The sequence below is a fragment of the Streptomyces sp. NPDC002838 genome (genome assembly GCF_040295365.1).
In the GTDB taxonomy this organism is placed as follows: domain Bacteria; phylum Actinomycetota; class Actinomycetes; order Streptomycetales; family Streptomycetaceae; genus Streptomyces.
The window spans coordinates 1-45,403 of record NZ_JBEOVF010000066.1 but is presented as its reverse complement, the minus strand read 5'-3'; the positions used below and the strand labels follow the sequence as shown (position 1 = coordinate 45,403).

Below are 45,403 nucleotides of genomic sequence, written 5' to 3'. Positions count from 1 at the left end.
CAGACGATCTTGGGAACAGGCAACCGCCCACGACCAGTACGAGGGCAAGAACGCCGACTCACACCAGCCCCGGTGACCTGCAGATTCGAAGTTGGCCGATCTTCATTGGTGTTCCGTCTTGTCGACAAGACACGCCGGGAAAGCGTTTTCGATCTGCTATTGACTGGCTGAACAGCCTACGAGAGCGTGAAGTCGCTTGGGTTACGGGAGTGGGCGCCGGGTCACCTGGGGACAACGGTGTCAGACCGTGGATCGCAACCCGGGTGCGGCCGGACGAGGTCAGTCGTCGACATTGAGGGGAAGGAGGCCGAACTGTGGGTTTATCCCGATCTGGGAGGAAGATGGCAAGTCTGTCCGGACTGCGGCTCATCATGGAAGACATCGCCACCACCGTCGGATCGGCGACGGGGAAGAAGTGGACCAATCTCGGCATAGGAAATCCCGCGGCCATACCAGAAGTCCAGGACACCTGGCGGCGCATGGCCACCCGAGCCATCAACTCCTCCTTCAGCGAAGTCAGTTGCGGATACGGATCGTCGCGGGGACTGCCGGATCTCATCGACGCGATCGCCGAGTACTTCAACGGACGCTACGGCTGGGACGTGACCCCGCGCAACATTGTGGTGGGCCCCGGCAGCCAGATGCTGTGCTTCGCCGCGGCGGCACTGTTCACCGGGCTGGGAGCGGACCGGGACACCCGACTCGTCCTGCCGATGACCCCGGACTACACGGGTTATCAAGGCCTTTCCCTGGTGCCGGACGGAGTCGGCGGAATCGCCCCCGTCGTGCAGTCGGTGGGCGAGCGGTCCTTCCGCTACCTGTTCGACGAGCCAGCGCTCGATGAGCTGACGGACGTGGGGCTCCTGCTCCTGTCCAGCCCGAGCAACCCCGCCGGCCGCAGCGTCTCGCCCGACGAGACCGAGCTCCTCCTCGCTGCCGCCGTACGGCACGACGTACCGCTCGTGATCGACAATGCCTACGGTGCCCCGTTCCCGGCCATCGGTGGGCTGGCCGCGGCTCCCGTGTGGGACGAGCGCGTCGTCAACGTCTTCTCCGTCTCGAAGGCCGGACTTCCGGGCGAGCGCCTGGGCTTCGCCGTCGCCGATGAGCGGCTGATCGAGCCGATGGTCTCCTTCATGGCCAACTCGACGCTCCATGCTCCCCAGTTGGTTCAGTCCACACTGGCTCACGCTTTACGCACCGACGCCCTCGACACGCTGGTCGCATCGGTCATCAGCCCCTTCTACGCCGAGCGCAGGAAGTACGCCGAGACCCTCCTGGCGGAGACCCTGCCTGAGGACATCGCCTGGCGTCTGTATGCCTCGGACGGAGGCATGTTCTGCTGGGTGTGGGTGGACGAGGAGTGGTTCGACGACCTGTGTCTGTACGAGACCCTCAAGGGCAGGGGCGTCTTCGTCGTACCGGGGCGGTACTTCTTCGTCGATGCCCCGGACGGCGAGGGCCGGGAACGTCACTCCCGGCAGTGCTTCCGCGTCAGCATCACCGCCGAGCGGGACGCGATCGCCGTCGGCGTCGAGGTGATTTCCGCCGTGCTGCGGGACATGCGAGCCGAGAGCGTCCAGTCGACACGGTAGCCGGTCACCTCCCGTCGGGCGCAGCCCGTGCTGGCCGCTGACATTGTCCTGGCTGGAATGTGCACATGGTTTTCCCTTTGTTTTTGCTCGACTTGTTGTGCTTAGTGGCGGTCCTGTTAGGTTTTAACCAGTTTTCTCTGCAGGTGCCCCCACGTAACGCTCACTGCCTAAGGAGACTGCATGCTTGGGGACGCGTTACCCCGTGCCAAACCGGTCTTGGCGAAAGGAGAAACTCATCCGCGAGCGCAATCCGACACCTCGGCCCTGGTCACCAGGCGGGGATTGCTTCTCCCTAAGCGGATGGCGTTCGAAAAGTGGGTCGGAGTCGGCAGCTACCTGTCCAACATAATGTCGGCCTCGTCCTGGTGCCTGGGAGACTGGCTGGTGTATGGCGAGGCCTCGTTCAATGGCAGGTACCGCGATGCGATCGAGCTGACGTCATTAGATTATCAAACGCTGAGGAATCATGCGTGGGTAGCGCGATGCTATCCAATGTCTCGGCGAAGAGAAAAGCTGAGCTTCACCCATCACGCGGAGGTGGCGTCTCTTTCGGACCCCGAGCAGGACTTCTGGTTGGGCAAGGCGGAAGAGCACGGGTGGTCTGCGAAGAGGCTCCGTCGCGAGGTCAAGGACAGTCTTGCGGAGCGCGGGGGCCGTAAGAACGAGAAGCACCAGAGCGGCCGAGAGCTGAACGATGGGCAGAAATCCGGAGAAGAGACAGCAGCCTCGACCGACGGGGCCGTGTCGCTCAAGATATCGGTTCCGGCTGACCGTCTTGAATTCTGCCGGGCGACAGCAAAAAAACTTGGACTCGATCTGGAGGCGTGGGCCGCGCAAACTCTTATGGCAGCCGCAGAGGCATCGGTCGGGCGCGAGGTTCCGCAGCAGCGCCAACCGGAGCTGGTGCCCAGTCACAATCGGGTCGACGGCAGCCTCGCTCGCCGGGGAATTTCCTGCGAAGCGCCGGACGGTGCCGCTTCTCGAACAGAAATTTCGGGAAACTATTCCTTTGCGTCGGGTCAGAGCGTTGGCACGGGGTGAATTGTGCAATCAAGAATGCGGCATGACTTCGGGGCGCGCAGACCTTCAATCATGAGGTGAGAAACTGATGGCCGAACCTATGCACACCGTGACGGAAATGCCGATGGCGCGACGGCCCGGGTGCCCCTTCGATCCACCGGAGGAAATGCTCGAGGCCCGTCGGCACGGGCCGATGAGCCGCTACACCTTCCCCGGGGGGCAACCCGGCTGGCTCATCACCGGGTACGACCTGATCAGGACCGTCCTGGAGGACTCGAGGTTCAGCGCACGCAAGGAGCTCCTGCTCCATCCGACCATCGACATCACTGGTATGGAGATACCGCCGGCGGCGCCCGGCGAGTTCCTGCTCACGGACGACCCGCAGCACAGCCGCTACCGGAAACTGCTGGCGGGGAAGTTCACCGTGCGGCGGATGCGCATGATCACCGAGCGGATCGAGCGGATCACCGCCGAGCAGTTGGACTTCATGGAGAAGGTCGGGCCTCCGGTGGATCTGGTGAGCGTCTTCGCCAAGCCCATCCCCGCCATCGTGATCTGTGAGCTGTTGGGGGTCCCCTACGAGGATCGGGCCCGTTTCCAGGAGCAGATCGGTCTGTTCCTCAGCGGTGAGACCAGCGACGAAGACATGATCGCGGCGGTGACGGCGGTCCATGAGTTCGTCGCGGAGGTGGTGGCCGCCAAGCGCGCGAATCCCGGCAACGACGTGCTCAGCGATCTCCTCGACACAGACCTGACCGACGAGGAGTTGCGGGGGATCGGCCTGGTCCTGCTCTCGGCCGGACTCGACAGCGCGACGAACGTGCTGGGTCTCGGCACATGGGCGCTGCTGGAAAATCCCGAGCAGGCCGCGGCCCTGCGCGCCGATCCCGGGATCGCCGATTCGGCGGTGGAGGAGCTGCTGCGTTACGTGAGTGTCGGCAAGACCTTCATGCGGACGGCGCTGGAGGACGTGGAGCTCGGCGGTCAGACGGTCAAGGCCGGTACCACGGTGGTCCTGTCGTACAACACCGCGAACCGTGACCCCGAGCGCTTCGCCGACCCGCATGCGCTCGACCTGCGCAGGAACGACGGCAGCAGCCTGGCCTTCGGACATGGCGTCCACATGTGCTTGGGAAGCCAACTCGCCCGCATCGAACTGCGCGTCGCCTTCACCGCGCTCTTCGAACGCTTCCCCACCCTGCGCCTGGCCGTCCCGGCCGACGAGGTCCCCCTGCGCCCGGAGACCGCCGACGTGCACGGGGTCAAGACCCTCATGGCCACCTGGGACGTGTGACCGGCCCGGGGCCCTGTGACGGAACAAGTCCGCGTCCTGCCCCCACGGATGACTGATCCGTGGGGACACGACGTTTGACGTGCCCGACGTCATCGGGCCGGTGCGGACATCCTCATCGGAGTTCCAGGGTGCAGCACTTGACGCTGCCGCCGGCCTTAAGCAGTTCGGACAGCTCAAGCCCAGTTGATCAGCCACGCCAATGGGGGCAGTCTGACCTCCGACTGATGTTCCCCGGGTCTGCCCGGCGTGCTTGGCGTGGGACAAGCCCGTAACCTCACTGCTGTCCCACCTACTCACTTCTCGGCTCTCGCTCTGATCCGATCTCATCCGGACGTGATCAGTCGATGTCCGGATCATCGGCCTCTTCGAGGAGACGGGCCCCGAGGGCGTCGGCCCACTCCACGGCCCAGGAGCGGAGTGCGGTGATGGTGGCGTCATCGAGCCCGTAGGCGGCGAAGGCTTCGTCGTCGGTCCACTCGGCGCCCGTGAGGTTCGACTGCAGATCCTCGCGCTCGAAGCGGCCGCGGGCGTGTCGGCGGCCGAACTCCTCGAGCTCCGCGTTCGTCCAGCGGCGGGAGGCCGCGAACACGTCGATCAGGTCGCGGGGCGCTCCGCGGTCGGCGAGGGCGCGGACCTTGGTCCCGATCACGTCCTCCTCCGCGAGGACGGGGCCGTACGGACTCTGGGCGACCGGCCGCTAGAAGATTTCCTTGAGGATGTCGACTTCGCATTCCTGCTCGGTGGCCGGGTCGGCCACGGTGAAGCGGGCGGACAGCGGGGCGGTCTCCAGCGCGTGCACCTTCCAGCCGCGGGCTCCCAGGCCGGCGCCGAGCGTGGCGGCGATGTCGGCCATGGGGGTCGGGTTCTCGGTGGCGACGTCGAGGTCCTGGCTGGGGCGGTTCACGAGGCGGTGGGCCCGCACGGCGTATCCACCGGTGAGAACCAGTGGATACGGGGAACCGAGTGCTATTACATCCGCCAGGAACCGCGTGTGCAGCTCCGGCATGTCCGTCACGCAGCTGCCCGGGTGCGGGAGGCGAGCTGGGGGAAGGCGTCCTCCCATACGGTGCGCACGGTGCGACCGACGAGGGTGCGCAGCACTGGCCACAGCTGGAAGAGCAGGTCCCGGTCGAGGTAGCGGGGCAGATCGTCGTGCAGGCCCTCGTGCAGGACGGTGCGGTACAGGCCCATGCGCTGGCGAGGCTTGCCTAGGTCGTACGAGGTCATCCCGGACCAGGCCATGTGCAGCGGCAGCTCCACGACCCCCTGGGTCGGGCCGTGCAACTCGTCCAGCGACTTCGGCAGGCGCCGCCAGAACTTCTCCCGGTGCAACGCGAGGTCCTCGGCCTCGGCCCCCGAGAGGTTCTTCGGCATGGGTGCGCGGTGTTGTGGGCTGGAGGGCATGCCTCCATTCTGGCGCCGGAGTAGTGGCGCGGGTCGTGCTGAGCCGGCTGGCCTCTGGAGTGAGCGGGACGGAGCCTGCCGGGGCAGCTGGTCGTGGCAGCTCGGGCTGGCCCGAGTGGGCGGGACGGGTTATCGACCGTGACGCTCGTTTGACGCTCTGGGCGCACTCACGCTGCGCGGCGAGCCGACAAAGCTGCTCTGACCTGGCCTTTTCCGTGACTCGCTCAGGCCGACACCTTTCCGATGACTCATCATGTGGAGTGCGTGGCCATTCTGGAGCCTGCCGAGAAGGGCGTCTGACCTTGTCTTCGCTCGCGGAATGCGTCGGCTGAGGTTCGTTTGCGCAGAGCGGTCTGAGCTGCAGCTTCTTTCAAAAGGACTCCGGTTCGGGCGTCTTACTGCGCCTCCCCAGCGGCGGCGGGAGCTGCTACTCGGTCGCACGCACCTTGGAGCCGAGAGCGGCGGCCCGACCGGGCCACAAAGGACGGCGCCGTGGTCCGAGGTCTCGAGTGGCTGGTATCACCTCGCCACCTAGATACCAGTCCGGTATCATCGCTGTATGGCAATGACACTCCGACTCCCCGACGACCTTGACGCGAAGCTCACCGAGCGTGCTCGTCGGGAGCGCCGCAGCAAGCAGGAACTTGCCATTGAGGCCATCCGTGACGCCCAGAATCGGGCCGAGCTGAAGGTCGATGACGTCCTGGCCGAGCTCATGGACAGCGATGCGGAGATCCTGGACTACCTGAAGTGACCGAAGTGCGCCACATCCAGATCGACGAGATCCTGGCCATCGCTCGCACGGTCAACGGTACCGAGCACAGCGTGCGTGACATGGGACTCTTGGTGTCAGCGATCGAACGGCCCCGGACCAACGTGTTCGGAGCCGATCTCTATCCCACGCTGCACGAGAAGGCGGCGGCACTGCTGCACTCCGTTGCCCGCAATCACGCGCTGATCGACGGCAACAAGCGCACCGCCTGGCTCGCCATGCGCGTCTTCCTGCGGTTCAACGGCGTCAGCGCCAGTACCGTCCCGCCGCCCGTCTCCATTGCCGGCCCGTTCGTCGAGGAAGTCGCGCAGGACAACATCGATGTACCGGTCATTGCCAAGCGCCTGTCGGTCTGGTTCCCCGTTTCCTGACGTTCGACGTCGTGAGGTCCGGGGCGGAACGAGGTTCCATGAGCGGTGCTGACTCCTGGCAGTCCGCCGGGCGTGCTGGTCCCGTCTTGTGGGACCTGTCCGTTCAGCGGGTTGATTCGTATGGCGGCAGGCATCTGTACGGACTAGGGAGTCCAGCACGTCGGTAGTACATCGGAAATGGCGTCCCGAGAGCCCCTTCCCGCCTGAGGCGGCGGGCAAGGTCCACGTCGGCTGTGGCGTTCACTTCCCGACCAACACCCGCCCCTGATTTCCCACCGGCCACGGAACGCGCCGTCCGTGCCCCTCGCGCGCCCCCCGTGCGCACTGAGCCGGTCCTTTCGCCTCCAACAAGCTGTGTCTGCGGTGATCCACCGTCCGTCCACAGCTTGCAGGGAGCGTCTGCGGGGCAGCGACACGGAGGCGTCCATCAGCCTGCCGGTGGCGAAGCTGGTGGAGACTTTCGGGCGCGCTGAGTCCTCGCCTTCATCCTGAGCATCCCCTGCCCGAGGCCCTGGTGCGTCCGGACTAGGCGGTGGAGACATCGTCAACCGATGGACAAGACCCCGATCACCTCTTCGCCGACCGCTGCACCCAGACGATCGCCTTCGCCCTGCCGCTGCCGTATCGAGAACGTACCGCTCGCCGGCCGTGACTTCGTCGACGTTGCACGAGAGTTGAAGGCCGAGAACACGGTCATGGGTCGAGCCCCGCGGTTGCTGACGGAGATGGTGGACGCTGAGTTCGCCCACCGAATCGACACGCTCGTGCAGGTCATCGACGCTGTCGACTGGGAGGCGATCCGAGCCCGGACGCCCGACGCCCACGTTCATCTCTACGAGGATTTCCTCCAGGAATACGAGGCGAGCTGCGTAAACGTTCCGGCACGTACTACACCCCGCCCCATCTGGTGAAGGAGATGGTCCGCTTCACCGACGCCGTCCTGCGCACCCGCCTGGGCTGGAGGGCTTCGCGGACGAGCAGGTGACGATCGTCGACCCCGCCATGGGCACCGGCCCATTCCTCAGCGAGATCATCGACAGGGTCGCCGAAGAACGCTCCCGCCGCGGGGAAGGCTTCCGCGGCGAAGCGGTGGAACAGCTGGCGGGCCGGCTGATCGGCTGCACGAGAACAAGCTCAAGAGGTCTTCGTCGGCGTGGACGCGGTCAACCGCGGACACTGTCACCAGCGCCCGTTTCGTCTGGAACGGCACCGACCTGGAGGCGGGATGACCCACACGGAACAGGCCCCGGGTGAACGCACCCTGGGCCGTCCCGAACTCCGCCCGCTCTGGCACACGGGTGCGCCTCGGCCCGCTCGACGAAGCCCAGCGCGAGGCTCTTGCCGACCTTCTCGGCCTGGACCGCCTGCCGGACCCTCGCCCCTCCGTCACTCTCGCGCTTGGCCTCCCCATGCGACTGCGTGATCCGACAAGATGTGTTCATGCCTGAGTTTCTTGAAGTCGAGCTCGCCGGAGCGGTGTTGCGGTTGGAGCTGTCGGACGCCGGGGAGTCGGAGCCTGCTGGAAGCGTGGCGGGAGAGGACGGTGATTTCCGGGATCTTCCCGAGGGTTTCGGCACGGTGACGAAGGTGGGCGCCAGGCGCGATCGCGCCGTCGTGGTCGCCACTGAGGGGTTGCGGACCATGCTGAGTCCGCTGGGGCCGCTGCTCCAGGAGGTACACCGTTCGGTCACCAGCGTTCCGGAGCCGCCTCAGGAAATCTCGGTCACGTTTGGGGTACAGGTGGGCCAGGACCTCAAGTTGGGGATTATGGGAGTGAACGGCCAGGCGACGATGACGGTTTCCGCCACCTGGCATGCCGGCGATGCCCGAAGGGACTGACGGTGGGGTGGTTCCGCCCGTCCGACGACACGGCGCCGACCTTGGTGTCGGTGCTGCACAAGGGCTCCTCTTCAGCCGCAGGCGCCGGGGCGCTGCTGTCCTCGCGCTACGTTCTCACCTGCGCGCATGTGGTCAGCCTGGCTCTCGGCAAGGACAGGGAGAACACGGAGCAGCCGAGGTCTTCCGACCGCCTTTCCCTTGAGCTGCACGACGAGGCGGTGACACACCGGCGCATGGCACGGCTGGCGGTGTGGGTGCCTCCTCGCCCGAGTCCCAGGGGTGCCTTGGGGGAGGGGGATCTGGCGGTGCTGGAACTCGACGAGCCGGCCGGAGCCTCGACTCGCCCCGTGGCATGGCAGCCCATGACAGAGAGGGCAAAGGTACGGGCGTGGCACGCCAGTGGTGCACGCATCACCGGTGCCGACACCACCATCGAGATCTCCGACACCTGGTACTACTACGCCGATGCCGATCTCTCCGGCGCCTCCATCCAGGAGGGTTACAGCGGCAGTCCGCTGTTCAAGAAGGACACCCCCGCGGTTGCCGTCGGTCTTGTGATCGAGCACGTCGTCAACCATGGGCCGTTATCGGACAGACACACCTCGCGGCGCACCCTGGCGCTGCCATGGCAGCGAATTCGCGAGGAGTTGGCCCGGAAGGAAGCGCGCCGTGTGCTCGACGCGTGTCTGCCCCCGGCCTCCCCCGACCTGGGGGCCGTGCCGGACAACGCCGTCGACCTTCTGCTGGAGCTGTTCGAGGGCGCGGAACTGAAGCGCCACGCACGCCTGCTGGCGCCGAAACTGGGCTATCGGATGCTCTCCGAGGAGCCGGATCCGGCCGCTCTCTCGTTGGAAGAGGAGCTGGCCGTCCTTCTGTTCACCGAAAAACGCGCGCTCGCCACGCTCGTCGCGTCGCTGACGAAAGCGGTGCGTGAGGACCGGCGGAAGACGCTCAACAAACTGCTGGCGCTCGGGTGTCTGGTGGAGGGCGTCCGGCTCCTGTCGGTCGGGGAGCACGAGGAGCTTCGAAAGATACTGCGGCGCGTGAACTCCGCTCACCCCGGGCTCTTTTGCCGGGCGGCCCGTCGCGTGCTGGAGTTCGACAGCCGGACGCCCGATTGGCTGGACAGCACCGACATGACGGAGTCGGAACTGGCGGCTGCCGCCGAAGACCTTGATGGGTACTACGACTATTCGCTGGAAGACGGTGACGTTCCGCGGATGCCGCGGTTGCTGCGGCTGGCCGTCTTCCTCTCCGCCGCCGTCGCCGACAAGGGAACCAGGGACGAGCTCAATACCTGGTGTGAGAACGTCCACAAGCGTCTGGGCGTCGATCGGTCCCTCCTGATCGATTGCCGTGTGCTTGCCTCCTCATGGGCGACGTTCCGGCGGCGGCCGGCGGCGCGGATCTCCGTCGCGCTGTCCCGGAGCGACTCGGACCGGGAGCGCTATGACTGCCGGATCTGGCTGGTACGCAAGGGTCGCGTACCGCACCGGGTGGCGGTGGGCGACGGGCCCTTCACCGCGGAGGAGATCGGCCGGAAAATCGACGGGGCGGCCAGGGAGCATCGCAACGGCGGCGACGAGCCCGCTCCCTGGATCGAGGTAGTGGTCGGGCGAGAGGATCTCCACGTGCCCGTCGATGCCTGGACGGCCTGCAGTGTGCTGGACCGACTCGCCCACCTCGGTGTTCCCCCTCCTCCAGGGCAGCACGAGAAGAGCCGGGTGCTGGGGGCGGAGTACCGAGTGGCCTTGCGGTTGCGCGAATACGCGGACAGGGCGGACAGGGAGGACGAGCGGTGCCGCAGCCTCCGGCGGCGCTGGGAGGCCGGGCGCGCGGCCCCCATCGTCATCAGGGACAAGGCCACCGACGTGGACGCCGTGGACAAGGCGGTGTCCGCACTGGAAGGCGTACACCGGGACACGGCGTGGGCCGTCCTGCACGGTGATCCGAAGGACCGCCATTACTTCCTGGAGGTCTGCCTGGCCCTGGGGGTCCCGGTGGTGCTCTGGGACCGCGAGGCCACAGGCCTTGAACACGCGCAGCGGCTCGAGGACATCGTCGGCGGCGTGTCGTTGTCCGACGTGCCGGACGTGGTCCAAGGCTTCCGGAAAGCCGTGCACCACGACGGGGAGCCGTTCGCGGCACGCCCGGCCATGGTTTGGGACGACCCCGACATGCCGCTCCCACCGTTGCCCGACTACTGCGATCCTCCTGACGCCCCGAGGAACTTGGAAAGGCTGGCTGCCAGGTGACAGCGGAGAACTCCGGGAACGGCTGGCGCCTGTTCCAGGGCGACGGCCTGGTACGCGAGGTCGACTTCCCCGAAGCACCGCCATGGCGCCGGTTCGGCGGCACCCCGGGAGGGGCCGGCCGACGGCGCGATCGTCCGTATCTCATCGGATCCGAAGAGGCGGACGTGGTCAGTGCGGCGCTGTTGCTGCGGCGGCCCCTGCTGGTCACCGGGCAGCCCGGGACCGGAAAGTCGTCGCTCGCGCACGCCATAGCCCATGAGCTGTCCCTGGGCCGGGTGCTGAACTGGCCGGTCAACAGCCGGACCACGCTGCAGGACGGCCTGTACCACTACGACGCGATCGGCCGGCTGCGCGATGCGGGCCTGCGACGTGACCGGGACGGGGAACAGGACCTGGCGCCGCAGGAACCGGACATCGGCTCCTACGTGCGCCTCGGGCCGCTGGGGACGGCGCTTCTCCCGGTGACGAGGCCGCGGGTCCTGCTGATCGACGAACTGGACAAGGGAGACATCGACCTGCCCAACGACTTGCTGACCATCTTCGAGGACGGCGAGTTCGAGATCCCCGAGCTGGCCCGCCTGACCGGGGAGCAGGACCGGGCGCGGGTGGTGACCGCGGATCCAGGAGGCCGGGCGGACGTCGACCGTGGCTGGGTGCGCTGCTCGGAGTTTCCGGTCGTCGTCATCACCAGCAACGGCGAACGCGACTTCCCCCCGGCGTTCCTGCGCCGCTGCGTCCGGCTCGACCTGCCCGAACCCGACGAGGAGCGCCTGCGGGCGATCGTACGTGCCCACCTGGGCGACAGCGACGGATCCGGCGTCGACGGAATCGAGGGGATCGAGGAACTCGTGCGCTCGTTCCTCTCCCGGCGCGCGAGCGGCGAGCTGGCCACCGACCAGCTCCTCAACGCCGTCTTCCTGCGCCGTGGCGGGGTCGGCCTCGATGCCGACGGTCTGTTGGACGCCGTACTGCATCGCCTCGGTGGGACGGTGTAGCCGCGGATGTTCGAGCGGGTGCTGGACGTCTTCGCGGACTGCGGGGTCGGCCTGTCGAGCGAGGAGTTCCTCGACGCCCTCTGGCTCGCCGGCCGGCTGCCGTCGGCCGCCACCGGTGCCGTGGCGAGGGCGGGGGCCGCGAATCCGCCGGACGACGGCGTCTCCGCGGACGACCAGGTCCACGCCGAGCCCGCGGACGCCGGTGGCACGGACCAGCCCGCATGGCCGCCGGGCGCCCTCCGGCGCCCGCGGCGCGGCCGAGGCGCCCTGCACGGCGGCGCGGCCTCCGCCTCGGTGAGGGACCGAGGGTTCGCCGTCCCCCCGCCGGCCCCGGCCGTATCCGTCCGGCCCCCCGGTGAGAAGGCCCTCGGCACGGCGGAACTGGCCCTCGGCCGCGCACTGCGACAACTCCGTCTGCACCGGCCGGATCCGCGCCGGACCGAGCTGGACGTTCCCAGGACCGTCACGGCCATGGCCGAGACCGGGCTGCCCGACGCCGTGCTGCGCCCGGCCAAGGCGCACTGGCTGGACCTGGCCATCCTGGTCGACGACGGGGTGTCCATGCTCCCCTGGCAGCGCCTGGCCACCGAAGTACGACTCCTCATGGAACGCGGCGGCGCTTTCCGGTTCGTCCACGCGTTCAGCCTGGACACCCGTGCCCCGGACGGACCACTGCTGGGCTACCGCCCGTTCGGCACCACCCCCGCGACGCTCCCGCCCTCCACCGTCGTCGACCCTTCAGGTCACACGCTGGTGCTGGTGGTCAGCGACGGCGTGGGCCAGGCATGGCGGGACGGACGGATGCACGACCTGCTCGACCGGCTGGCCCAGGCGGGCCCGGTCGCCGTGCTGCAGACGCTCCCGCCACGCATGTGGCCCGGCACCGGTATCCGGGCGGAGCGCTGGCGGGTCACCACACGGCGCCCGGCGGCGGCCAACGGGACCTGGCGCGTCACGGACCCGGTGCTGCCGCCCGGGCTACGGCCGTTCGACGGTCTGCCCGTCCCCGTCCTCGCGCCCACCCCCGGCGTGGTGGCCACTTGGGCCCGGCTGGTCGGCTCGGCGGGGACCAGCGCGCTGCTGCCGCTGCTGGCGCCCGCGCCGTCGCGCGCCCGGCCCGACGCGCCGGGCGCCGCGCGGCCCGGCCTCGACAGGGAACCGTCCGCCGAGGTGTCGAGGTTCCGTTCCGTCGCCTCGGCGGAGGCCTACCGGCTCGCGGCGCACCTGGCCGCGGTCGCGCCGCTGCCCGTGCCCGCGATGCAACTCGTACGGCAGGCCCTCGGCGGGCCGGTGGACGCGGGCCACGTGGCGGAGGTCTTCCTCAGCGGGCTGCTGCGCCGCGTCGGTGACACCGAGCGGCCGCCACAGCAGTGGCAGTTCGACTTCGCCGAGGGAACGCGCCGGATTCTCCTCGGCGCGGTGCCCCCGCCCGCACTGCTGCGCACCACCCGCGCGATCACCGGCCGCCTGGCCGAACTCAGCGGTACCTCGCCCACGTTCCTCGCCTGGCTGCCCCACCCGGACGGCCAGGATCAGGTGTCGAGTGGCCGACGGGCGTTCAGCTGGGTGGACGAGCGAGTCATGCGCCGACTGGGCGTGCCGCTGCCCGCCACCTCGGCGCGGACCGTCGCGCGGCCGCGCTACGACCTCGCGATCAGGACGACGCACGCGCCACCGGCACCGGGCGACATGGCGGCGCAGGAATTGGTCATCCCATGGGCGTTCGGGAAGGACGCCGACCCGAAGTCCGCGACGGTCGAAGCGTTGCGGGCCAGCAGCCTGAACCTGGGCCACGCGGCCGCGAAGGTCGTCTTCGTCGCCCCACCCGGGGCCACAGGGCTGCCGGCGTACGCCGCGGTGATCGGATTCGCCCACCGGTGGGTGGACGTCTACGCGGACGGCGGCGTGCTCGAACTGGCCGACTCCGAGCCGGACATCGCGAGCATGGACGACGTGCCGAAACCTGACGGGTTCCTGCGCTGGGCACAGGTGGGTGGCCCGCAGGCGGACGGCATGCCGACCGTGGCTTTCCCGTCCGACCCAGACGGGCCACTCGACGAGCGCACGGTGCAGGCGGTGCATCACGCGGCACGGCTGCGCATGGTTCCACCGGACTCCGCGTCGGCGGCCCTGCGCATGCTGGCCAGGGTCGCGGCTCTGCGAGCCAAGGGGAGCGCCAGGTGGCGCCTGCCGGTGCTGTCCACCGGCACCGAGCCGCTTCCGGTGGACAAGTCGACCCAAGGGCAGGGCATCGACCTGGAGCTGATCAGGCAGACGGCGGACCGGTACCGCAAGGAGATGGTGAAGGGAAGCGAGATGACCGAGGCTGTCCCCGCGCCCTCGGTGTCGCCGCTCAACCAGCGCATCGCACAGGCCGACACGACGGATCCCGCCACCCTGCTGCGCCGCCTCGGCGCCGCTTCGTCGGACGGGCTGCGCTGGACCTGCCCCCGGGACCGGGGCGACCACGCGGACATCGTCCTGAAGGTCGGCTCCGGTGGCCGCGTCTCCTGCAGACGCTGCTTTCCGCGCGAGGTCGGGCTGGTCCGGCTCACCGAGGAAACGCTGCTCCTGACGCCCGACGAGGCCGCCGCATTCGTCCTGAACGACCACAGCGCCGGCTTTCCAGCACCCGGTACGGCGGTCACCGCGCGCGTCACCGGCTCCGTGCCGGAGGGGTACCGATGCGCTGTCCGCGACCCCGTCACCGGCCGGACACGCGAGGCGGTTCTGCCGGCACGAGAGCTCCGGGAACTCCAAAAAGCCCGCACCGGCCTCCGCCTGGCGCAAGGGGACACCGTCGTCGCGCTGGTCCTCGGGGCAGGGGCCGGCGGGCAGCCGGACGGTCCACAGACCGGCGAGGACGGTGCCCTCGTCCTGTCCCTCACCGCCGCGGCCCTGGTCGAGCGCATCCTGGCCGGATTCGTGCCCGAGTTGACGACCGGCGAGGTGGCGATCACGGGCATCGCCCGGGTCGCCGGAGCCCGGACAAAAGTCGTCGCGGCACGCACCAGGTCGGCGAACAGCGTCAGAGGAGCCTTCATAGGAAAGGGCGCCGAGCGGATACAGGGCGCCCAACGCATGCTCTCCGGATGGCTGACCAACGAAAAGATCGAAATCATCGCCTATTCCAGCGATCAGCGGAACCTGCTGGTCAACGCCCTGGTCTACGCGCAGCCGACGGGCATTCTCATCGACGGACAGCGAGCAGTCGTCGCCGTCCCCGACCACCAGGTCGGCGGCGTCACGGGAGAAGGCGGCCTGAACGCCCAGCTCGCCGGACAGCTCACAGGTCTGTACGTCAAGATCGTTCCTTCGGGAACCAACCTCAGGTCAGAGATGGACTCGGCATTCGACGGCGAATAGGCACGGCGCGACGGGTCACCGCCGGACGACTGTCCCCGGGGGAGCGTCTCCCCAGCCCCGAGGCCTATGACCTGGCGTTTCCGGGCGACTCTCGCCGCGACACCTTCCCGATGACCTCGCACGTGGAGTGTGGGGCGATTCTTGAGCCGGGCAAGAAGGGCCCCCGACCTGCTTTGACCCCCTGAGCGTCACGAGGGGACGGGTTCCGGCTTGCAGCGGAAATGGCGCGGGAGCGAAGGCTGCTCGACCAGGCGGTAGCCAGGGATCCGTTCGGTCCTGCGGGGAAGCGCGAGCCGGACCAGTTCGTAGGGTGCCGTGGTGACCGGGGCGCCGTTCTCGTCCTCCTGGCCGAGGTAGAGCGAACCCAGTTCCACGGAGCGGATGCCGCCTTCGAGGTAGAGCTGGCAGGCGAGCGCATGGCCGGGGAAGCGATGCGCGGCGATGTGCGAAAGCAGACGGCCGGCGTTGAGGTAGAGGGCGTGCAGCCCCGGCGGCTCGATGATGCTGATGCCGGCGTCCCGGGTCAGACGGGCTAGGTGCTGGGCGGCCTCGGCGCGGGATCGGAGGTACCGCGGGTCGGTGACCTCGGTCAGCCCCTGGGCGATCATGTCCAGGTCCCGGCCGGCCAGGCCGCCGGTAGGTGGGGAAGCCTTCCGTGGCGATGAGCAGCAGCTCGCACCGCTCAGCGAGGGCGCGGTCGCGCAGGCCGAGGTAGCCACCGATGTGGGCGATGCCGTCCTTCTTCGCGCTCATCAGGCAACCGTCGGCCAGCCCAAATGCCTGCTCGGCGACCTGTGCGGGGACCGCGCCCGCGGCTCGTGGGCGACGCCCACGAGGAACAGCACCAGACCGGCGTGCCCGAGGTCGCGCAGCGGCCCCGGCACGCCGTCCGGTAAACAGGACGGACTGCGCCTTCGGCCAGGCCAGGCGGAGCACCGCCGGCCCGAGCAGCACGCCGAACGCGATCTCGCCGACGACGCCGGGCTGCCCGATCCGGTGAGCGAGCCGGCGTCCCAAGGAATCCGACGACCAGGAAGGCACCGAGTGCGGCGGTCGCGTGCGCGGCCTCGGGGAGCGTCACCGGCCGGCCGCTCCATCGACCGCCGCGCCGTCCGCCGCCAGGAAGCCGACGACACGGCGGACCACGGCGTCGTCGCGCAGCACCTTGGTGTGGCCCAGGTCCCGCACCCGCATCAGCTCGGCCTGCCCCCAGGCCGTCACCAGCGCCTCGCTGTCGGCGATGGGCGACTCCGGATCGTTCTCGTCGTGGACGACGAGCAACCGGCTGGTGAAGTCCCGTGCCGCGAGAGCCGGTTCGATGGCGTCGAAGGAGATGCCGAGCCACTCCTCCGCACGCGAGCGGACCAGCCCGATGGCCTCCGGCGATACCTGCATCACCTCGCCGGAACGGCGCCAAAGGCTGGTGTAGCTGCTGATGGGGTTGACGAACACGGCCCGCTCCAGCGTGACCCCGCGCGACATGGCGTAGGTCGTGGCCGCGGCGCCCAGCGAGTGGGCGACGACGGCGTGGAAGGGGCCGAACCGCTCGTCGGCCGCCTCGACCGCCTTGGCGAAGTGGATGACGGAGGACTCAGCGCCCTCCGACTCGCCGTGGCCGGGGAGATCCGCGACGACCACCGCGCAGCCCGCCCGGGCGAGCGCGTCCGCCAGGACGGTCAGGTGCCCGGCGTTGCCGGCCCAGCCGTGGACCAGCAGGATCCGCCGCTCGCCCTCGCCCCAGAGGTAGTGGACCACCTTGCCGCCGTCGACGACCTCGACCTCCTTGGCAGCCAGTTCCAGGACCGGCCGGGTGGCGTTCGGGGGCTGCGTCCGCATCGGCGTGAAGGCCAGCCGGCGCAGCTTTTCGGTGATGTCGGTGCCCAATTGGTCGCCCCTTATCTTGTTTCTTCCACGCTCCGCAGGTGCGCGGAGATGATCTTTCGGACCTCGGGTGATTCCACGATGTCGAAGTGGCCGGCGCCCTCGACGAGTTCCACGGTGGAGTTCCGCCAGCTCGCGTGCAGTTCCCCGGCGTGCACCGGCGGCACGTAGTCGTCGGCCGTGCCGTGGACGACCAGCCCGGGAACGTCGATCGCCCGGGCGGCCTCAAGCGCCGAGAACTCGTCCCACACCGCCTTGCCGAACCTTCTCTCGATCTCCCCGACCACCCCCCGGACCCGGTCGTCGTCGAGAGCGTTCATCTCGGCGAACCTCTCGACCAGAAACATCTTGGCGGGCGGGGAGGAGATCGAGACCACGGTCCGGGCGGCCACCCCGGCGTGCCACGCGGTGAGGGCCCACAGGCCGCCCATGGAGTGGCAGATCACCGCGTGCAGGCCGGTGAGCCTGTCGTACAGTGCGCGCAGCAGGGCGCGGATCTCGGTGGGATCGCCCCTGGTGCCCAGTGCCTCCCCGTGCGGCGGCACGTCGAACAGCACCACCCGGTAGCCCTGCGCGAGGAGTTCCTCGGCGATGGACACCATGCTGCCCAGATTGGTGTTCAGGCCGTGGACGAGGAGGACGGTCGGGCCGCTGCCGCTCTGGAAGTACTTGTAGAAGCGGCCGTTCACCTTGACGGTGTGCGAACGGCACCGATTGAGGAACGCCTTCGCGAACGGATCGTGCGGCAGCTTCACGACCGTGTAGAAGCGCTCCACGAGGTCGTCCACGGATTCGGTTCGGCTCACAGCGCATTCCTCGATCGGTGTCGGTGGTTCAGTTCGACCGCGTCCTTTCCGGACCTCAGTTGCCGGGCTGCTCGCTCAGCGCCGCGAGGCACTGCCTGGCTCGCTCTGGCAGGACGTACTCCCCCTCCTTCGCGATGCGGTCGTACAGGGCCTCGACCCGCTCGTAGTGGTCGTCGAGGTTCTGGTCGAGCAGGTGGTATTCGGACTTGTTGTAGATGCCGAACTGGAGGTCGGTCATCAGGCCGAACGGATCGATGTCCGTCGCGCGCCGGGTCCCGCCGAACACCAGGCGCAGGAACTCGTCGACGCTCTCGTAGCCGAGCGTGGCGAGGAGGAACTCGATCGACGCCCACTTGCGCCTGACCTGGTAGGCGCGCTCGTCCGGATCGACGATGAAGTCCAGGCCGCTGGTCATGCCCTTCGGGTAGTGCACCTTGTTGAAGCAGCGCAGGTCGATGGTGAGGCGGTCCTTGGTGGTCCGGGGCAGGGTGCTGTCGGCGTGTGCCCGGTAGTTGTCGAAGACCAGCGCGTCGCCCACCCGGCTGTCGCAGTAGTAGCCGGGAGACGGCTTGTCGGCGTAGGTCTTCGCCCAGTACATCGCCATGAGGTAGTCCCGCACCGAGGGCAGGTCGATCTCGGACAGCTTCCCTTCCAGGAAGAGGTACAGCGCCTTGTCGACGGAGTCCTTCTCCTCGCCCTCCAGGCCGCACTCGAGCATCTTCTCGTAGACGTACGGGAGGTTCGGGGCCTCCACCTCGGCCTCCTCGAAAATCACGAAGGGCTGCCGGCTCAACGGCGTCGGGGTCAGCGCGGTGTGGAAGCTGCGGTACTCGGTGGGGAAACCGAGCTGCTTCTTCACCAGCGACGGGATCTGAAGGGCGATCGAGCTGGCCGCGTGGGTGCCGTACGGCCGCTTCTCGGCCGGCACGATGAAGGCGTTCACCACCGCGGTCTCGACCTCGGGGAAGTGCTCCTGGACGATGTCCTGGTTCAGGTCGTAGAAGCGCTTCGCCGAGGGCACGAACAGCACGCAGTTCTCGAACATGGTGGAGACCGGGAAGTAGCTGCCGATCGAGGCGGCGGCGAAGCTCTCCTGGATCACCGCCTGGCAGCGCAGCTGGCGTGCCAGGTTGTCCGCCAGGTCGTCGTCCAGGTTCATCCGGACGACCTGGGTGGGGTGCACCTCGGGGTGGAAGCAGCTCGGGTTCAGCGTCCGGTGCGGAGGCAGCCGGGACTCCATCTCCTCCTTGTCCACCTGGTACTTGTCCAGCACCGGGGACAGCTGCTCGGCGTGCGCCGCCGCCGAGGAGTGCAGGAAGGTGCCGGTTTTCCGGTAGGTGCCCGTGACCGTGGCGTCGTCGTCCACCGTCGCGTCTGCCGCCTGGGTCGCGTCGCTCATGACGTCGTGTTCTCCGCTCGGTCCGAAGTGTTGATGCGGTCCACATAGGTGCGGACGAAGTCCTCGTCGATGGGCGGGGACGGGTAGTCCTCCGCGCCGAAGACGGCGCCTCCCACGGGGAGCGCGGCGAACATGTCCGCCAGGCCCTGTGCCGTCAGGCCGTCCACCAGGGCGGCGATCCGGGCCAGGGGGCTTGCCGGATGCCCGGCGGCGAACGCCAGCGCCCGCTGCCGCCATTCGTCGAAGGGCACGATCTGCGCCCCGCCGCCGGCGGCGGCACCGACCATCTCGAAGAAGCGGTCGAAGGACGGGGCCGCGGAGTTGACGAAGTCGTAGTCCCTGCCGATGCGCGCCAGGTCGCTGGTCATCGCCTCGGCGATCGTCCGGCACAGGTGGTCGACCGGCAGCACCGCCGTGAGATCAGCGGCCAGCGACGGGAAGCTCCCCATCTCGAGGCCGCCGGTGATCAGGTTGTGCAGGAAGTCGCCGCGGTCGAGCCGGAAGTGCCCGGTGCGCATCGAGGCGCCCACGAACGGCAGCCGGTACGTCGACGCCTTCGCGCCGCGCCAGCGGGCGGCGGCCACCATCTGTTCCGCCTGCCACTTGGAAGTCAGGTAGCCGTACTCGCGGTCGTCCTCGGTGACCTCGTACCCCAGGTACTTGGGCAGCGTGGCGAAGGTGGAGACGAAGTGGAACGCCTTGCCGCGACCGCGCGAGGCCAGGCGCAGCGCCTCGTGCGTACCGACCACGTTGGGGCCGATGTAGTCCTCCAGCGGCCGCATCCAGTCCACCAGGGCACCGGAGTGGCAGATGGCGTCCACCTGGTCGGCCAGTTCGTCGAAGCCCTCCTCATCCAGGCCGAACAGCGGTTGAGTGAGGTCGCCCACCACCGGGTTCAGCAGCGGCGCGAACTCCTCCTTCCACAGGCCGTAGCCGTCGAGGGTGCCGACCAGGCGCTCCATGGCCCGGCCGACGCCGTCCGCCCGCACCAGGCAGTAGGCGACCACTTCGGAGGCGAGCAGCTCGTGCAGCAGGTAGGCGCCGACGAATCCGGTGGCGCCGGTGACGAAGACGGCCTCCGGGCGTACCGGCGCCGCGGTGGCGTTGCCGAAGCGGAGGTCGGGGTGCAGGCAGCCCTTCCGGGCCGTGGACAGGTCCGCGCCCGCGGCATCGGCCACCTCGGCCACCTCGGTGGCCGCCGTGCCCGTGGCGGCCTGGGGCGCCGCGTCCAGCCCTGTCTCCAGCAGCTTCGCCAGCAGGAAGTCGCCCAGCGAAGTGAGGTTGGGATGATCGAAGGCGATCTTCGCGGGCAGGGCGAGTCCGGTCAGGTCCGCGAGCTGGTTGCGCATCAGCACCGCGGTCAGCGAGTCGATGCCGATGTCCTGGAGCGGCACGTCGACGTCCACGGCATCCGGCGAGGCGAAGCCCAGGGTCTTTGCCATCTCCTCGCGGACCACGCCCAGCACCACGGCCGGGTACTCCTCCGGCGCGGCCTCGCCCAGCAGCTTGCGCAGGTCCGTTCCGCCGCCGGCCCGGGAGCGTCCGCCGGCGTTACCGCTGAGCAGCGCGCGGAACAGCGGCGGTATGCCGCCGCGGTTCTCGAAGTAGTGCTGCACGCGGTTCAGGTCCAGCGCGGCGGCCATGGTGAGCGCGCGGCCGCTCCTGACGGCGAGCTCGAAGAGCTCCAGGCCCTCGTCCGGTGCCAGCCGGTCCAGGCCGAGCTGGGCGAAGCGGGCCCGGTCGAACTCGCTGAGCCCGGCGGCCATGCCGTCGCCCTCCCAGGGGCCGAAGGCCACCGAGGTGGCCGGCAGGCCCTTGGCCCGGCGCAGGTGGGCGAGCGCGTCCAGGAAGGCGTTGGCGGCGGCGTAGTTGCCCTGGCCGGGTGCTCCCATGACGCTTGCGATGGAGGAGAACATCATGAAGAAGTCCAGCTCCGTGTCCTGGGTCAGCTCGTGGAGATGCCACAGGCCGTCCACCTTGGGCAGGAAGACCGCGTCGAACCGCTCCGGCGTCAGGGCCGTCAGGGCGCCGTCGTCCAGCACACCTGCCGCGTGAACCACGCCGCGCAGCGGGCGCTCCTCACCGAACAGGGCCATCACCGCGGTGACGGCGTCGCGATCGGCCACGTCGCAGGCCACCACGGTGGCCGTGGCGCCCAGCTCGGACAGCTCGTCCACCAGGGACCGCGCCCCGGGGGTCTCCATCCCGCGGCGGGAGGTCAGCACCAGGTCGCGTACGCCGTGGGTGCCGGCCAGCCACTTGGCCACCCGCCGGCCGAGGTCGCCGGCGCCGCCCGAGACGAGCACCGCGCCGTCCGGCCGGACGAACTGCCGCTGCTGGGCCGGGACCAGCACCACCTTGCCCACGTGCCGCGCCTGGGCGATGAAGCGCAGGCCGTCGGAGGTGTGGGTCATGGGGAAGGCCCGCAGCGGCAGCGGCGCCAGCTTGCCCTGAGTGAACAGCTCGGCGATGGAGACCAGCATCCGCTGGATGAGGTCCGGCCCCGCCTCGGGCAGGTTGTAGACGGTGTAGGTCACGCCCGGATGGCTCTGGTCGATGGCCGCTTGCTCGCGCACATCGATCTTGCCCATCTCCAGGAACCGTCCGCCGTTGCCCAGCAGGCCCAGGCTCGCGTCGATGAACTCGGTCGCCAGGGAGTTCAGCACCACGTCGAAGCTTCCGCCGGACTCGCCGCCGGGAGCGTTCTTGCCGAAGTGCTCGACGAAGCCCAGATCGCGCGAGGACGCGAGATGGGCGTCGTCCAGGCCGAGTTCCCGCAGCGCGGGCCACTTGGGCTCGCTGGCGGTGCCGTAGACCTCGGCGCCGTGGAGCCGCGCCAGCTGCACCGCCGCCATGCCCACGCCACCGGCCGCGGCGTGGATCAGCACCCGCTCGCCCGGTCGCAGGGCGCCCAGTTCGTGCAGGCCGTACCAGGCGGTGAGGAAGGTCATCGGGATGGTGGCGGCCTCCTCGAAGCCGAGGTGCTCCGGCATGCGCACCACCTGGCGCGCGTCCGTGACGACCTCGGAGGCGAAGGAGCCTCGGGCCAGGCCCAGCACGGCGTCGCCCACCTTCACCTGGTCGACGCTGCCGCCGACCTCGGTGACCACACCGGCGAACTCCAGGCCGAACGCGGGGATCTCCACCATGCCCAGGGCGTTGAGCACGTCGAGGAAGTTCACCCCGGCGGCCCTCACCTCGGCGCGGATCTCGCCCGGTGCGAGGGCCCTCTCCGGCAGGGACTTGACCGTCAGCGGCTCGTCCAGGCGGCCCTTGGCGGCGATCTCCAGCTGCCAGCGGCCCCCGGCCGGGATCTGAAGATCCTGGGCCGAGCCCACCCGCAGCAGTTGCGGCACCAGCACCTCGCCGTGGCGGAGGGCGCACTCCGGTTCGGCCTCCAGCATCAACGCGGCGGGGAGGGCCTCGCGGTCCGCCTCCTCCTCGCCGAGGTCGATCAGGCGCAGGCTCAGTTCGGGGTGCTCGTTGCGGGCGGTCCGCATCAGGCCCCACAGCGGGCCGGCGCCCAGCCCCGAGACCATGTCGTCGGCGCCGGTACCCACCGCGTGGCGGGTGACCCAGACCAGCGGGGTGCGGAGCTGAGCGCCGACCGCTTCCTGGAGCTGCTCCAGTGCCGTGGCGGCGAACGCGTGGGCCTGGGACGGCACCTGAGCGTCGGAGTCCCACAGGCAGACCAGGCCGTCCAGGTCCTCGGCGTCCTTCAGCTCCCGGACCTTGATCACCTGGATACCGGCCCGAGCCAGGAGGGTCTTGACCTCCCGCGCCCACGGCACGTCCCCGGCCGGGGTCATCATGCCCCAGGAGCCCCCCAGTTCGATGTTCCCGGTGTCGACGTGGCGCCAGTTGACGTCGAACTGGAAGCGGTCCACCCCGGCCGCCGCCAGGCGGCGCAGCACCGCCCGGTCCACCCGCCGTGCGTGGAGGCGGTGCAGCCGGCCGACATGGGCGCCGTCGCTGTCGTGGATGTCGAGCGAGGCCCAGAACTCGCCGTCACCCAGCTCGAAGTCGGCGACCCGGACCCAGATCTCCGCCAGGCCCTTCACCCGCAGCGACAGGCGCTCGGCCTCGAACGGCACGAAGAGGTCGTCGCCGGTCCGGTTCTGCAGCCGCTGGGTCAGCAGCAGTGAGTGCATGGCCGAGTCCAGCAGGGCCGGGTGCAGGACGTAGCCGGTGGCGGACTGCTCCGCGCTCTCCGGCAGCGCGGCCCTGGCCCACACCTCCCCGCCCACGTGCCAGGCCTCCTTGATGCCCTGGAAGGTCGGCCCGTAGCCGTAGCCGAGGGCGTCCAGGTCGCGGTAGAGGGCGGACGCGTCGAGGGGCTCGGCGCCCCGGGGCGGTACCGTCACCGCGCTGCCGGTACCGGCTCCCTCCGCGGGCGTGATGCGGCCCTCGGCGTGCAGCTGCCAGGCGCCGTTCTCACCCTCGGGCGCGCTGTGGACCTGGACGGGACGGGTCTCACCGATCGCCGGACCCACGGTGACCTGCACGCGCACCGGCACCCCGGAGGCGAGCACCAGCGGTGAGGCGATGACCACGTCCGACAGGTCCCACTCGCCCTCGTGGGCGGCGTCGCCCGCCGCCCGCATGGCCTCGAAGAACGCCGTGCCCGGCATCAGGACGGCGTCCATCACCCGGTGCTCCCGCACCCACACCGGCTCGTCCGCCGCCACCACGTTGGTGAACAGCGACAGCTCGGTGCCGGCGATCTCCACACCGCCGCCGAGGAGCGCGTGGCCGGTGGGGTTCAGACCGGCGCCGACCTCGCGGGAGAGCGGCGGCTCGAACCAGAACCGCTCCCGCTGGAAGGCGTACGTCGGCAGGGCCACCCGGCCGCCGCCGAAGGGCGCGAAGTAGCCGTCCCAGTCGACCGGGACGCCCCGCACGTGCAGCTCGGCCAGGCTCCGCTGGATGACCGAGGCGCCGTTCTTGCCCTGGGTGCAGGACGGCACCCAGGACACCGGTCCCTCGTCGGCCAGGCAGGACGCCCCCAGGCCGGACAGCACCGGCTGCGGGCCGAGCTCCAGGAAGGTGTTCGCGCCCTCGCGGCGCAGGCTGCGCATGCCGTCGCTGAAGCGGACCGCGTGGCGCACCTGGCGGACCCAGTAGCCGGACTGCTCCAGTTCGCCCGGCGCGGCGAGCTCGCCGGTGAGGCTGCTGACGAGGGGGATCATCGGAGGGCGGAAGCGGACCGACTCCGCCACGGCCCGGAATTCGGCGAGCATGCCGTCCATGTGGTGCGAGTGGAAGGCGTGGGACACCGTCAGCCGCTTGGCCTTGCGGCCCTGCTCCGTGAAGTGGGCGGCGATCGTCTCGACGGCGTCGGTGTCACCGGACAGCACGGTCTGAGTGGGCGTGTTGAGTCCGGCGACGTCCAACGTGCCCCGCAGCCCGAGGGCGTCGATGGCGGCTTCCGCCTCCTCACCGCCGGCTTCCAGCGACACCATGGCACCGCGGGCGGGCAGGGCCTGCATCAGCCGGCCGCGGGCCGCGACCAGCCGGCAGGCGTCGTCCAGGTCGAACACCCCCGCCACGTGGGCGGCGGCGAATTCGCCGATGCTGTGGCCGAGCAGCAGCTCCGGCCGCACACCCCAGCTCTCCCACAGCCGCCACAACGCCACCTCCAGGGCGAACAGGGCGGGCTGGGTGAAGTCGGTGCGGTGCAGCAGGGCTGTGCCCTCGCTGTCTTCGCTGTCCGGATCGGCCCACATCACCTCCAGGAGAGGCCTCTCCAGCCCGGTGAAGCGGGCGGCGACCTCGTCCAGCGCCTCGCGGAAGACGGGGTGGACGTCGTAGACGTCCTTGCCCATGCCCGGAAGCTGGCTGCCCTGGCCGGTGAAGAGCAGGGCCGGCCGGGGTTCCTCGGTGTGATTCCCGGTGCGCACCGACTCCGCGGGCAGTTCCCCGGTGCGGGCGAAGGAGGCCAGCTTGTCGAGGAGTTCGGCCTTGTCCTTGACCAGGAGCACCAGCCGGCGGCGGAAGTGGCTGCGGGTGGTCGCCAGGGAGCGGGCCACGTCACCCAGGCGGTCCTGGATGTTCATGCCCAGGTGCAGGTGCAGGTTCTCCACCTGCCGGCGCAGGGCGGCGTCGGTGTGGCCGGACACCACGAACGGCCCCGTGGGCGGCAGCGGCGGGGGCGCGCCCTCCTCGGCGTCCTTCGCGGCGGGCCGCGGCGGCTCCTCGACGATCACGTGGGCGTTGGTGCCGCCGATGCCGAACGAGCTGACGCCCGCGCGGCGCGGCACGTCCTTCGCCGGCCACGGGTGCTGTTCCTGGACCAGCGCCAGGCCGGCGCCCTCCCAGTCCACGGTGGGGGTGGGCTCGGCGACGTGCAGGGTCCGGGGAAGCGTGTCGTGGCGCATGGCCAGCACGACCTTCATCACGCCGGCCAGACCGGCGGCGGCCTGGGTGTGGCCGAGGTTGGACTTGGCCGAACCGACCCACAGCGGCACCTCGTTCGAGTGGCTGCCGCCGAAGACCTCCGCCAGCGCGGTGCCCTCGATGGGGTCGCCCAGCTTGGTGCCGGTGCCGTGCGCCTCCAGGTAGTCGATGTCGTCCGGCTGGAGTCCGGAGGCGGCCAGGGCGGCGCGGATGACCCGCTGCTGGGCGGGGCCGCTGGGCGTGGTCAGGCTGGCGCTGTGGCCGTCGTGGTTGACGGCGGTGCCGCGCAGCACGGCCAGGATGGGGTCGCCGTCGCGCTGGGCGTCGGACAACCGCTTGAGGACGGCCACGGCGGAGCCCTCGCTCCAGCCGGTGCCGTCGGTGTCGGAGGAGAACGACCGGCAGCGGCCGTCCGCCGACATGCCGCGCAGGCGGCTGAACTCGACGTGCAGTTCGGGGGTGAGCATCAGGCTCACACCGGCCGACACCGCCAGATCGCATTCGCCGTTGCGCAGCGCGTTGCAGGCCAGGTGGGTGGTGACCAGGGAGGAGGAGCACGCTGTGTCCAGGGTGAGGGTCGGGCCCTGCAGACCGAACACGTACGACACCCGGCCGGACATGGTGCCGCCCGCGGAACCCGGGCCCACGTAGCCGTCGAGGTCGGTCAGCCCGCCCGCCATGGTGAGGCCGTACTCGTGGTACGCCGAGCTCTTGCCGACACCGATGAACGTGCCGGTCTGACTGCCGCGCAGCCGGTCCATGGTGTAGCCGGCGCGTTCGAACGCCTCCCAGGTGGTCTCCAGCACCATGCGCTGCATGGGGTCGAGCGAGCGGGCCTCGCGCGGGGAGATGCCGAAGAAGGCGGGGTCGAAGAGGTCGATGGGGGTGACGAACCCGCCTCGGCTGCAGTATGAGGTGCCGGGCACCTCCGGGTCGGGGTTGTACAGGGCCTCCGCGTCCCAGCGGTCCTTCGGGACCTCGACGATCCCGTCTCCGCCGCGCTCCAGCAGCTCCCAGTACTCCTCCGGGGTGTTGGCGTCGCCGGGGAGGCGGCAGGCCATGCCGATGATGGCGATGGGCTCGTCGTGGACGGCGCGGCGGCGGTCGGGCACGACCTCCCGGCTGGTCCTGGTGCCGTCGGCCAGGTAGGCGGCCAGGGTCTTGACGGTGAAGTGCTCGAAGAGCTTGGCCCCCAGGACGGGGCGGCCCAGCAGTTCCTCCAGCCGCGTCTGGACCCGGACGACCCGTAGCGAGTTGCCGCCGATCTCGAAGAAGTTCTCGTTGACGCCGATCCGGTCGTGGCCGAGCACGTCCGACCAGATGGCCATGATGTCCCGCTCCAGCTCGGTGGCGGGCTTGGCGGTGGCGTCGACCTCCACCACGGGGTCCGGCAGCGCGTTCTCGTCGATCTTGCCGTTCGGGGTCAGCGGAAGCTCGTCCAGCTCCACGATGAACGCCGGCACCATGTACTCCGGCAGCCGCTCGGCCAGCCAGGGGCGCAGCACGCGGTGCAGCGGGGTCCTGGGCGGTTCGCCGACCGCGGGCGTGTTGGCGTACCCGGTGAGGGCGGCGCGGGCCGGCGCTTCGGCGGGGTGCGGGCTGAGGTCGGGGGTCTGCCCGGGCCGCCAGAACAGGGCGTCGCACCGCCAGGTGCCGCCGGAGCGGCTGGGCAGCAGAGCCAGTTCCAGGCCCGCCTCACCGGCGAGATCGGCGAGGCCGGCGGGGTCGATCCAGGACGTGGGCACCACCGAGGTGCTCGCGCCCATGGTCTCCAGGGCTGCGGCGACCCGGCCGCACACCTCGCCCAGCCGGCCGTTGGGGATGCCGTTCAGGCGGAGCGGGCGGTCGGCGACGGAACCCAGCTCGACGCGGAGCGCGGCCAGGTCGAGGCCGTCGGCCTGCCAGTCCTTCTCCGCTGCCGGGGTGGGGGGCCCGGCGCCCTCGCCGATGTACAGGGTGACGTCGTAGCGGTAGCGCGTCATCTCGTTGACGTAGCGACCGTCGCGCAGGGTGATGTCGACGCGGGTGATCTGCGGGAACAGGTGCGGCAGGTTGGCGAAGTAGTCCCGGCTGAGCACCAGTTCGCGCTCCGCGCGCATTCCGCGCTCGGCTCGGCGCGCCAGTTCCTCGGCGGAGATCCCGCCGGCCTCCCCGTTCGCGCGGAAGTGCGCCACGTCGGCGTGGAAGACGTCCAGCAGCGACAGGTCACGTACGTCACCGAGGAACACCCGCCCCCTGGTGACGGCCCTGGTCGCCCACTCCAGCACCGAGGTCAGGTAGTCGACGCCGGGGAAGTACTGGGCCACCGAGTTGATGACCACGGTGTCGAAGGCGCCCTCGGCCACCTCGGGGAGCGCGTGGGCGGTGCGTTGCTCGCAGGTCACGTGCGGCAGCGAGGCCAGGTGCCGCCGGGTCATCTCGACGGCTGCGGCGGAGGCGTCCACGGCGTGGTAGGTGCGGCAGTGCGGTGCCAGGCCGAACAGCATCAGGCCGCTGCCGGAGCCGATCTCGAAGACGTTCTCCGGTGCGTGGGAGAGGATGCGCCGGACGGAACTCCGCTGCCAGTCGCGCATCTCCCCGCCCGAGAAGGGGAGGCCGTCGTAGCTGTTGCGCCAGCCTGCCAGGTTGAAGGTGGCGTCGACGGTGACGGGATCGGAGCCGGGGTCGGAGGGAGCGGTGCCGGCACTGGCTTCGTAGGCGCGGTCCCAGGCGGCGGCCCACTCGACCAGGGCGGTGCTCTGGTCCGCCGGGGTACGGACCGGATCACCGGCCGGAGCCGCGTCGCGGACGCAGTAGGCGACCAGTTGCTCGTCGCGGCCGACCACCACGGCGCGGCGGACCGATTCATGGCGGCTGACGGCCGCCTCGACGTCGGCCAGCTCGATCCGGTGGCCGCGCAGTTTGACCTGGCGGTCGTTGCGTCCCAGCAGCGCCAGCCTGCCGGGTTCGACGAAACGGGCCAGGTCGCCGGTGCGGTAGAGGGTGCCGGGGTGGAAGGGGTTGTCCGCGAAGCGGAGCCGGGTCTGCCCGGGGTCGTTGCGGTAGCCGCGGGCCACTCCGGCGCCGCCGACGCACAGTTCTCCGGGGAAGCCGAGCGGTACCGGCGACAGGTTCTCGTCGAGGACGTAGACCTGGGTGCGGTCGATCGGGGTGCCGATGAGTACGCCGTCCTCCTCGGCCCGGGCCACCACCTCCCAGGCCGTGGACCACACGGTGGTCTCGGTGGGGCCGTACATGTTCCACACCGAGCCCGGGGCCCCGGCGGCGAGCAGCCGGTCCGCCAGGTCGCGGGGCAGCGCCTCACCGCCGCAGAGGATCTTCCTCAGGGTGGGGGTGCCCTGCCAGCCTCCGTCCAGCAGCAGCTGCCAGGTGGCGGGGGTGCCCTGCATCACGGTGATCGCATGTCGCTCCATCAGCCCGCTCAGGGCCTTGGCGTCCAGGGTCTCCTGGGCCTGGGCGATGACCGTGGTCGCGCCGCAGAGCAGCGGCAGGAACAGCTCCAGCACGGAGATGTCGAAGGACACGGTGGTGACCGCCAGCAGCCGGTCGGTGGCGGCGCACCCCGGCCGTTCGCGCATGGCGGCCAGGAAGTTGCACAGTGCCCCGTGGGTGATCTCGACTCCCTTGGGGCGGCCGGTCGAGCCCGAGGTGTAGATGACGTAGGCCAGGTCGCCGGCGCCCGCCTCGACCGCGAGGTCCGCGTCAGCGCTCAGCCCGGCATCCAGGTGGACGCTCACGCAGCGGGTGTGCCAGTCGGCGAGTCCGGCGGGCGCGGCGGCGGGGGTGACGATGAGCTTGGGATCGGCGTCGTCGATCATCTGGCGGATGCGTTCCGCCGGGAACCTGGGATCGACGGGCACATAGGCCGCGCCCGTCTTCATGACCGCCAGCAGGGCCACAACCAGGTCGATCGAGCGGTCCAGGGCCACGCCGACCAGGTCGCCACGGCCCACGCCCCGGTCGGTCAGCGCGTGGGCGAGCCGATTGGCGCGGGCGTTGAGCTCGGCGTAGGTCAGGCTGGTGTCCGCGCAGACCAGTGCGGTGTCCTCGGCATGGTCGCGCGCGGCCCGCTCGAAGAGCCGGTGCAGGCCCTGCTCGGGGAGGTCTGCGGTGGCGCCGGCCGTGTCGTTGAACTCCTCGACGAGGAGTGCGCGTTCGTCCGCGGTGAGGAGGTCGGCGGCGGCCGGAAGCCGCTCCGCGGCGGCGGGAAGACGGCGGCACCACGCGGTGAACTGGCCGGCCAGCCGGGCGACGTCCCGGGCCGGCAGGCGCGTGGCGTCGTAGTGGAAGGTGACGAGCGCACCGTCCTCGGCGCCGTCCTGCTGGATGTGGAGTTCCAGTGCCGCGGCAGGCAACGTTTGCCCATCAAGGAGCGGCGTCGTGGGGGCACCTCCCGCCCGAGCCGTGCGAAGCGCGGTTCGAGGGTGGGGGAGCGGGCTCTCGGCGTGCCGGCCGGAAGGCGTCGTCCGCCCGAAGGGCCTGGACGTACTTGGGCTTTCGGCCGGTGCGGCGTCAGGGCGTGCCGGGCGTCGCGACGGGGCGAACGTTGCCTGCCGCGGCACTGGTTTCGGACGGTGGCCGTCCTGACCGCCCAAGCCCTGGTCGGCGGCGTCGCGGGTGCCCCAGGAGATCAGCACGTCCGGTGTCAGTGCGCCGCTGTTCCAGCGTTCACGGAGCGCCTCGTCGCGGCCGACGGCGTCGCGGCGGAGCCATCCCCGCTCCTGGCCGAGGACGAACTCCCGCCGCACCGCCCGCAGGTTCTGCGAGATCGTCGCGTCGGCGTCGACACGGCACAGCAGGGGCAGCCAGGCGGCGAACAGGTCCCGGTGCGCGGCGTCGACGCCCTCGCGAGGGGCCGCCATCGCGAGGTGGACCTCACCCCGGCCGCTCGCCCGGCTCAGGAAGATGCCCAGCGCACCGGCCAGGTAGGCGGCGGCCGCCGCAGACGCTTCCAGGCCGCCGTCGCCGCCGTCCTGGAGCGGGACGTGGCATCGCACGAGGACGGGATCCGCCTGCTGTCCGCTCTCAGCGCTCTCAGCCCCGGTTTCGGGGCGGGGCTGCGGGTAGGGAAGGCGGTAGGGGTGGTCGCCGCCCCCGATCAGGCGCTCACGCCAGCGGCCCTCGGCCTTGGAGGCTCTGAGGCCCGCCTCGGTCAGGCGCGCGCTCGCGTCCTCGCCGGGGACGTCCAGGATCGCGCCGGGTCGGATCCCATGGGCCGCCGCGATGGCGCCGGCGGGCCGTTCCTCGCCCTCCAGGGTGCACAGCCGGGTCAGGGTGACGCTTCCGGCACCCGTGGCCATCCGCAGGCCCGACGCGTCGTCGCAGGAGAGGACCGTACCGGGCGCGGCGGCGGCGTGGTCTGTGGCGGTAGCGGTGACACCGGTGGAAGCGGTGACACCGGTGGAAGCGGCGGCGACGTGGGAGCGGGCTTCCCGGACGGCGTAGAAGTGCCCGTCGAGGTTGACCTTGGGCCACACCAACGGGCTCGCGAACGGGCCGTAGTCGGTGGCCCGGACCATGGCGGCGATGCGCTCGGCCGGAAGGCCCCAGTCGATCAGTCCCTCGGCGGCTAACTGGGTGTGCCGCGAGAAATAGCGGCGCGTCGCGGCGTCCTGGGGCGTCGCGGTCTCGCGGCCCTCCGCGATGTCGTCGATCAGTTCGGCCAGACTGGCGACGGCCGCCTCGTCGCACTTCAGGCCCAGCGAGAGCGCGGTGTCCTCGGGCCCGATCGCCACCGGTACCCGCCCCAGCACCTCACCGCCGTCGACCACCTCTGCCATGCGGTGCCAGGTGATGCCGTACTCCCGCGCCCCGTCCGCGATGGCCCAGGACGGCGAGTGCAGGCCCGAGTACTCAGGGAGCGGGCCGTAGTGGTAGTTGACGGCGGCCCGCGTCGCGCGGGCCAGCAGCGCTTCGGGCACCACCGCGTAGTTGCCGACGCTCAGCAGGAGGTCGCAGGACAACCGCGGTGCGAGCGCCACGGCCTCGGCGAGTTCGTGGTGCGGAATGCCGGCCTTGATCGCCCAGGACCGGGCGGTGGCGTCACCGGTCACCACGGCTGCGATCCGGTGCCCTTTCGCCACAAGTACCTCGCCGCAGCGAGCGAGTACGCTCCCGCTGCCGATCAGGACGGAACTCAAAGAAGTCAATGCCGTGCCTCCCCGTGATCACCCGCGGCGCGTCCGGTGAGCGCCGCCCGTCCCGGGGCAGGGCAGGGCAACGGCACCCGAGGCAGCCCTGTGAGGGCCTACAGATGCCGGATCCAAGCGCGCGCCCAGGGCTGATGCCCCGTGCACCCGTGCCGATTCCCCCGTGATCGAGCGGCGTACGCCTCACGAACAGTCGTGCAAGCGGCTGCGCTGTGAGTCGTCCGCGCTGTCAGGTTTGCAAGTACGCCAAGTGCTGAACTGCCGAAGTGCGCAAGTGTCGTGCAGGAACGCTGTCGTGCAGACGTGCAGGCGTGCAGAAGTACCGGGCTGCAGAGGTGTGCTGTCGTGCGATGGGGCGGTAGCGGCCCCCGCCGTTGCGCCGGTTCATCCCCCGGACGCCCCGACCCATCATTGGCCTGCCGCGAGAGCCACCGCAAGGCATGACAGCAAAGATCTTCGAGTGAATCTCGAGTGAGGGCCATCACATGCACTGATCACGCAATTCGCCCCGCCGCCGACGGGGGACGGTCACACTTGCTTCGGCTGCGTTGCTTCAACCAGCCTCCCCACGCACCGAGTTGGACCGCAGGCGAGTTCGACGACGCAGACGAGCTGAGGGGACCGGCATGCCCGACGAGTCGGCTGACTGCAAACGCACAACGCGGGAAGTCAAACCGGCCCGCGTCCTGGCGCTGTGCAGCGGCGCGAGCTTCATGGCCTTCCTCGATCTCTCGATCATCAGCATCGCCTTTCCGGACGTTCTGGACGACTTCCCGGGCACATCGCTCAACACCATGACGTGGGTCCTCAGCGGCTACACGATTTTGCTGGCGGCCGTGCTCACGCCCGCCGGAAGGATCGCCGACAGCGTCGGCCGGCGCACCGTCTTCCTCTGGTCCCTGGCCGCCTTCACCGCCGCCTCGCTCGTCTGCGCCGTGGCGCCGTCCATCTGGTGGCTCATCGCAGCGCGGTTCGTCCAGGGCGCGGCGGCCGGTGGCATGATCCCCGCCGCGCTCGGCCTGATCCTCGCCACGACACCGCGGGAGCGCATCGCCAGAGCGGTCGGCACCTGGTCCGCGGTGGCGGGCTTCTCCGCCGTCATCGGACCGGCCGCGGGCGGGCTGCTGCTGCGCGCCTTCGGCTGGCGCTCGGTGTTCTACGTCAACCTCCCGCTGTGCGGCGTGATGCTGGTCGCCGCCGCGGTGATGCTGCCGAGGCAGCGGTTGCGCGGCACCGGGGACAGGTTGCCGGACGCGGTGGGCAGCATCGCGCTCGCCCTGGGCATCGGCGGGGTGGTGAGCGCGCTCACCGAGGGGGACACCTGGGGCTGGGGAGATGTCCGCACCATCGGACTGGGGCTGGCCGGGCTGGCGCTCGTCGCCGTGACCGTGCTGCGCTCGCGCACGCACCCGGCGCCGGCCCTGGAGCTGACGGTGTGGCGCAGCCCCGTCTTCCGGACCGCCAACCTCGGCCTCGGCATGCTCAACATGACGATGTTCGCGTGGATGCTGGCCGCCCCGCTGTTCGCCGCCGACATCTGGCACTGGTCGGTCCTGCAGACGGCCGGTGCCCTGAGCATCGGGGCCGTCTCCTCGATGGCCGGCTCACTGACGGCCGGACGGCTCACCCGACCGGCGACCCAGGTGAAGGTGACGGTCCTGGGCGCGCTGTCCTTCACAGGCAGCAACGCCATCTGGGCGTCCGGCCTCTTCGGCCCCACGCCCAACTTCCTGGGCGGCTGGCTGCCGGCCGCGATCCTCGGCGGCGGCGGCCTCGGCCTCGCCATCACCTGCCTGTCGTCGCTGGCGGCCGGGACGGTGCCCCCGCAAAAGTTCGCGGGCGGCCTCGGCATGACCCTGACGGTGCGCCAGGTCGGCGGTGCGGTCGGCGTCGCCGGATTCGCCTCGATCATGGCGTCGGGCCCGGCCCCCGGCGGCATCCCGTCCTTCCACCACGTCTATGTCGCCGCGATGGCCGTCAACATCCTGTGCGCGGCCGTGGTGTGCACGATGCTCATCATGCTGCGGCCGAAATCCGCGCCGGCGGCCGCGGCCGCAGCGCAGGCGCCTCAGGACCGGGTCACGCCCACCCAGTGACCCCCGACTCCAGGGGCAACCCGACACGCCGGGTCGCGGGTTGCGGACGGCCTTCTGGGCGCGGCCACCATGTGCCGCACCCAGGGGACCGTGTGTTCCTCCGGCTCCCGGCCGCGCTGCTCCGACCGGCCGTCAGGCGGACGGCACGCGGATCAGCAGGGCGTCGCCCTGCCCGCCGCCGCCGCACAGCGCTGCCGCGCCGAGACCGCCGCCGCGGCGGCGCAGCTCATAGGCCAGGTGGACGATGAGCCGGGCGCCGGAGGCGCCGATCGGGTGGCCGAGCGCGATGGCTCCGCCGTCGACGTTCACGATGTCCGGGCTGATGCCCAGCTGCTCGGTGGAGACGATGCCGACGGCGGAGAACGCCTCGTTGATCTCCACCAGGTCCAGGTCGGACGGCTCCAGCTTGGCCTTGGCCAGCGCCGCCCTGATCGCGTTCGACGGCTGCTCGTGCAGGCTTCCGTCCGGTCCGGCCACCACGCCGTGGGCGCCGATCTCGGCGATCCAGGGCAGGCCCAGCTCCTCGGCCTTGGCCTTGCTCGCCACCACCACGGCCGCGGCGCCGTCGGAGATCTGCGACGCCGTCCCCGCCGTGATGGTGCCGTCGGGGCTGTACACGGGACGCAGCTTCGCCAGGACCTCCGCCGTGGTGTCGGGACGCACGCCCTCGTCGGTGTCACACACCACTGGGTCGCCCTTGCGCTGCGGGACCGTCACCGGCGCCATCTCCTCGGCGAACCGCCCGGCGGCCGCCGCGGCGGCGGCCCGCTGGTGCGAGGCCGCGGCGAAGGCGTCCTGCTTCTCCCGGGTCAGCCCGGCGTAGCGGCTGTTGTACTTCTCGGTCGAGACGCCCATGCCGAGCTGGTCGAAGGGGCAGAACAAGCCGTCGTGGACCATGTGGTCGATCAGCGGTACGTCACCGGACTTGAAGCCCGCACGCGACTTGGGAAGCACGTGCGGAGCCTGCGTCATGGACTCCTGACCGCCCGCCACGACCAGGTCGAACTCACCGGCCCTGATCAGCTGGTCGGCCAGCGCGATCGCGTCGACCCCGGAGAGGCACACCTTGTTGACGGTCAGCGCCGGGACGCTCATCGGGATGCCGGCGGCCACCGCGGCCTGGCGGGCCGGGATCTGGCCGGCGCCCGCGGTGAGCACCTGTCCCATGATCGTGTACTCCACTTGCTCGGGCGCCACCCCCGCCTTCTCCAGGGCCGCCTTGATCGCGATCGCCCCGAGCTGGGCTCCGGAGAAGTCTTTCAGAGCCCCGAGCAGGCGCCCGGTGGGGGTACGGGCTCCAGCCAGGATGACGGATCCGGACACGACGTCCTCCGTGGGTAGCAGTTGTGGACCACAACACGGCTACATTACCCACGAGTTGGGCCAAGGAAATGCGGCCTCCGGCGGTGTGAGCGACGGCATAGCCGACCGGAGGCGTCCCAGCACCGCACCGGCGGGAACGGCACGCCGCCCGGCTACGGCGGCGGCTCCCCGTCCACCGGTCCCGCCCCCGGCGGCCTGACGGAGCGGTGATCTTCAGGGGGTGTGGCTGCTCTGGTCTGGTGTCCCGTTTTTCGCTGAGAGGTGAGCGCTTGGGGAGCGGTCACGTTCGGGCGTGATGGGTGGCCTGCTGGCGCGTCCGGCTGTCCGGCTGTCCGGCTGTCCGGCTGTCCGGCTGTCCGGTGGCCGGCCTGCGGTCCTGTAGTTGTGTGGAAATGATCTTGGGTCCTGACGCACGCGTTCTTCGAGCCGCCGACCATGACGCACGTTTGACGCACGGCGCGGCGTGCGTCCCGGTTGGGTCGTCGACGAGTGCGCCGAGGCCGGCGTCGGACAGGGCGCGGTTGAGCCGACCGTGGCGTTCGGCGTTGTCGGCGTCGTAGTCCGCGGAGGAGGCGACGATCTCCGACGAGCGTGAGCGGCCCATGGTCGGGGCTGGTACTGGCCTCGGACGAGCGGGAACAGCTCCTGCCCAGGCGGCCGGTCTGAAGGGCAGGCGATTGATGTGGCCCCGCTGCAGCACCAAGGGTCACCGACATCGTGCGGGACGTTCTTGTCCGTCTCGGCCCACCCAAAGTGCGAATGCTCCCGCGTACCCGTCCGGCACTGCCACATCCCCCAGCGCCCACCCCCGAGGGCCGGTGCCGGGCCTGGGCCCGGCGCCCACGTAGTCCCGTGCAGGATCTCGCGAGAGGCCGGTGCCGATCCCCTTGAGGTACGCCTCCTTGCGCGCCCATGTACGGGCGAACGCCACCGACTTGGTGTGATCAGGTTCAGCAGCCAGCTCTGCCGCTTCCTTCCGGTGCAGGGAGGACGAGAGCTCCGCAACCACATCTGACCGGGGGACCTGTTCGATGTCCACGCCCACTGGCACATCGGCGATCCCGATCAGCACGACATCGCCACTGCGGGAGATCGAGAAGTGCGCGTCTCCGCCGTGAACCGCGGGCTTCCCATGCGGGGCGCCGCAGGTAGGGCAAGGTTCTCGAACCAACCGCACCGCGTCGGCGGTGACTCCCAGGCGGGCACCCAGCAGCACCCGTAGCGCCACATGCGCAACGACGTAACGCCGGCGGTCCTCAGGCCGACCGAAGGCGGCCGCACGTTGTTGTTCCGCCGGCTCAAGGAGGCGGGGAGCGAGACGAGCTGCGCCTTCCCCTTCACTCAGTGCGTTGACCAGCCACAGCGACAGCATGCTGCCCCAAGGGGTGTCCTTGGGCACCGCTCGCTCCGCCCTGCCGGTCGGCAACAGGACCACCACGGTGTCAACGTACGACGCGCCCAAGGGAACGGTCCAGGCGGAAAGCCTCTGGGACCTCCTCGCCAGAAGTTTCCGAATGTGGAGATCTGTCCGCGTCCCGGCGCCGAATCAAGAGCATGGGTGGTTTTGGCTACGGCCCGTGTCGTTCGCACTCGGTCTCGGCCCGAAGCCGGTGTCCCACGCACGCCGGTCAGTGCCGGCCGGCACTTCCTCGGAAGCTTCCCGGGAGCTGACATGGTGGACAAGCCGGTGGAAACGCTGCCCTCCGCTCCGGAGGAATCCACGGCCCTCCTGGACGGGTACGGTGAACCGGCCGCGATCGAGAAGACCCTCGCCGCGGTGCTGGCCACGGTCGTGCGGACCGAGCAGGTGCCGGTCGACCGTCACTTCTTCGACGAACTGGGCGCTGATTCGTTGGTGATGGCGCACTTCTGCGCGCGGGTCAGGAAGCGCGCCGATCTGCCGTCGGTGTCGATGAAGGACGTCTACCGGTACCCGACGATCAGGAGCCTGGCGACGGCGCTCGCGGATGCCCCGCCCGCTCCCCGGGCGGAGTCGGCGGCCGTGGCCCCGTCACCGGCACCGGAGCCGTTTCCGGCACAGGGCCCGGCTCCGGTGCCGGCTCAGTCCCCGGCGGGCATGCCGCAGTACGTCCTGTGCGGCGCGCTGCAGTTCCTGGCATTCCTCGGGTACGCCTATCTCATCGCGTTCGCCACCGCCCGGGGCTACGAGTGGATCTCCGCCGGATCGGGTGTGCTCGACGTGTACCTGCGGTCGGTCCTGTTCGGCGCTGCGGCCTTCCTCGCCCTGTGTGCCCTTCCCGTCCTCGTGAAGTGGACGCTCGTCGGCCGGTGGAAGCCGCGGCACATCCGTGTCTGGAGCCTTGCGTACGTGCGCTTCTGGATCGTCAAGACACTGGTTCGGTCGGATCCACTGGTGTTGTTCAGCGGCTCGCCGCTCTACCTGCTCTACCTCAGGGCACTGGGCGCGAAGGTAGGGCGCGGTGCTGTGGTCCTCTCCCGGAGCGTGCCGGTGTGCACCGACCTGCTCGCCATCGGCGACGGCACGGTCATCCGGAAGGACTCGTCCTTCGCCTGTTACCGGGCCCACGCCGGACTGATCCAGCCGGGCCCGGTCACCCTCGGCAGGAACGTGCTGGTCAGCGAGGCCACGGTGCTCGACATCGACACGTCGCTGGGGGACGGGGCGCAGCTCGGCCACGCCTCCTCGCTGCACCGTGGGCAGGCGGTGCCCGCCGGCGAGCACTGGCACGGGTCTCCGGCACAGCGGACCGACGTGGACTACCGAGTGGTGGGGTCGGCCCGCTGCGGTGCGGTGCGCAGGGCGGCCCACAGCGTTCTGCAGCTGCTGATCGCACTGGGCCTGTACGTGCCGTTCGCGGTCGGCGGCGTATTCGCGCTGCTCGTCGAGGTCCCGCAGCTCAGCACGGCTCTGGAGCCGGGGCCCGCGGTCTTCGCCGACTGGGCGTTCTACCGCGACGCCCTGGTGTTCTCCTTCGTGCTGGTCTTCGGCGCCGTTCCCGCCGGTCTCCTCGTCCTGGCCACCGTTCCGCGGCTGCTCGGCCTGACCCTCAAGCCGGGCAGGGTCTACCGTCTGTACGGCTTTCACCACGGGGTGCACCGGACGATCGCGCTCCTGACCAACTGGAAGTTCCTCAAGCGCCTGTTCGGGGACAGCTCCTGCATCGTCCACTACCTCCGGTGGCTCGGGTACGACCTCTCCCGGGTCGAGCAGACCGGGTCGAACTTCGGCACGGAGGTGAAGCACGAGACGCCGTTGCTGAGCTCCGTCGGGCGCGGGACGATGATCGCCGACGGCCTGTCGATCATGAATGCCGACTTCTCCAGTACCGCGTTCCGCGTGTCCCGGGTATCGATCGGGCCGCGCAACTTCCTCGGCAACAGGGTCGCGTACCCCACGCGGGGCAGGACCGGCGACAACTGTCTCCTCGCGACGAAGGTGATGGTGCCCGTCGACGGGGAGGTCCGCGAGGGCGTCGGGCTGCTGGGCTCGCCCAGCTTCGAGATTCCCCGTTCGGTCCTGCGGGACAGCAGGTTCGACCGGTTCAAGAGCCGTGAGGAGCTGCGGCGCCGCCTGGCCGCCAAGAACAGGCACAACGCCGCCACCATGGGGTGGTACCTGCTGACGCGTTGGATCTACACCTTCGCTCTCGCCCTGCTCGCCTCAGGAGCCGCGGAGCTGTACGGGCCGCTCGGCGTGTCGGCGATCGCGCTGGCCGACGTCCTTGTCGTGGTGTTCACCATCGCCTACTTCGTGCTGGTCGAACGCGTCGTCACAGTGTTCCATCCCCTCAGGCCGCTGTTCTGCTCGATCTACACCCCGGACTTCTGGCGGCGTGAGCGCTACTGGAAGGTGCCGTCGGAGACGTACCTGAAGATCTTCAACGGCACCCCGTTCAAGAACGTGATCTGGCGGCTGCTGGGGGTGCGGCTCGGCCGCATGGTCTTCGACGACGGCTGCTATCTGACGGAACGGTCCATGGCCGCCATCGGGGACGGCTGCACGCTCAACTCGGGGAGCGTCGTCCAGTGCCACTCGCAGGAGGACGGCGCCTTCAAGTCCGACCGGAGCACGATCGGCTCCGGCTGCACCCTCGGGGTCGGCGCTTTCGTCCACTACGGCGTGACGGTGGGCGACGGTGCGGTGCTCGCCCCTGACTCCTTCCTGATGAAGGGAGAGGTGGTCCCGCAGGACGCGTGGTGGGGCGGGAATCCGGCAAGGCCGCTCCGTTCGCGGGGCGAGGACCTGCGCTCGCACAGCGAGGACGAGGGGAGGCAGGCCCCATGGCATCCGTGACAACAACTGCTGAGGCCGGCCGGGAGTTCTGGCGGGGCGCGCTCACCGCCGGCGGGGTCACCACGGTCCCTCGGTGGACCCTCGACCCGGTGACGCGCGTCGCCGAGCACGAGGCGACGCTTCCCGCGGACCTGGTGGACGCGTTGAGCCGCCTGGCGGACGAACTGGCGGTCCCCCTCCGCTCGGTGTTGCTGGCCGCGCACGCCAAGGTGCTCGCCGCTCTGTCCGGCGAGCACGAGGTCACGACCGGTTACGTCGCTGTGCGGGGCGGCCGGCCGCTGCCCTGCCGGCTGACCACCGAACCCGACTCGTGGCGGACGCTGGTGCTCCACACCCACCGGGCCGAGTCGGAACTGCTGCTGCACAAGGACTTCCCCGTCGACGGTCTCAGGCGTGAGCTGGGCCTGCCCGGCCCGTCGACCGAGGCCGTGTTCGATCCGACCGGCGACGGAGGCGAGCTCGCCGAGAGTGCCGTGCTGCGGGTGGAAATCCCGCGACGCGGTGACCGGCGCACGCTGCGGCTGCGGTACCGGACCGACGCGCTCGACGCGGACTGCGCCGCGAGGATCGTGGGATACCACCTCACCGCGCTCACGCTGATCGCCGCCGATCCGGACGCCGCGCACGGCCGACAGAGTCTGCTCTCCGCCGAGGAGCGCCGCTTCCAGCTCGAAGGACTCGCCGGACCCCGCCGGGAGCTGCCCGACCACCGCTTCCACGAGCTGTTCGAACAGCGCGTCAGGGCGCACCCGGACGCCCTAGCGGCCGTACGCGGCGACCAGCGGTGGACCTACCGGGAACTCGACGCGCGGGCCAACCGGCTGGGGCGGGCCCTGCTGGCGCGGGGGCTGCGCCGCGAAGGCGTCGTCGCGGTGGTGACCGAGCGGAACCTGGACTGGGCGGCCGCCGTCCTCGCGGTCTTCAAAGCCGGTGGGGCGTACCTGCCCGTCGAGCCGCACTTCCCGTCCGACCGCATCGCGACCATGCTCTCCCGTGCCGGGTGCCGGCTCGTGCTGACCGAGCCGGGCAGCACCACGATGCTCGACCGGGCCCTCGACGCGCTGCCCGCGGTCCGGGCGCTCTCCGTCGACGCGGCCTACGCGGAGGGCCACCCGGACTCCGACCTCGGCGTCGGCGTCGCACCGGACCAGCTCGCCTACATCTATTTCACCTCCGGCTCCACCGGCGAGCCCAAGGGAGCCATGTGCGAGCACGCGGGCATGCTCAACCACCTCTACGCCAAGATCGACGACCTGGGGATCGGCGAGGAGCAGGTGGTCGCCCAGACCGCGCCCCAGTGCTTCGACATCTCGCTGTGGCAACTGGCTTCCGCGCTCCTGGCCGGCGGGCGGACCCTGCTCGTGGAACAGGACGCGATCCTGGACGTCCCGCGGTTCGTCGACACGATCGCCCGCGGCGGGGTCAGCGTGCTCCAGGTCGTGCCGTCGTACCTCGACGCCGTCGTGTCCTACCTGGAGCGGCGCCCGCGCGAGCTGCCGGATCTGCGGTGCGTGTCGGTCACCGGCGAGGCGCTGAAGAAGGAGCTCGTACAGCGCTGGTTCGCGGCCCAGCCCGGTATCAGGCTGGTCAACGCGTACGGGCTGACCGAGACCTCGGACGACACCAACCACGAGGTGATGGACCGGGTGCCGGACACCGGACGGATCCCGCTCGGCCGCCCCGTCAACAACGTGCATGTCCACGTCGTCGACGAGCACCTGTCACCGGTGCCGCTCGGCGCCCCCGGTGCGATCGTCTTCTCCGGGGTCTGCGTCGGCCGCGGCTACGTCAACGACCCCGAGCGCACCCGGCAGGCCTTCCTGGCGGATCCGCATCACGCGGGCCGACGGCTCTACCGGGGCGGCGACTACGGCCGCTGGGTGCCCGGGGGCAAGCTGGAGTTCCTCGGCCGCCGGGACACCCAGGTCAAGATCCGGGGTTTCCGGATCGAGATCGGCGAGGTCGAGAGCGCCATGCTGCGGGCACCCGGGGTCCGCGACAGTGCGGTGGTGGCCGTCGAGGGGGCCGGACAGGGCGGGCGTCTGGTGGCTTTCTACTCCGGTCGGGGCCCGTTGGAGGACGGCGTCCTCAAGGACTGGCTGGGCCGGTCGCTGCCCGTGTACATGGTCCCCTCGGAGTTCCACTGGCAGGAGAGCCTGCCCGTGACCGCCAACGGCAAGGTCGACAGGAAAGCGCTGACCGCACTCGCCGCACAGCTCGGCGCCGGGGTACCCGAGGTCGGATCCGGCGGCACCGGGCTCGACACGGTCGAGGAGGACCGCGACGCGCCACGTACGCCGACCGAGCGGCGGCTGGCCGCCTTGTGGGCCCAGGTGCTCCAGAGCCCGCAGGACACGATCCGCCGGCACGACCACTTCTTCGACCGCGGCGGCACCTCTCTCGCGGCGGTGCGGCTCGCGATCGCCCTGGACCGTGCCGTGGACATCACGGACATCACCCGCCACCCCGTCCTGGCCGACCTGGCCCGCTTGGTCGACGGCAGGTCCGAGCCGCCGCAGGCCGAGCCGCTGTGGCCCCGGCCGGAACCGGATGGCGCTCGGGCGGACGCCTCGGTGTGTTTCTTCCGCCCCCCACGTGCTCAGCACCGGTCCGACCGGGGCGGCGCAGGCGGTGCCGCGCGTCGCCGGACCGCCGGCTTCCTTCTGAACCGCCACCGAAAGGAGACCGAGATGCCGTCCTCGTTCCCCCTGTCGCTGCTCAGCGTCGACCTGCAGCCCGGCAAACCCCCGATCCTGCGTGTCGGCTCCACCGGCGACGCGGCGAGCTGGGCGGCCGAGCACCGGGACGCGCTGCGCGCCATCGTCACCGAGCACGGTTCGGTCCTGGTCCGCGGCCTCGGGCTGAGCGGCCAGGCCGAGACCGAGGCCGTCTTCCGACGACTGGCCGGCACTCTGATGACCGAGAAGGAAGCCTTCGCGTCCCGGCGCACCTACTCCGACGGCGTGTACTCCTCGTCCAAGTGGCCGCCGAACCAGCCGATGTGCATGCACCACGAGCTCAGCTACACCCTGGAGTTCCCCGGCCTGATGCTGTTCGCCTGCCTCAGTGCTCCCGCCGTCGGCGGGGCGACCGCGCTGGCCGACGCACCGACCGTGCTGAACGCGCTGCCCATCGATCTCGTCGAGCGGTTCCTGCGGGAGGGTTGGCTGCTCACCCGCAACTACAACGACGAGATCGGGGCGTCCTTCGCCGACGCCTTCGGCACCGAGGACCGCGGCACGGTCGAGAGCTACTGCCGCGCGGCCGCGATCGAGTTCGAGTGGCAGCCCGACGGCGGACTGCGGACCTGGCAGCGCCGCAGCGCCGTGGTGCGGCACCCGGTCACCGGCCGGCGCTGCTGGTTCAACCAGATCGCGTTTCTCAACGAGTGGACGCTGGCCCCCGAGATACGTGAGTACCTGGTGGACGTCTACGGCGCCGACGGGCTGCCGTTCAACACCCGCTACGGGGACGGCGCACCGATCGGCGAGGACACCGTGCAACTGCTCAACGACGTCTACCAGTCCCACACCGTGCGCGAGTCGTGGCAGACCGGCGACCTGATGCTCGTCGACAACGTCCGCACCGCCCACAGCAGGGAGCCGTACGAGGGGCCGCGCGAGGTGCTCGTCGCGATGACGGACGCGGTGCGCCTGGCCGACTGCTCGCCGACCGTGGAGGTGATCACCGCATGACCATCACCCGTTCCACCGCACTGGAGTCCGCACCGGCCGGGCCCGTCACCGTGCCGCCGTTCGCGGTTGTGTCCGGCGGCCAGGTCCAGCAAGCGCTGCAGGGGCGCGAGAAGCAGATCGTGGAGTTGGTCGAGGCCACCTACCGGCTGCACAGCGCGGGCGATTCGGTGAACCCGCCGTCCCACTTCCTGCGCTTCCCCGACCGCCCGAGGTCCCGGATCATCGCCCTGCCCGCCTCGATCGGCGGGGAGGCAGGGGTGGACGGTCTGAAGTGGATCTCCAGCTTCCCGCAGAACGTGGAGGCCGGCATCCCGAGGGCCTCGGCGGTGCTCATCCTCAACGACCGCCACACCGGCTACCCGTTCGTATGCATGGAAGCCTCGATCATCAGCGCCACGAGGACGGCCGCGTCGGCTGCGCTGGCGGCGGACCGGCTCAGCCGCGGCCGACCGCGCCCGACGCGCGTCGGGTTCTTCGGGACGGGGCTGATCGCCCGCTACATCCACACCTTCTTGGCCGGTACCGGCTGGTCGTTCGACGCCATCGGCGTGCACGACGTGTCCGCCGACAGCGCGGCCGGTTTCCGCTGCTACCTGGAGCAGTCCGGAGCCACCGGCTGGATCGTCGTGCACGACAGCCCCGAGCAGCTGATCCGCGGGAGCGACCTGGTCGTCTTCGCCACGGTCGCCGCCCGGCCGCACGTCTGCGATCCGTCGTGGTTCGCACACCGACCGCTCGTGCTGCACGTGTCGCTGCGCGACCTGGCTCCGGAGGTCGTGCTCGCCTCGGACAACATCGTCGACGACGTCGAGCACTGCCTGCGGGCGGACACGTCCGTTCACCTGGCCGAACAACGCACGGGCAACCGCGACTTCCTGACGGGGACGCTGGCGGACGTGATGGCCGGACGCGTAACGCCGTCGGCGGACCGGACGGTGGTGTTCTCGCCCTTCGGCCTCGGGGTGCTCGACCTGGCAGTCGGCAAGTACGTCTACGACGAGGTGGCCGGCTCCGGAGAGCTGCACGTCGTCGACGGCTTCTTTCATGAGCTGCGCAGGTACGGATGAAACACATCCGGCCCGGGCCGCTCTTCAATCCGCGGAGGCCATCGTGTCAGTCATATCCGCTCCCTACACCTTCAACGAGGAGGATCTCTACGTCGACCTCCAGTCGATAATGGGGCGCAGGCTCTTCCTGAAGTGCGAGGGCTTCAACTTCGCCGGCTCGATCAAGCTGAAGCCCGCGACCGAGATGGTGGAGGCTGCCGAGCAGGCGGGAGTCCTGACGCCGGAGTCGGTCCTGGTCGAGTCCTCGTCCGGAAACATGGGCGTGGCACTCAGCATGATCGCGGCGAGTAAGGGCTACCAGTTCCTGTGCGTGACGGACTCCCGTTGCAATCTGTCGACCAGGTTGCTGATGGACGCCTTGGGCGCCCATGTGCACGTCGTCACCGAGCCGAGCACCGACGGCGGTCTCCTCCGTGCGCGGATCGACTACGTCCGCACGCTGTGCGCCCTGGACGACCGGTACGTGTGGCTCAGCCAGTACACCAATCCGGGCAACTGGAAGGCGCACTACCTTCGGACGGCACCGGCGATAGCCCGCTCGTTCCCAGGACTGGACGTGTTGTTCGTCGGGGCCGGCACCACCGGGACACTGATGGGCTGCGCGCGCTACTTCCGGGAGTGGCACCGGCCGGTCCGGATCGTCGCGGTGGACAGCGTCGGCTCGGTGACCTTCGGCGGTGCTCCGGGACGCCGACTGCTTCCCGGTCTGGGCATGAGCATGTGCCCTCCGCTGCTCGACGAATCCTTCGTCGACGAGGCGGTGCACGTCGAGGAGGCGGACAGCATCCGCGCCTGCCACCGCCTGGCCCGACGCGGCTTCCTGTTCGGCGGCTCCACCGGCACCGTGGTCAGCGGCGCGATGGGCTGGCTGGCTCTGCATGACACGCGTGGCCTGACTGCGGTGGCCATCGCCCCGGACCTCGGCGAGCGCTACCTCGATACCGTCTACCAGGGCAACTGGGTACGGGCCCTCTACGGCGAGGGCGTGTTCGACCCCGCACCACCGGTGCCCGCGCCGGGCCCCCGGGTGGGCCACCGGCGCCAGGAGGACGAAGTCCGGGCCGGTGACACCACGACCGCGGGCCCGAGCCGGCCGCCACCGGGCCCCTGGACAGCCGAATCCGCCCCACCGCGGGATGCGGAGGGCAGCCGGGCCTCGGACACTGTGGGGGAGGGCGGGTGAGCCCAGCAGGGCGGATCGGGGCAGACACGCAGGCAGGAGAGGGTGTGGCGAAGCGGCAGGCCCCCGGGGCCCGGCACATCGGTACATCCGAGACGGATCGACTGCTGGTGTCCGTCGCCGCCGGCAATCAGGACGCCTTCACCCGGTTGTACGACGCGACCGCCGGCCCGATCTACGGAATCGCGTGCCGCGGGGCGGAGATGCCCGCCCCCGCCGCGCGG

The 45,403-nt window shown here is 70.3% G+C and carries 23 protein-coding genes and 1 pseudogene; 15 read left to right on the top strand and 9 right to left on the bottom strand.

Annotated features, from left to right (window positions below):
* Positions 1-314 precede the first annotated feature (314 nt).
* The 3 genes from ABT063_RS45145 (at position 315) to ABT063_RS45135 (ending at position 3,909) form a co-directional block, all read left to right on the top strand.
* Positions 315-1,595: a valine--pyruvate transaminase gene (locus tag ABT063_RS45145; RefSeq protein ID WP_351066911.1), complete on the top strand. Its 1,281-nt coding sequence runs from the start codon at positions 315-317 to the stop codon at positions 1,593-1,595.
* A gap of 180 nt (positions 1,596-1,775) precedes the next feature.
* Complete coding sequence (locus ABT063_RS45140) at positions 1,776-2,636, top strand: LmbU family transcriptional regulator (protein ID WP_351066909.1); 861 nt, start codon at positions 1,776-1,778, stop codon at positions 2,634-2,636.
* Positions 2,637-2,703: 67 nt separating this feature from the next.
* Positions 2,704-3,909, top strand: a complete 1,206-nt coding sequence (locus ABT063_RS45135; protein ID WP_351066908.1) for a cytochrome P450 — start codon at positions 2,704-2,706, stop codon at positions 3,907-3,909.
* A 337-nt stretch (positions 3,910-4,246) separates the two neighbouring features.
* Here ABT063_RS45135 and ABT063_RS45130 read toward each other — a convergent pair.
* A pseudogene (locus tag ABT063_RS45130) lies at positions 4,247-4,915 on the bottom strand (nucleotidyl transferase AbiEii/AbiGii toxin family protein).
* 5 nt (positions 4,916-4,920) lie between these two features.
* Complete coding sequence (locus tag ABT063_RS45125; protein ID WP_502991013.1) at positions 4,921-5,283, bottom strand: hypothetical protein; 363 nt, start codon at positions 5,281-5,283, stop codon at positions 4,921-4,923.
* 589 nt (positions 5,284-5,872) lie between these two features.
* On the opposite strand from ABT063_RS45125, the gene ABT063_RS45120 reads away from it, so the two are divergent.
* From ABT063_RS45120 to ABT063_RS45090, 7 genes are all read left to right on the top strand, one after another.
* The gene (locus tag ABT063_RS45120; protein WP_147995503.1) at positions 5,873-6,067 is read left to right on the top strand and encodes a ribbon-helix-helix protein, CopG family; all 195 of its coding nucleotides are present in this window, start codon (positions 5,873-5,875) and stop codon (positions 6,065-6,067) included.
* Positions 6,064-6,456: a type II toxin-antitoxin system death-on-curing family toxin gene (locus tag ABT063_RS45115; RefSeq protein WP_351066905.1), complete on the top strand. Its 393-nt coding sequence runs from the start codon at positions 6,064-6,066 to the stop codon at positions 6,454-6,456. Before ABT063_RS45120 ends, ABT063_RS45115 begins: the two co-directional genes overlap by 4 nt.
* A 551-nt stretch (positions 6,457-7,007) precedes the next feature.
* On the top strand, positions 7,008-7,367 hold the full coding sequence (locus ABT063_RS45110; protein ID WP_351066903.1) for a hypothetical protein: 360 nt from the start codon (positions 7,008-7,010) through the stop codon (positions 7,365-7,367).
* 529 nt (positions 7,368-7,896) lie between these two features.
* Positions 7,897-8,295: a CU044_2847 family protein gene (locus tag ABT063_RS45105; RefSeq protein ID WP_351066902.1), complete on the top strand. Its 399-nt coding sequence runs from the start codon at positions 7,897-7,899 to the stop codon at positions 8,293-8,295.
* A gap of 2 nt (positions 8,296-8,297) precedes the next feature.
* A complete protein-coding gene (locus tag ABT063_RS45100; protein WP_351066900.1) occupies positions 8,298-10,550 on the top strand; it encodes a VMAP-C domain-containing protein in 2,253 nt (750 codons plus the stop codon).
* Positions 10,547-11,545, top strand: a complete 999-nt coding sequence (locus ABT063_RS45095; RefSeq protein WP_351066898.1) for an AAA family ATPase — start codon at positions 10,547-10,549, stop codon at positions 11,543-11,545. Before ABT063_RS45100 ends, ABT063_RS45095 begins: the two co-directional genes overlap by 4 nt.
* A 6-nt stretch (positions 11,546-11,551) precedes the next feature.
* Positions 11,552-14,911 (top strand): SAV_2336 N-terminal domain-related protein, encoded by a 3,360-nt coding sequence (locus ABT063_RS45090; protein WP_351066896.1) that lies wholly within the window; start codon positions 11,552-11,554, stop codon positions 14,909-14,911.
* Between the two features lie 188 nt (positions 14,912-15,099).
* Here the strand turns inward: ABT063_RS45090 and ABT063_RS45085 are convergent, their stop codons facing one another.
* The 5 genes from ABT063_RS45085 to ABT063_RS45065 form a co-directional block, all read right to left on the bottom strand.
* Positions 15,100-15,519: a PLP-dependent aminotransferase family protein gene (locus ABT063_RS45085; RefSeq protein WP_351066894.1), complete on the bottom strand. Its 420-nt coding sequence runs from the start codon at positions 15,517-15,519 to the stop codon at positions 15,100-15,102.
* Between the two features lie 469 nt (positions 15,520-15,988).
* The gene (locus ABT063_RS45080; RefSeq protein ID WP_351066893.1) at positions 15,989-16,795 is read right to left on the bottom strand and encodes an alpha/beta hydrolase; all 807 of its coding nucleotides are present in this window, start codon (positions 16,793-16,795) and stop codon (positions 15,989-15,991) included.
* Between the two features lie 11 nt (positions 16,796-16,806).
* Positions 16,807-17,598, bottom strand: a complete 792-nt coding sequence (locus ABT063_RS45075) for an alpha/beta fold hydrolase (RefSeq protein WP_351066891.1) — start codon at positions 17,596-17,598, stop codon at positions 16,807-16,809.
* Positions 17,599-17,653: 55 nt separating this feature from the next.
* Entirely contained in the window at positions 17,654-18,997 is a 1,344-nt protein-coding gene (locus ABT063_RS45070; RefSeq protein WP_351066890.1) for a hypothetical protein, read from the bottom strand.
* Positions 18,994-31,446: an amino acid adenylation domain-containing protein gene (locus ABT063_RS45065; protein ID WP_351066888.1), complete on the bottom strand. Its 12,453-nt coding sequence runs from the start codon at positions 31,444-31,446 to the stop codon at positions 18,994-18,996. The genes ABT063_RS45070 and ABT063_RS45065 overlap by 4 nt, the downstream gene beginning before the upstream one ends.
* 722 nt (positions 31,447-32,168) lie before the next feature.
* On the opposite strand from ABT063_RS45065, the gene ABT063_RS45060 reads away from it, so the two are divergent.
* Positions 32,169-33,638 (top strand): MFS transporter, encoded by a 1,470-nt coding sequence (locus ABT063_RS45060; RefSeq protein ID WP_351066887.1) that lies wholly within the window; start codon positions 32,169-32,171, stop codon positions 33,636-33,638.
* A gap of 132 nt (positions 33,639-33,770) precedes the next feature.
* On the opposite strand, the gene ABT063_RS45055 is transcribed toward ABT063_RS45060, so the two are convergent.
* Both ABT063_RS45055 and ABT063_RS45050 read right to left on the bottom strand, forming a co-directional pair.
* Positions 33,771-34,961 carry an acetyl-CoA C-acetyltransferase gene (locus ABT063_RS45055; RefSeq protein WP_351066885.1) on the bottom strand — a complete coding sequence of 397 codons (1,191 nt, stop codon included), beginning with the start codon at positions 34,959-34,961 and terminating at the stop codon, positions 33,771-33,773.
* Between the two features lie 706 nt (positions 34,962-35,667).
* Positions 35,668-36,360, bottom strand: coding sequence for a 4'-phosphopantetheinyl transferase family protein (locus ABT063_RS45050; RefSeq protein ID WP_351066883.1), 693 nt, complete (start codon positions 36,358-36,360; stop codon positions 35,668-35,670).
* A 273-nt stretch (positions 36,361-36,633) separates the two neighbouring features.
* Here ABT063_RS45050 and ABT063_RS45045 point away from each other — a divergent pair, with 273 nt between their 5' ends.
* From ABT063_RS45045 to sbnA, 4 genes are read left to right on the top strand one after another with little or no spacing between them, the layout of a single operon-like run.
* Positions 36,634-39,237, top strand: coding sequence for a Pls/PosA family non-ribosomal peptide synthetase (locus tag ABT063_RS45045; protein ID WP_351066882.1), 2,604 nt, complete (start codon positions 36,634-36,636; stop codon positions 39,235-39,237).
* Positions 39,225-42,932 carry an amino acid adenylation domain-containing protein gene (locus ABT063_RS45040; RefSeq protein ID WP_351066881.1) on the top strand — a complete coding sequence of 1,236 codons (3,708 nt, stop codon included), beginning with the start codon at positions 39,225-39,227 and terminating at the stop codon, positions 42,930-42,932. The genes ABT063_RS45045 and ABT063_RS45040 overlap by 13 nt, the downstream gene beginning before the upstream one ends.
* Positions 42,929-43,999, top strand: a complete 1,071-nt coding sequence (gene sbnB, locus ABT063_RS45035; protein ID WP_351066880.1) for a 2,3-diaminopropionate biosynthesis protein SbnB — start codon at positions 42,929-42,931, stop codon at positions 43,997-43,999. Before ABT063_RS45040 ends, sbnB begins: the two co-directional genes overlap by 4 nt.
* Before the next feature lie 43 nt (positions 44,000-44,042).
* A complete protein-coding gene (gene sbnA / locus ABT063_RS45030) occupies positions 44,043-45,182 on the top strand; it encodes a 2,3-diaminopropionate biosynthesis protein SbnA (protein ID WP_351066879.1) in 1,140 nt (379 codons plus the stop codon).
* The last annotated feature ends 221 nt before the right edge of the window (positions 45,183-45,403 follow it).

What these genes read in the sequence shown, in the direction of transcription:
- ABT063_RS45140 (WP_351066909.1), top strand. Translation starts at nt 1,776, where the DNA reads ATGCTTGGGGACGCGTTACCCCGTGCCAAACCGGTCTTGGCGAAAGGA.
- ABT063_RS45135 (WP_351066908.1), top strand. Translation starts at nt 2,704, where the DNA reads ATGGCCGAACCTATGCACACCGTGACGGAAATGCCGATGGCGCGACGG.
- ABT063_RS45125 (WP_502991013.1), bottom strand. Translation starts at nt 5,283, where the DNA reads ATGCCGAAGAACCTCTCGGGGGCCGAGGCCGAGGACCTCGCGTTGCAC.
- ABT063_RS45120 (WP_147995503.1), top strand. Translation starts at nt 5,873, where the DNA reads ATGGCAATGACACTCCGACTCCCCGACGACCTTGACGCGAAGCTCACC.
- ABT063_RS45110 (WP_351066903.1), top strand. Translation starts at nt 7,008, where the DNA reads ATGGACAAGACCCCGATCACCTCTTCGCCGACCGCTGCACCCAGACGA.
- ABT063_RS45105 (WP_351066902.1), top strand. Translation starts at nt 7,897, where the DNA reads ATGCCTGAGTTTCTTGAAGTCGAGCTCGCCGGAGCGGTGTTGCGGTTG.
- ABT063_RS45090 (WP_351066896.1), top strand. Translation starts at nt 11,552, where the DNA reads ATGTTCGAGCGGGTGCTGGACGTCTTCGCGGACTGCGGGGTCGGCCTG.
- ABT063_RS45085 (WP_351066894.1), bottom strand. Translation starts at nt 15,519, where the DNA reads ATGATCGCCCAGGGGCTGACCGAGGTCACCGACCCGCGGTACCTCCGA.
- ABT063_RS45070 (WP_351066890.1), bottom strand. Translation starts at nt 18,997, where the DNA reads ATGAGCGACGCGACCCAGGCGGCAGACGCGACGGTGGACGACGACGCC.
- ABT063_RS45060 (WP_351066887.1), top strand. Translation starts at nt 32,169, where the DNA reads ATGCCCGACGAGTCGGCTGACTGCAAACGCACAACGCGGGAAGTCAAA.
- ABT063_RS45045 (WP_351066882.1), top strand. Translation starts at nt 36,634, where the DNA reads ATGGTGGACAAGCCGGTGGAAACGCTGCCCTCCGCTCCGGAGGAATCC.
- ABT063_RS45040 (WP_351066881.1), top strand. Translation starts at nt 39,225, where the DNA reads ATGGCATCCGTGACAACAACTGCTGAGGCCGGCCGGGAGTTCTGGCGG.
- sbnB (WP_351066880.1), top strand. Translation starts at nt 42,929, where the DNA reads ATGACCATCACCCGTTCCACCGCACTGGAGTCCGCACCGGCCGGGCCC.